50 protein-coding genes and 1 pseudogene are annotated in these 54,991 nt (G+C 52.4%); 25 read left to right on the forward strand and 26 right to left on the reverse strand.

Features of this window, described 5'->3' with window-relative positions; translation table 11 throughout:
• From HJG40_RS00015 to hemE, 3 genes are all read left to right on the forward strand, one after another.
• Window positions 1-677 (forward strand): GltB/FmdC/FwdC-like GXGXG domain-containing protein (locus tag HJG40_RS00015; protein ID WP_497006467.1); only part of this gene is annotated, 677 nt, incomplete at its 5' end.
• Between the two features lie 27 nt (window positions 678-704).
• Window positions 705-2,102 (forward strand): glutamate synthase small subunit GltD family protein, encoded by a 1,398-nt coding sequence (locus HJG40_RS00020; protein ID WP_215862305.1) that lies wholly within the window; start codon window positions 705-707, stop codon window positions 2,100-2,102.
• Between the two features lie 5 nt (window positions 2,103-2,107).
• Complete coding sequence (gene hemE / locus HJG40_RS00025; RefSeq protein WP_215862306.1) at window positions 2,108-3,184, forward strand: uroporphyrinogen decarboxylase; 1,077 nt, start codon at window positions 2,108-2,110, stop codon at window positions 3,182-3,184.
• A 131-nt stretch (window positions 3,185-3,315) separates the two neighbouring features.
• On the opposite strand, the gene HJG40_RS00030 is transcribed toward hemE, so the two are convergent.
• Together HJG40_RS00030 and HJG40_RS00035 are read right to left on the reverse strand one after the other, a co-directional pair.
• A complete protein-coding gene (locus tag HJG40_RS00030; protein ID WP_215862307.1) occupies window positions 3,316-4,224 on the reverse strand; it encodes a lysophospholipid acyltransferase family protein in 909 nt (302 codons plus the stop codon).
• Window positions 4,221-4,997, reverse strand: a complete 777-nt coding sequence (locus HJG40_RS00035) for a GNAT family N-acetyltransferase (RefSeq protein ID WP_215862308.1) — start codon at window positions 4,995-4,997, stop codon at window positions 4,221-4,223. Before HJG40_RS00035 ends, HJG40_RS00030 begins: the two co-directional genes overlap by 4 nt.
• 274 nt (window positions 4,998-5,271) lie before the next feature.
• Between HJG40_RS00035 and HJG40_RS00040 the strand changes: the two genes are divergently transcribed.
• From HJG40_RS00040 to ilvA, 4 genes are read left to right on the forward strand one after another with little or no spacing between them, the layout of a single operon-like run.
• The gene (locus tag HJG40_RS00040; protein WP_024893851.1) at window positions 5,272-5,481 is read left to right on the forward strand and encodes a (2Fe-2S)-binding protein; all 210 of its coding nucleotides are present in this window, start codon (window positions 5,272-5,274) and stop codon (window positions 5,479-5,481) included.
• A gap of 2 nt (window positions 5,482-5,483) precedes the next feature.
• Window positions 5,484-6,446 (forward strand): YheT family hydrolase, encoded by a 963-nt coding sequence (locus HJG40_RS00045; RefSeq protein ID WP_226856766.1) that lies wholly within the window; start codon window positions 5,484-5,486, stop codon window positions 6,444-6,446.
• Window positions 6,443-6,814 (forward strand): winged helix-turn-helix domain-containing protein, encoded by a 372-nt coding sequence (locus tag HJG40_RS00050; RefSeq protein WP_215862310.1) that lies wholly within the window; start codon window positions 6,443-6,445, stop codon window positions 6,812-6,814. The genes HJG40_RS00045 and HJG40_RS00050 overlap by 4 nt, the downstream gene beginning before the upstream one ends.
• The gene (gene ilvA / locus HJG40_RS00055) at window positions 6,811-8,337 is read left to right on the forward strand and encodes a threonine ammonia-lyase, biosynthetic (protein ID WP_215862311.1); all 1,527 of its coding nucleotides are present in this window, start codon (window positions 6,811-6,813) and stop codon (window positions 8,335-8,337) included. Before HJG40_RS00050 ends, ilvA begins: the two co-directional genes overlap by 4 nt.
• Here the strand turns inward: ilvA and HJG40_RS00060 are convergent.
• On the reverse strand, window positions 8,334-8,738 hold the full coding sequence (locus HJG40_RS00060) for a truncated hemoglobin (protein ID WP_215862312.1): 405 nt from the start codon (window positions 8,736-8,738) through the stop codon (window positions 8,334-8,336). The two genes, ilvA and HJG40_RS00060, sit on opposite strands and share 4 nt — an antisense overlap.
• 230 nt (window positions 8,739-8,968) lie before the next feature.
• Here HJG40_RS00060 and HJG40_RS00065 point away from each other — a divergent pair, with 230 nt between their 5' ends.
• Genes HJG40_RS00065 through HJG40_RS00080 form a run of 4 tightly spaced genes read left to right on the forward strand, consistent with a single transcriptional unit; the run spans window position 8,969 to window position 14,347 of the window.
• Window positions 8,969-9,997 (forward strand): phosphatase PAP2 family protein, encoded by a 1,029-nt coding sequence (locus HJG40_RS00065; protein WP_215862313.1) that lies wholly within the window; start codon window positions 8,969-8,971, stop codon window positions 9,995-9,997.
• A gap of 12 nt (window positions 9,998-10,009) precedes the next feature.
• On the forward strand, window positions 10,010-11,095 hold the full coding sequence (locus HJG40_RS00070) for a polysaccharide biosynthesis/export family protein (protein ID WP_368355854.1): 1,086 nt from the start codon (window positions 10,010-10,012) through the stop codon (window positions 11,093-11,095).
• A gap of 10 nt (window positions 11,096-11,105) precedes the next feature.
• Complete coding sequence (locus HJG40_RS00075; protein ID WP_215862314.1) at window positions 11,106-13,580, forward strand: polysaccharide biosynthesis tyrosine autokinase; 2,475 nt, start codon at window positions 11,106-11,108, stop codon at window positions 13,578-13,580.
• On the forward strand, window positions 13,571-14,347 hold the full coding sequence (locus HJG40_RS00080; RefSeq protein WP_215862315.1) for a tyrosine-protein phosphatase: 777 nt from the start codon (window positions 13,571-13,573) through the stop codon (window positions 14,345-14,347). The genes HJG40_RS00075 and HJG40_RS00080 overlap by 10 nt, the downstream gene beginning before the upstream one ends.
• Before the next feature lie 12 nt (window positions 14,348-14,359).
• Here the strand turns inward: HJG40_RS00080 and HJG40_RS00085 are convergent, their stop codons facing one another.
• The 14 genes from HJG40_RS00085 to HJG40_RS00150 form a co-directional block, all read right to left on the reverse strand.
• Window positions 14,360-16,450, reverse strand: coding sequence for an O-antigen ligase family protein (locus HJG40_RS00085; RefSeq protein WP_226856767.1), 2,091 nt, complete (start codon window positions 16,448-16,450; stop codon window positions 14,360-14,362).
• Window positions 16,413-16,688 (reverse strand): BrnA antitoxin family protein, encoded by a 276-nt coding sequence (locus HJG40_RS00090; RefSeq protein ID WP_215862316.1) that lies wholly within the window; start codon window positions 16,686-16,688, stop codon window positions 16,413-16,415. Before HJG40_RS00090 ends, HJG40_RS00085 begins: the two co-directional genes overlap by 38 nt.
• The gene (locus HJG40_RS00095) at window positions 16,672-16,974 is read right to left on the reverse strand and encodes a BrnT family toxin (RefSeq protein ID WP_215862317.1); all 303 of its coding nucleotides are present in this window, start codon (window positions 16,972-16,974) and stop codon (window positions 16,672-16,674) included. Before HJG40_RS00095 ends, HJG40_RS00090 begins: the two co-directional genes overlap by 17 nt.
• 145 nt (window positions 16,975-17,119) lie before the next feature.
• Complete coding sequence (locus HJG40_RS00100) at window positions 17,120-18,046, reverse strand: glycosyltransferase family 2 protein (protein ID WP_215862318.1); 927 nt, start codon at window positions 18,044-18,046, stop codon at window positions 17,120-17,122.
• 9 nt (window positions 18,047-18,055) lie between these two features.
• A complete protein-coding gene (locus HJG40_RS00105) occupies window positions 18,056-18,988 on the reverse strand; it encodes a glycosyltransferase family 2 protein (protein WP_215862319.1) in 933 nt (310 codons plus the stop codon).
• 61 nt (window positions 18,989-19,049) lie between these two features.
• Entirely contained in the window at window positions 19,050-20,084 is a 1,035-nt protein-coding gene (locus HJG40_RS00110; protein ID WP_215862320.1) for an O-antigen ligase family protein, read from the reverse strand.
• 248 nt (window positions 20,085-20,332) lie between these two features.
• On the reverse strand, window positions 20,333-21,325 hold the full coding sequence (locus HJG40_RS00115; RefSeq protein WP_215862321.1) for a glycosyltransferase family 2 protein: 993 nt from the start codon (window positions 21,323-21,325) through the stop codon (window positions 20,333-20,335).
• Complete coding sequence (locus HJG40_RS00120) at window positions 21,312-22,400, reverse strand: glycosyltransferase family 4 protein (RefSeq protein WP_215862322.1); 1,089 nt, start codon at window positions 22,398-22,400, stop codon at window positions 21,312-21,314. Before HJG40_RS00120 ends, HJG40_RS00115 begins: the two co-directional genes overlap by 14 nt.
• On the reverse strand, window positions 22,397-23,455 hold the full coding sequence (locus tag HJG40_RS00125; RefSeq protein ID WP_215862323.1) for a glycosyltransferase: 1,059 nt from the start codon (window positions 23,453-23,455) through the stop codon (window positions 22,397-22,399). The genes HJG40_RS00120 and HJG40_RS00125 overlap by 4 nt, the downstream gene beginning before the upstream one ends.
• A gap of 112 nt (window positions 23,456-23,567) precedes the next feature.
• On the reverse strand, window positions 23,568-25,034 hold the full coding sequence (locus HJG40_RS00130) for a flippase (RefSeq protein WP_215862324.1): 1,467 nt from the start codon (window positions 25,032-25,034) through the stop codon (window positions 23,568-23,570).
• Window positions 25,034-25,273, reverse strand: coding sequence for a nucleotidyltransferase domain-containing protein (locus HJG40_RS00135; protein ID WP_215862325.1), 240 nt, complete (start codon window positions 25,271-25,273; stop codon window positions 25,034-25,036). Before HJG40_RS00135 ends, HJG40_RS00130 begins: the two co-directional genes overlap by 1 nt.
• A gap of 5 nt (window positions 25,274-25,278) precedes the next feature.
• On the reverse strand, window positions 25,279-25,794 hold the full coding sequence (locus HJG40_RS00140; protein ID WP_264317480.1) for a Uma2 family endonuclease: 516 nt from the start codon (window positions 25,792-25,794) through the stop codon (window positions 25,279-25,281).
• A gap of 41 nt (window positions 25,795-25,835) precedes the next feature.
• Window positions 25,836-26,195 (reverse strand): MarR family EPS-associated transcriptional regulator, encoded by a 360-nt coding sequence (locus HJG40_RS00145; protein ID WP_215862327.1) that lies wholly within the window; start codon window positions 26,193-26,195, stop codon window positions 25,836-25,838.
• 55 nt (window positions 26,196-26,250) lie between these two features.
• Window positions 26,251-27,057, reverse strand: coding sequence for a Wzz/FepE/Etk N-terminal domain-containing protein (locus tag HJG40_RS00150; RefSeq protein WP_215862328.1), 807 nt, complete (start codon window positions 27,055-27,057; stop codon window positions 26,251-26,253).
• A gap of 91 nt (window positions 27,058-27,148) precedes the next feature.
• On the opposite strand from HJG40_RS00150, the gene wbaP reads away from it, so the two are divergent.
• Window positions 27,149-28,609, forward strand: coding sequence for an undecaprenyl-phosphate galactose phosphotransferase WbaP (wbaP, locus tag HJG40_RS00155; protein ID WP_226856768.1), 1,461 nt, complete (start codon window positions 27,149-27,151; stop codon window positions 28,607-28,609).
• Here wbaP and HJG40_RS00160 read toward each other — a convergent pair.
• Both HJG40_RS00160 and HJG40_RS00165 read right to left on the reverse strand, forming a co-directional pair.
• Window positions 28,603-29,118 carry a GNAT family N-acetyltransferase gene (locus HJG40_RS00160; RefSeq protein WP_215862329.1) on the reverse strand — a complete coding sequence of 172 codons (516 nt, stop codon included), beginning with the start codon at window positions 29,116-29,118 and terminating at the stop codon, window positions 28,603-28,605. The genes wbaP and HJG40_RS00160 overlap by 7 nt on opposite strands.
• Window positions 29,093-29,359 carry a type II toxin-antitoxin system TacA family antitoxin gene (locus tag HJG40_RS00165; RefSeq protein WP_215862330.1) on the reverse strand — a complete coding sequence of 89 codons (267 nt, stop codon included), beginning with the start codon at window positions 29,357-29,359 and terminating at the stop codon, window positions 29,093-29,095. Before HJG40_RS00165 ends, HJG40_RS00160 begins: the two co-directional genes overlap by 26 nt.
• A gap of 351 nt (window positions 29,360-29,710) precedes the next feature.
• Here HJG40_RS00165 and purH point away from each other — a divergent pair, with 351 nt between their 5' ends.
• Genes purH through tsaC form a run of 3 tightly spaced genes read left to right on the forward strand, consistent with a single transcriptional unit; the run spans window position 29,711 to window position 33,126 of the window.
• Window positions 29,711-31,276: a bifunctional phosphoribosylaminoimidazolecarboxamide formyltransferase/IMP cyclohydrolase gene (purH, locus tag HJG40_RS00170; RefSeq protein ID WP_215862331.1), complete on the forward strand. Its 1,566-nt coding sequence runs from the start codon at window positions 29,711-29,713 to the stop codon at window positions 31,274-31,276.
• A gap of 11 nt (window positions 31,277-31,287) precedes the next feature.
• Window positions 31,288-32,550, forward strand: coding sequence for a phosphoribosylamine--glycine ligase (gene purD, locus HJG40_RS00175; RefSeq protein ID WP_215862332.1), 1,263 nt, complete (start codon window positions 31,288-31,290; stop codon window positions 32,548-32,550).
• 15 nt (window positions 32,551-32,565) lie between these two features.
• Complete coding sequence (gene tsaC / locus HJG40_RS00180) at window positions 32,566-33,126, forward strand: L-threonylcarbamoyladenylate synthase type 1 TsaC (protein WP_215862333.1); 561 nt, start codon at window positions 32,566-32,568, stop codon at window positions 33,124-33,126.
• Between the two features lie 20 nt (window positions 33,127-33,146).
• Here the strand turns inward: tsaC and vapC are convergent, their stop codons facing one another.
• Window positions 33,147-33,548 carry a type II toxin-antitoxin system tRNA(fMet)-specific endonuclease VapC gene (gene vapC, locus HJG40_RS00185; protein WP_215862334.1) on the reverse strand — a complete coding sequence of 134 codons (402 nt, stop codon included), beginning with the start codon at window positions 33,546-33,548 and terminating at the stop codon, window positions 33,147-33,149.
• Window positions 33,545-33,775 carry a type II toxin-antitoxin system VapB family antitoxin gene (vapB, locus tag HJG40_RS00190; protein ID WP_193649552.1) on the reverse strand — a complete coding sequence of 77 codons (231 nt, stop codon included), beginning with the start codon at window positions 33,773-33,775 and terminating at the stop codon, window positions 33,545-33,547. The genes vapC and vapB overlap by 4 nt, the downstream gene beginning before the upstream one ends.
• 149 nt (window positions 33,776-33,924) lie before the next feature.
• Here vapB and hemF point away from each other — a divergent pair, with 149 nt between their 5' ends.
• From hemF to HJG40_RS00235, 10 genes and pseudogenes are all read left to right on the forward strand, one after another.
• Complete coding sequence (gene hemF / locus HJG40_RS00195) at window positions 33,925-34,815, forward strand: oxygen-dependent coproporphyrinogen oxidase (RefSeq protein ID WP_215862335.1); 891 nt, start codon at window positions 33,925-33,927, stop codon at window positions 34,813-34,815.
• The gene (locus HJG40_RS00200; RefSeq protein WP_215862336.1) at window positions 34,812-35,906 is read left to right on the forward strand and encodes a quinone-dependent dihydroorotate dehydrogenase; all 1,095 of its coding nucleotides are present in this window, start codon (window positions 34,812-34,814) and stop codon (window positions 35,904-35,906) included. Before hemF ends, HJG40_RS00200 begins: the two co-directional genes overlap by 4 nt.
• 547 nt (window positions 35,907-36,453) lie before the next feature.
• A complete protein-coding gene (locus tag HJG40_RS00205; protein ID WP_215862337.1) occupies window positions 36,454-37,215 on the forward strand; it encodes a tetratricopeptide repeat protein in 762 nt (253 codons plus the stop codon).
• Entirely contained in the window at window positions 37,212-39,263 is a 2,052-nt protein-coding gene (locus HJG40_RS00210) for a phosphocholine-specific phospholipase C (protein ID WP_215862338.1), read from the forward strand. Before HJG40_RS00205 ends, HJG40_RS00210 begins: the two co-directional genes overlap by 4 nt.
• Window positions 39,264-39,364: 101 nt before the next feature.
• Window positions 39,365-40,858, forward strand: a complete 1,494-nt coding sequence (locus tag HJG40_RS00215) for a TolC family protein (RefSeq protein ID WP_226856769.1) — start codon at window positions 39,365-39,367, stop codon at window positions 40,856-40,858.
• Window positions 40,855-41,952 carry an efflux RND transporter periplasmic adaptor subunit gene (locus HJG40_RS00220; protein ID WP_215862339.1) on the forward strand — a complete coding sequence of 366 codons (1,098 nt, stop codon included), beginning with the start codon at window positions 40,855-40,857 and terminating at the stop codon, window positions 41,950-41,952. The genes HJG40_RS00215 and HJG40_RS00220 overlap by 4 nt, the downstream gene beginning before the upstream one ends.
• Window positions 41,949-45,068 carry an efflux RND transporter permease subunit gene (locus tag HJG40_RS00225; RefSeq protein WP_215862340.1) on the forward strand — a complete coding sequence of 1,040 codons (3,120 nt, stop codon included), beginning with the start codon at window positions 41,949-41,951 and terminating at the stop codon, window positions 45,066-45,068. Before HJG40_RS00220 ends, HJG40_RS00225 begins: the two co-directional genes overlap by 4 nt.
• 46 nt (window positions 45,069-45,114) lie before the next feature.
• A pseudogene (locus tag HJG40_RS15535) lies at window positions 45,115-45,690 on the forward strand (DUF3857 domain-containing protein); the annotation flags it as partial.
• Between the two features lie 1,020 nt (window positions 45,691-46,710).
• Window positions 46,711-47,031, forward strand: coding sequence for a DUF3858 domain-containing protein (locus tag HJG40_RS15540; protein WP_438263552.1), 321 nt, complete (start codon window positions 46,711-46,713; stop codon window positions 47,029-47,031).
• A gap of 17 nt (window positions 47,032-47,048) precedes the next feature.
• Complete coding sequence (locus HJG40_RS00235) at window positions 47,049-48,932, forward strand: DUF3857 domain-containing protein (protein WP_215862342.1); 1,884 nt, start codon at window positions 47,049-47,051, stop codon at window positions 48,930-48,932.
• Here the strand turns inward: HJG40_RS00235 and HJG40_RS00240 are convergent.
• The 5 genes from HJG40_RS00240 to HJG40_RS00260 form a co-directional block, all read right to left on the reverse strand.
• Window positions 48,922-50,496, reverse strand: a complete 1,575-nt coding sequence (locus tag HJG40_RS00240; protein WP_226856770.1) for an alkaline phosphatase family protein — start codon at window positions 50,494-50,496, stop codon at window positions 48,922-48,924. The two genes, HJG40_RS00235 and HJG40_RS00240, sit on opposite strands and share 11 nt — an antisense overlap.
• Before the next feature lie 41 nt (window positions 50,497-50,537).
• Window positions 50,538-51,344 (reverse strand): ribonuclease T2 family protein, encoded by an 807-nt coding sequence (locus HJG40_RS00245; RefSeq protein WP_215862343.1) that lies wholly within the window; start codon window positions 51,342-51,344, stop codon window positions 50,538-50,540.
• Between the two features lie 33 nt (window positions 51,345-51,377).
• Window positions 51,378-52,112, reverse strand: coding sequence for an energy transducer TonB (locus HJG40_RS00250; protein ID WP_215862351.1), 735 nt, complete (start codon window positions 52,110-52,112; stop codon window positions 51,378-51,380).
• A 118-nt stretch (window positions 52,113-52,230) separates the two neighbouring features.
• Window positions 52,231-54,633, reverse strand: coding sequence for a TonB-dependent receptor (locus HJG40_RS00255; protein WP_215862344.1), 2,403 nt, complete (start codon window positions 54,631-54,633; stop codon window positions 52,231-52,233).
• A 42-nt stretch (window positions 54,634-54,675) separates the two neighbouring features.
• A partial coding sequence (locus tag HJG40_RS00260) for an ExbD/TolR family protein (protein WP_215862345.1) occupies window positions 54,676-54,991 on the reverse strand: 316 nt, incomplete at its 5' end.

A 54,991-nucleotide genomic window follows, 5' to 3' on the forward strand; every position in this document is an offset into this window, starting at 1 on the left:
CCCGCCGTTACGGTAATAGCGGCCTGCCTGATGACAGCATTCATGTGGAACTGACGGGCACGGCGGGGCAGTCTTTTGGTGCATTCTGCGTGCAGGGTGTAACCCTGCAACTGCATGGGGATGCCAATGATTATGTGGGCAAGGCCATGAACGGTGGCACCATTGTCATCGCCCCCCCGACAGGCACCAGTTATGCCAGCCAGGACTCGGCCATTGTCGGCAATACCTGCCTGTATGGTGCCACAGGTGGGCGCCTGTTTGCCGCAGGGCGCGCCGGAGAACGCTTTGCGGTGCGCAATTCCGGTGCAGTTGCCGTTATTGAAGGCGCAGGAGATCATGCCTGTGAATACATGACCGGGGGCCAGGTCATCATTCTCGGCGCCGTGGGTGTCAATTTTGGGGCGGGCATGACGGGTGGTCTGGCTTTTGTCCGCGATCAGGCCCGGCAGTTCGCCGATCAGGTCAATGGCGAACTGGTCAACTGCCACCGCATCGAAACCGAATCCATGCGCGGCTATGCCGCCCTGCTCCGGCGTCATGTCGAAACCCACGTTGCCCAAACCGGCAGCAGCTACGCCGCCAGCCTGTTGAAAGACTGGTCCCATTTCATTCGTGATGTCTGGCTCGTGGTGCCCAAGGCAGCGAAGCTGGATGTTCTGCTGGAAGAAGCCAGCTGATTATCAGCGCTATCCCGAGGAAAAATTATGAGCCATTTTGCCTTCATCGAAGACCCACGGCAGGACCCGAAAAAACTGGACGTAGAAGAACGCCGCGAAGCGTTCAAAGAAATCTACACCAGTTTTGATCTCGACAGTGCCAAGCTCCAGGCCGATCGCTGCCTGCATTGCGGTAACCCCTATTGTGAATGGAAGTGCCCAGTGCACAATTACATTCCCAACTGGCTGCAGCTGATTGTCGAAAACCGCATTGAAGAAGCGGCAGAACTTTCCCATCAGACCAATACCCTGCCGGAAATCTGCGGACGCATTTGCCCGCAAGACCGGCTTTGCGAAGGGGCCTGCACCCTCAATGACGGCTACGGAGCCGTCACCATCGGCAATCTCGAAAGATTCATCAGCGAGGAAGCCCTGGCACGCGGCTGGCGTCCCAGCACCGGTACCGTCAGCCCCAATGGTAAAAAGGTGGCCGTCGTCGGCGCCGGACCCGCAGGGCTGGGTTGTGCGGATGTTCTTAATCGTGCCGGCACCCAGGTCACGGTTTTTGACCGTTATCCGGCCGTGGGTGGGCTGCTGACTTTTGGTATTCCACCCTTCAAGCTGGAAAAGGAAGTCATTGCCCGCCGCGCTGATCTGCTGCAGGAAATGGGCATTAAGTTTCAACTGGGTACGGAAGTGGGTAAAGACATTTCCCTGGCACAACTGCTGAAAGACTTTGATGCCGTCTTCCTTGGCATGGGCACCTATACCGCCAAGACCGGCAATCTGCCCGGTGAGCATCTCCCCGGCGTCATCAAGGCATTGTCTTATCTGATTGCCAACACCCGTCATCTGATGCAGCTTCCGGACCCGACTTTGCCCTACATCAACCTTTCCGGCAAAAAAGTCGTTGTACTGGGGGGTGGCGATACGGCCATGGACTGTGTGCGGACTGCCATACGCCAGGGCGCCAGCAGCGTCATTTGTGCTTATCGTCGCGATGAACAAAACATGCCTGGCTCCCGACGGGAAGTCGCCAATGCCCGCGAAGAAGGCGTGAAATTCCTCTTCAATCGCCAGCCCGTCGAAATTATCGGCACTGAACAAGAAGGTACAAAGGCTGTCCGTATGGTGGAAACGCGACTGGGCGAACCCGACGCCAAAGGTCGCCGTCACCCCGAACTCATCCCCGGTTCCGAACAAATTCTGGATGCGGATGTGGTCATCATTGCCTTTGGTTTTGACCCCTCCCCCGCCTCCTGGTTTGGAGAACACCGCATTGAAATTGACGAGCGCGGCCGGATTCGCACCAATGCCCAATTTCAGACCAGTAATGCCCGTATTTTTGCAGGTGGCGACATGCGGCGCGGTTCAGATCTGGTGGTCACTGCCGTGGATGAAGGACGTAAAGCCGCCGAGGGTATTCTCGATCAGTTGGGAGTTTAAGAATTATGGCCTATGCCTTGCAGAATGATCGCTTTCTGCGCGCCTGCCTGCAGCAGAACGTAGATCAGGTCCCGGTCTGGCTGATGCGACAGGCGGGACGTTATCTCCCGGAATACCGCGCCACCCGCGCCCGGGCGGGTGACTTCCTGACCCTCTGCACGACACCGGAGTTGGCTTGCGAAGTCACACTACAACCCATCGACCGCTTCCCCCTGGACGCTGCCATTCTTTTTTCAGACATTCTCACCATCCCTTACGTGATGGGTCTGGGATTAAGTTTTCAGGAAGGAGAAGGCCCGGTTTTCGAAAAGCCCTTGCGCTCTGCGGCAGACATTGCCCGTCTCAGTCAACCTGATCCTGAAAATGAACTGCGTTTTGTCATGGATGCCGTACGCCTGATTCGTCGCGAGCTGGATGGGCGCGTACCCCTCATCGGTTTTGCCGGCAGCCCCTGGACCCTCGCCTGCTACATGATCGAAGGCCGTGGCAGCCGTGATTTCATGCATATCAAAAGCCTGCTTTACAGCGATCCCGCCACCTTGCACCAATTGCTGGCGCACCTTGCCGATTCAGTGACCGCCTATTTGAATGCCCAGATTGCTGCTGGTGCCCAGGCTGTCATGCTTTTTGATACCTGGGGCGGCAGCCTCAGCACTCCCGCCTATGCAGAGTTTTCTCTGGCCTATATGACCCGGATTATTGCCGGCCTGCGCCGCGAAGCAGACGGCCGGGCGGTTCCTGTTATCTTATTCACCAAAGGAGGTGGCAACTGGCTGGAAGCCATGGCCGACAGTGGTGCAGATGTCATTGGGCTCGACTGGGGTACGGAACTGCATGTCGCCCGGCAGCGGCTGGGTCAACAGGTTGCCCTGCAAGGAAACATGGACCCTATTGCTCTGTATGGCAGCACCGAAGGAGTTCGGCAGGAAGCTCTACGGGTTCTGGAAAGTCATGGTGCTGGTGCAGGTCATATTTTCAATCTGGGACATGGAATCACGCCCCAAACACCCATAGAGAATGTTGCCACCCTCGTGGATACGGTGCATAGCTGGAACCCTGCAAAGCAGCCCCTTCAAGATTGAACCTAAAAACGGCCGTTGCCGGGGGTGCTTTTTGCTCCGTTGTTCCTCGCCTGTTGTTCTAAGGCTCAGAACAAAAGTCGCTGCAAAGCACCCCCGGCAACGGCAGTTTTTAGGTTGAAAAGCGTTAAATCTCAGCCACCGTGGCTCCGTCGCCAGGCTGCCCAGGCATCGCGCAGCGGATGACGCCCACGACGCGGCTGCAAATAAGTCACCGAAGCCCCCTGTTCCATGCGCTGCAAGGCCTCACTGATTGCCATACGGGTTTGCCGGGCGAGCTGCCGACGTCCCAGTTCAGAAGGTAAGGTAGGGAGAAATTCCACCCGCAGGGTTAAGGGTGCGGCAGCGGCCAGCCGCCAGAGATGTCCGAACAAACTGTCGTCCCCAACAAAAGGACACAATCCATCAGGTTGCCCCGGTTGCAGCACGTCCTCATACCGCAGGGCCACCGGAACTGTTTCCGCTTTGGCGGCTGCAGCTGTTTCAAAAGGCGCGGCATAAAATTCGCCCACCGATTTACCGTCGCTGGTGGTTCCTTCCGGAAACAGCACAACGGTAGTCCCCGCAAGAATAATATCACTGGCCTGACGCATGGTACGCTGACTGGCCCGGGCATCGCTGCGATCAATAAACAAGGTCCCCAGCCAGACCCCCATGATCCCGAAAAAAGGCCAGTCACGCATTTCCTTTTTCGCTACAAAACGGCCGGGAATCAAGGTTGCCAGAGCCAGAATATCCAGATAAGACACATGGTTGGCGGCAATCAGTACGGGTTCTACCGGAATTTTACCGTCCACTCGCAAACGAATTCCCAAAACCCGCAAGGCGCGACGGCTCCACCAGGCAAAAGCCCGATAACTGGACGCATCAGGCTGGGCTTTGCGGGCACAAGTCCACAGCGCCAACGGATAAGCCAACAAGAGGTAAAGCAACAGCATAGGAATCCGCCAAAAACGACGCATGGCATTGGGCCGCATACGCCGCAAACGCCGCCCCGGATAATGAATAAGAACCGGAGCCAGCGTTTGTTTACGCCTTCTCATTTTTTGCGGCCCACCGGTTCCAGAAAACGTTGCTGATAACGCGTGGTCATGAGGCTGGCTTCACACCACACAAAAAAATCTGCGCAGTGAAACTGGGGATCCCAGAAAGGCTCTCCCCCCACCCGGACACCGGCCCGCAAATAACCCTTGAGTAGAGTAGGCAGAGAAGCAGCTTCCACCTCTGCCAGCCGGTCAAAACCCGGAACCTCGCGCAGCGGGAAAACCCGTTGTTCCTGCGGGGTCAAATATTGCTGAAGTTGCTGATACAGGGCGCCAAGGGCCGGACCATCCGTACTGTGCACACTCGCACAACCCATCAGGTAATCGATCTGCCACATGGACATGGCCTCGGCCAGGCCCGACCAGAGCAGGGCAATCACCCCGCCCTGACGATAATCCGGATGCACGCAAGAACGACCCAGCTCCATAATCCGGCTATTCAGGGCGAGCAGACGGGATAAATCAAACTCTGTCTCAGCATAATAACGACCCACAGAAGGGACTTTCTCGGGCAGGAACAGGCGGTAAGTACCCACTACTTCCTGACGGTTTTCATCCTCTACAATCAGGTGCTCACAAAAAGGATCATATTCATCCTGGTCCAGACCCGGCTCACCACTGAGTTGGGCGCCATATTCGGCACTGAACACTTCATAACGTAAACGTTGCGCTGCTTCCACTTCGTCCTGATGGCGTGCCAGATAAAGTCGCAAGGAACGATCTTTTTTCTTAGTCACGTGATCGGTACTGCCGTGAGATTGAGTGCTTAACATGCAGGACTCTCCGTGCAAAAACGATAGCAAACCTTCCTTATTATGACTCACAAATATGACAATAGTGCGGCACTTTTATGAACTTTTTGTGACAAACAAGATCCAGTTCACCCAATAGGGCCATTTTATAGCATGATTCAGACTTTACCAGTCCCAAGCGCAAAATAATCGGTCTCCTGCAAAAATCCACCGCCCAAGTCTTGCACCCCGCGTCCGCAATGGCTACTGTATAACATTGTTCCAGCGTACCTTGCTGAGAGGTGAAGTTTTTACCATGTCTGCCGCACCCGAGGAAGCCGATGACAGCCCTTACTGCTGTTGTTCGGCCGCTACTTTTATGGAAATTCTGGAGCGCCAACGCGCTGAACCTTTACCTTTCATGGAACTGCTGATGGTCCACGCCGGTTGTGGCGGCGGTTGCGGAAGTTGTATTGACGATCTTGAGGCTTACCTCCGTCAGCACGACGCTTACATCGAAGATTGAAGTTGTCCTGTGACTTTCAACCACCCTGGTGGTCCCGGGGTGGGCATCAGCAGACTATCTGGGCGCCCTTTTTCGCCCGCTCCGGCAAAGTTCCCCTGCGTCGTGAAATCTGGACCACACCCGATCATGATCAAGTAGCCGTCGATTGGATAGACGCCCCTCCCAACGCGCCCGTCGTCATTTTGTTTCATGGCCTGGGTAGCAGCTCACGGGGTCATTATGCGCTGGCGCTGGCAAGTGCCCTGCGTCACAGGGGGTGGGGCGGCTGCTTCATTAATTTTCGTGGCTGCGGTGGCATCGACAATCGCCTGCCGCGCAGTTATCACGCTGGCGACAGTGCCGAAATTGCCTGGATGCTAGAAAAGGTTGCAAAGATCCTGCCCGATCGCCATCGTTATGCAGTGGGTGTTTCTTTGGGCGGCAATGCCCTTCTGAAATATCTTGGTGAACAGGGGGGCAACGCCAACGCGGTTCTCAGCAAAGCCGCTGGCGTCTGTGCCCCTATTGATCTGGTAGCGACTGCGGAATTTCTGCAGAAAGGCAACATCCGTTTTTACAATCGTTACTTTCTGACAAACATGAAACAAAGCGTACGCCGCTTGCAGCGACGCTATCCAGAACTGGCAGATTGGTCACAGGTTTTTTCTGCCAAAAACCTGTATGATTTTGACGAACATTTTACGGCACCGGTACACGGTTTCGCAGGCGCACAAAGCTTTTGGGAAGAAGGATCATCTGCCCCCCTGCTTCGTCATATTACCGTGCCTACCCTGCTGCTCAACAGCGCGGATGATCCGATTGTACCCATAGCCAGCGTTCGTTCGGCCCTATTGAGTCCGGCGATAACGCCCTGCGTCACCCCACATGGGGGGCATGTGGGGTTCATGTCCGGACCTTTTCCCGGACGCCTGGACTGGTTACCACACACATTGCTGGATTATTTTGACGGGAGGAACAGCGCATGAGCGATCATCTGCAACCACGCCTGCGGGTTTTACTGGCAGAAGCCATCGCCATTGGCCCCGGCAAAGCTGAGTTACTGCGCCATATCCGCGAAACCGGCTCCATTTCCGCTGCGGCCCGCTGTATGCACATGAGCTACCGACGCGCCTGGTTATTGGTAGATACCATGAATCACAGCTTTATTACGCCCGTAGTCAGCACCGCTACCGGCGGCAGTCACGGCGGCGGTGCGCATCTGACGGAAATGGGTGCGGAAGTGCTGCGCCGCTATGAAGCCATGGAAGAAAAAGCCAATGCCGTACTGGCTCCGGACATTGCCGAATTCCGCAAAATCATGCAACTCCAGCCCCGGGAGCAGCCAAAATCGTGAAAAACCTGCTTCGGGAAGTACTCTGCAGCCGGGTTTATGATGTTGCCCGGGAGACCCCGCTGGAAGCCGCACCCAAGTTGAGTGCACGCCTGCAGCGCGAGGTTCTGTTCAAGCGCGAAGACCTGCAACCGGTATTCAGCTTCAAGTTACGCGGTGCCTACAACAAAATTGCCCAGCTTTCCGCCGCTGAAAAAGCTGCCGGCGTCATTACCGCCAGCGCGGGCAACCATGCTCAGGGGGTCGCCTACTCCGCCCAGAAACTGGGCATTCGTGCCATCATTGTCATGCCCGCCACCACGCCCGAAATCAAGGTCAATGCGGTGCGGGCACGGGGCGCAGAAGTGATTTTGCACGGCGATAACTTTTCGGACGCCCAGACCCACTGTTTCCAACTGATGCAGCAATCGGGCATGGTATTTATCCCGCCCTTTGATGATCCTCTGGTCATCGCCGGACAGGGAACCGTAGGGGCAGAAATATTGCGGCAGCGGGGTGCTGGTCTGGAGGCGATTTTTGTGCCCGTTGGTGGGGGTGGGCTGATCGCCGGGGTAGCCGCCTACCTCAAGTCCATTGTCCCGGAAATTCGCGTCATTGGCGTCGAGCCCTTTGAAGCCGATGCCATGTATCAGTCCCTCCAGGCCGGGAAACGGGTCGTGCTGCCCCAGGTGGGCATTTTCGCCGACGGTGTGGCCGTCAAACAGGTCGGTGAACATACCTTCGCCCTCTGCCAGCAATATGTGGACGAGGTCGTCCGGGTCAGTAATGATGAAATTTGCGCCGCCATCAAGGATGTGTTTGATGAAACCCGTTCCATCATGGAACCTGCCGGGGCACTTGCCCTTGCCGGGCTGAAACGCAAGGCGGCTGAAGACCCCGGTCGGGGTGGGGCCTGGGTCGCTCTGCTTTCCGGCGCCAACATGAATTTTGACCGGTTGGGCTTCATTGCCGAGCGCGCCGAACTGGGCGAAGCCCGGGAAGCCCTATTTGCCGTCACCATTCCGGAAACGCCCGGTGCCTTCCGGGACTTTTGTACGGCTATTGGCCAACGCGTCGTCACCGAATTCAACTATCGGCTGCACCGCCGGGATTGTGCCCATATTTTTGTGGGTGTCGCCATTCGCAATCGGGAAGACGCCGCAGCCCTCCTCCGGCAATTACAGGAAAGCGGGCATAAAGCCCTAGACCTCAGCGATGACGAAATGGCCAAGCTGCACATTCGCCACATGGTTGGTGGCCATGCCAGCGAAGCGCAAAGCGAACGCATCTACCGATTTGAGTTCCCGGAAAGGCCGGGGGCCCTCATGGAATTTCTGGAAAAACTGGGCGGGCAGTGGAATATCAGCCTGTTTCATTACCGGAATAACGGCGTTGACCTGGGGCGCGTCCTGGCTGGTTTTGAAGTCCCTGATACGGATTTGCAGCGCTTTGAAGCAATGCTCAGCAAGGTAGGCTATCCGCATTTTTCCGAAAGCAGCAATCCCGCCTACCGCTTTTTCCTGGACCAGGGTGACGCCCCGGTTTAATTCTCGCGAGGCGCGAACATTAAGCGTAGGGACTCGCCGATGCCAGCGGCCATCCCGTGCCAGCGTTTGGCTAAATCCGCGTCCATGTGGTCCAGCATGGTCTCGTGAAACAAAGCCAGCCAGTCATCCACTAAAGGGTTGGTAACACCCACCGGGGCGTGCTTGTCCCCCAGCGCATAGCGGTACTCCTTGTAGGGCAGCCCACCCGAAACCGTCCACCAGTAATGCACCAGACGATCCTTGTGCAAATCCCAGTCCTGCACAATGGAAAAGGGCTCGGCCAGAGTCGGATGCACCTGAATGCGATTATAAAAGTCATCCACCACCACGCGAATCACCGGCAGGGATATTTTATCGCAGAGCGGCTCAAGCCGCCGCTTGGGGGGGGTGCTGGTTTCCATTGGGTTCATCCGAAATGCTTTGATCAAAGGATCTTAGCAGAATTTTCATGGAAAGCAGAACGCGTTGCAGCCCAAGCCCATCCAGATCAGGCAAGCTGCAGAAGGTTAGATTGATCAGCATTGCCTAACACGGAAATTCACGACATAATAAAAATATCAATAAATTCAATAAGTAATGGTTATTTTTTATTACCAGAACATAACCATGTGTTACCAAGGAATAAACACTTATGCGCCGTAAAATATGTTTATGCCTCTGCACTGTTTTGACCTCGCTGGCAGGAACGGGCTTAGCCTCTGCGGAAAATCTTGCCTGGATGGCAACTTATCCTTATGGGCAGGCCCCCAGCCCAAAACTCATTGCAGCGGGTCTCGCTCCGGCGTCCTATGATCAGCCAGCAGCGACCCTGCCCAGTCGCACTTCCAGCCAATCTGCTATTACCGAAAGCCATAGCATAGTGCCGCAGTCATCATCCGTGCCTCCCTGGTGGAATCAGCCTCTGGAACAGGAACTGCAATCTTCGCCGCACGCGCTTCTGCCTTCTCCAGAAAGTCTTTCTCTCCCTTCTGCCAAAAAACCCTGGCCCTGGTATGACACACCACTCGGCGTACTGGGCATTGGCGTTGTGGCAACCGGCGTTACATTTGCGTTTGATCATGGCATCAATCAATACGCAGAAACCCATATCAGCTACAAGGTCCGTAAGCATATCGCCCTGAATTTTGCGGATGTCATTACCGACAGCGCCGCCATATTCGCCGGAACCACCTGGTTTCAAAGCCCTTGGGCCAGCGCCAAGCTGGCACACACTTCCAGTGTTGCCTTAACCGCAGCAGCAGCCACCACCGTAGAGGTTTTTGCGCTGAAATATGCATTTGGCAGAACCAGACCCAGTGGCCCCAATAGCAATTCCATGAGCTTTCATCCCTTCAGCTCACGGTACACGCTCTTCGACACCAGTTTTATTTTCCGTGGCGGCACCGGCAACACCGCCTCCTTCCCCTCCGGCCACACCGCCATCGCCTTCGCGCTCATTACCCCCTACGCACAAAACTACCATCTCCCCTGGCTGTACAGTCTGCCTGTTCTTGTAGGGATCAGCCGCATTATTGCGGTCAATGGCCACTGGGCCTCAGATGTTGTTGCCGGTGGTTTTGTCGGCTGGCTGACGGCAGACCTGACCAATCGGTTATTTCCCAACAGTAATTACGGCTTCATGCTGTTTGGCGATGGCGTAGGATTTTATGGCAAATTTTAACGGGAAACGCTTGTGAAAATACTGAATAAACAATGGGTAAAAGTACCCCTGATGATCGCCATGACCAGCGCCATCCTCTCCGGTTGCGCCATCATGACCGATGGACCCAACGCCAGTCCTTACCAGCGAGTCCCGCAAAAGCTCCCCTCTGCCGTACTGTCCCAGCACGAAGACCATCTTTCCCGTGCCGCCATGGCGCGTTTGCTGCACCAAAACATCACCTACCATCTGGGTGCAGGTGATGTGGTATCCGTCTCGGTGTATCTCCATCCCGAACTGTCCATTCCCGCGCCCGTGGGAAGTTCCGTTGGGCTGGCAGGGGCCATTGTTACCAATGATGGCAATATCCAGCTTCCCCTGCTGGGCGTCGTGCACGTGGCCGGCATGACCACCAAGCAACTGCAGGCCCATCTCAGCCATCTTTATGCCCATTACATCATTGACCCCAAGGTCAGCGTACAGCTGCAGGTTGCGCACAGTATCCGCTATTACCTGTTGGGAGAATTCATCAAACCCGGCCTGGTCTATTCCGACCGACCGCTCAACTTGCTGGAGGCCATGGCGTTGGGCGGCTCAATCAACCTGACTGATGCCGACTTGCGCAGTGCCTATGTGGTACAAAATGGTCAGAAACTGCCCATCAACTTCCATAAACTGATTCTGGCCGGCGATCTGCAGCAAAATATCCCTCTGAAAACCGGGGATACTGTTGTCATCCCCAGTACCAGCACCATGCGGGTTTATGTATTCGGCGCGGTCAACAAACCCGGTCCGGTACCTTTTCCCAATGGTCGTCTGAGTCTGTTACAAGCTATTTCTGACGCAGGCATGAATACCAATAGCCTGACCACCGCACAGCTCAGCGAAGTACGCGTCATTCGTTCAGAGGGCGCCAGCGGACAATTTTATGTCATCAATGCAAGACGCATTCTGGAAGGCAAAGCCGCGCCTTTCTATCTCAAATCCGGAGATATTGTTTTCGTACCGCAAACAACAGTCAGCAGTTGGAATCAGACCATTCAATTACTGTTGCCCTCGTTACAGGCTGTTGGCGATATCCTGAATCCCTTTGTGTCCATCAAATACTTGCAGCAATAGGAAAATATTTGTGACGGATCATACCTCAGCACAGCAACCAGCGCGCAGCAGCGCAAACCTTGAAGCCATGCGGGAAAGCAGCGACGAAATCGAGCTTGGCGCCCTTTTCCAGTCGCTCAGAGCGGGCTGGCGCCTACCCGTCTATCTTGGTGGTGCCGCCGCCTTTCTGGCGATTGTCTTTGTCCTGTTTGCCCAACCAGTTTTTGATGCCAGCGGCTCCCTGTATCTGGGAAGTGCAGAAAAAAGCCAATCACTCTCCTCCAGCGCGCTCAGTGGATTTTCGTTGCTTTCCGGGCTCATGCAAGGCTCCAGTATGGCCACTCAGGTCAACATTGTGCGCAGCCGGGATTTTGTTGAAGAGGCGATTCTCGACAGCGGGCTCAATGCTCAGGTATGGCCGGACGGTGCAGCAACAGACCAGCGTTTCTGGAACTGGCTGCTGGGCGGTCGCTCCCTGTCCATCTACGCAGCACCGTCTACCGGACTCCATGCCACACTCGCTGATGTCACCAGCCCTGCACTGAACAAGCAAAAACTCGACGTGCTTTTTTCTGCAAACGGCCATTACCAGATACTGAAAAACAAGCAAGTGGTACTGCAGGGTCAGCTTGGGCAAGATGCCATTGGCCCCGGAATCCGTCTGAAACTTCAGGCGATCCGCCCCCACTACACCCCTCCCGCCCATACTTTATACCATTTACGCATACAGACTCCGCGCGAAGTTTATAATGCCATGATCAAAAGCGGTGCGCTGGGCGTCAATCAGTTAGGCGGCGGCTCCGGAAGCAGTGCGGAAACCACCTATATTGTTAACGTGCATTACCAGAACACCGATCCTTTTGCTGCCCAACAGTTTGTCCAGACACTCATGCAAACCTATCTGGACAAAACCCACGCCTGGGCTACCGGACAGGCCGGTGCCAGCTTTGATTATCTCAGCACCCAAATGCACAAAATCCGCACCGCGCTTTCGGCAGCCGATGCCAGCCTTGCGCATTATCAGGCACATACGGGTGTCATTGCGGTTTCTGCCGGCGCACAGGCCATGATCAAACAGGAGGCCGACTACGAAACGCAACGTTCCAAAATCGAGCTGCAACTGCATACCCTGCAGCAACTGCGCCAACAACTTTCTGCACCGCAGGCAGCCATCAACCCGTACATTCTCAACAGCATTGATAACCCGGTCCTGAATCAGTTGAGCGGACGCCTGGCCGCCGCGCAGACCAAGCTCACTTCACTGGAAAAAATCTACACCCCGGCAGCACCGCAAGTCATTCAGGTACTTGCAGAAATCCACTCCATCCAGTCGGCCATTCATAACCTCATCGACAATCAGGCTCAAACCGCCCAGCAGCAATTACAGTCTCTGGACGCACTGCTCAGCCAATATCAAAGCAAAATGAGCAAATTTCCCAAGGCCGAACTGAAAGTCATCTCCCTCACCCGCTCCAGCGAGGTTTTGGGCAAATTGTATATGTTCCTCCTGCAAAAACAGGAAGAATCCGCCATTCAGAAGGCCAGCACCATTACCCGCAACCGGATACTGGATACCGCCCTGGTACACAACCTCCCCGTCTCGCCCAAAGGCAAAAAAACCGTCATCCTGTTTGGATTACTGGGTGCTTTTTTGGGGATGGCGCTGGTACTGGGAAGATTCCTTTTACTGACCAGCTTCCGCTCCGATGAAGAAATACAGCATCTTTATCCGTTTCTGCCGGTGTACGGTTTTCTGCCCGCTGAAGAAAAATCGTTCAATGCATCGAAGCAATTTGAGCTGCCCGATGCGCGTTCGGGATTTGGTGAGGCAGTGCGTCTGCTGCGGAGTAATGTTTATCTGGCAGCCGGGCAAAGCTCCGGGCAAATCCTGATGATTGCCTCGGCCACACCCAAGGACGGGAAAAGTACCGTCGCCTATCAACTGGGTGCGGCCATCGCCCAGGATGGCAAAAAAGTGCTGATCATGGATGCAGACTTGCGCAAGCCGCACAGCCACGAAATGTTTCGCATCGCCCAGACACCGGGCATTGTCGATGTTTTGTCCGGTCAGCATTCCTGGCAGGAAGCGGTACGCCCCATTCAGGCACTCCATATGGACCTGATCACTGCAGGCAATACGCCGCCAAACCCCAGCGAATATCTGGGCAGGCACCGGTTTGCTGAAATTTTGCAGGAAATGCGCCAGTCCTATGATTACATTCTGCTGGATACTCCACCTTTTCCCATGGTGGGCGATGCTCTGCTTTTGGGTAGTCAGGCAGACCGTATCCTCACGGTTGCCCGCGTACATGCCACACCCCGCAAAGCTTTCAAAGAGCACCTGCAAGGGCTGATCAACCTCGAAAAGCCCTTAGGCGTCATCATCAATGGGGTCCGCGTCAATGCCAGCTATGGTTATGGATACGGATACCACTACGGCGAAACCCGCCCTGAAAAACGCTGGCAGAAAAAACTGCGCGGCTGGCTCCGGAAGTTATGGGGTTGAATCTGTCGCGTCTCTGGTCGGGGCGCTTTGCGCGGCAAAGCCCGGAATCTGCGCCGGAGACTGCTCCACGCTGGGACTTTCATTGCCACCTTCTGCCCGGTGTGGACGATGGACTTCGTACGCTGGAAGAAACCCGTCAAGCTATCTCCGGCCTGCAGCAATTGGGCTATGGCGGCGCAGTGCTGACTCCACATATTTACCCCGGCGCCTACGACAACCACCCCCAAGGATTGCGCAAAGCCTTTGCAGAACTCCAGCAACAGGTATCAGGAGATTTTGTCCTGCATCTGGCCGCCGAATATTTTGCCGATGAAAGTATGCTGACGGCCATTACGGAGCATAATCTGCTTTATTTACCACTGGGTGAACAGAAAGTGGTTCTGGTGGAATTCCCGGTCCTCATGCCCAGCCCTGTTGGCACGGACATCCTCATCGAATTACAGCGCGCCGGTTATCAGCCAGTCCTGGCCCATGTTGAACGATACCGTTACGTCCAGCAGCAACCCGCTGCCTGGCTTGAAAAAATCCAGCATACGGGCGCCTGGTTACAATGCGACATCGGCAGCCTGGTCGGTCAATATGGACCCCATCCACAAACCCTGGCACGTCACCTGCTGGCACAAAACCTACCCACACTCTGGGGCACCGACCTGCACCGGGTGGAACAACTGGAACGCTATATGCGCCCCGGCCTGAGCACGCTGACCAAACGCGGGGTACCCATCAATTCGGCCCTTGCCTCATTGAGCGCAGCAAACAGCCTTTGATGACAAAAATCTTCAAGACTTCGGGTACCGACCCGTTTGCCGGTGTATGGACATTAACCAGGTAACGGCTGGCGTATACGCGGGGTTTTCGCGCAACAACTGCAGCAGAGTACGCTCTGCGGCAGCATGCTCTCCAGCCCGCCATTGGGTTAGGGCAATGTCCAGTTGCAAGTTACTGCGCGGGTAGGGAAACAGGGGGCGCTTTAGCCCGGCGCGCAAAAAATCCACTCCAGCCTGCACATGCCCTGCCTGCACATCCGCCAACTGAGCAATCTGATTGCGCAAATTCACACTCTCGGGGTTAATGGCCAAACCCTGACGCCAAGCCATTAAAGTCTGCCGCTTTGCCTGCGTTTTATCCAAACCCAGCAGCGCACCCTGACTGAGATAAATGTCGCCGATGGAACTCAACACCCCGGACTGACGCGGAATGCCCACCAGCCCCTGTTCATATTGCTGCAACGCGCTTTTGATGAGCACTTTTCGACGGTCAACACCCAGGGCCTTGTCCTGATCGGCCAGGGTTAAATATGCATTGGCCAGATACACATGGGGCTGGGTGGCCAGTAGCCGCGCAACGGTTATCCAGTTTGCGGCCTTCATCAAAAAAATGGCGCGCTGATTATTGTTGGGAATCATTCGATTCAGCCAGCCATTATCACTAAACAAGACGTAAGTCGCCCCGTCCGCTAGCAGGTTCCAGGACGCCACCAAAACACCAACAATCAAGACTATCTGGGCAATCACCCCATGATTGATGCCCAAGCGTGGCAACAGGGGCTGGGTGTCGCCGTGATAACCATAAATGCGCCAGGCCCGCGCCAAAAACAGACCCGCCAGCACACTCAGAGGCAAGTTGTAAAAAATGAAGTTGCCCAAAGCATGTCCAGTAATAGCAAACACCCCCAACACCAAACCTAACGCCTCCAGACGACGATCATCGGGCAACTGCAGGGATTTTCCGGCCTTGTAAAGCAGCTTATAGAGGGCATACATCAGGGTACCCGCAAAAGCCAGCAGAAAACCTAGATTAATCAAACCACCTTCGGCCAGATACTCAATATAATCGTTATGGGCATAGGTACCCGCAGAAGCCAGCTCACCGGGCAAACGGTAGGCCGGATAGTAGAGAAAATAACTGCCCAGCCCCGTACCCAGCCAAGGATGGCTGAGGAAAATGTGCCAGGTAGCAATCCACATCAGAGCACGAGAAACAGTGGCTGCATTATTGGCAATGAAATGTGGTGATAAATGCGGGAACATACTGAAATTATGAATAAAACTATAAAACATGAAAGCAATGAATGCCAAGCCGAACAAAAGCATTAACCGGCTCAAAAAGTTACGCGTTTTTCTCAGCCCAATGATTAAAAAGGGTAAAGTGCATATCCAGGCCAAAAAACCGCCACGGCTATACGTCGAAAAAAAGGCTAAAAGTAAAAGGGTTAATGTCAGCAAATAAAAAAGACTCGGTAAATCTACACGCCGCGTCAGAAAACCATCTAACCTTTTTGAATCCCGCACGAAATAAACCGCGACAACAGGAAAAAACAATAAATTCAGCCAAGCGGCAAAACTGTTGGTATCCATAAGCGGACCCAGCGAACGCAAAGCAAATGAGTCAACTCCATGCTGCATGCCAGAATAAGTTTGCCACAGTGCTATACCACTCAACACCCAAGCACTGCCCACCGCGCCCCACCAAAACCACTTCCAGGCGCGCTCCTGTACGGCATCGGGCATAGTCACCCAAATGGAAAAGGCCAGCGGCAAGGAACCCAGTGTCCAAAAATAAAACCAGCTACTGTAGGGCACACCACTCCAGAACAGGGTCACCCCAAACCACAAAAACCACAACGGCATAAATATCGGCAGAAAACTCTTTGGCCAAGGCAGACCGGCCCGCAAACGCGGCCACCAGACCCAAACACCCCAAGCCAGCATAACCAAGGTGCAGGCAGCTAATAGCGGAATGACTTGTCCGTTGTAATACCACGAAAGCAGGTAGGCCATAAAAGGCGGAATGGCATAAAACCAGGATGACAGTCTCGCAGATGGTAGCAAATCAATCCGCCCGGCGTCTTTCGCTGACGTCGTCTGCAAGCCACACCTTGATGAGTGATTGATAGGGCATATCACGTTTGTTGGCTTCGATTTTGATACGGTCCAGCAACGCCTCGGGTAAACGCAATGATATGGTTTTGGTAGAGGGCTTCAGTTTGGGAAAAGATGCACGCTGGGCATGGCTCCAGTCTAAATAATCGGCAGAGTCATGGCTTTCCCAGAACTCCCGTTCTTCCACCTCAGTTTTGAATTCAGGTTTCTTATTTAGATTGCTCATAAATGGTCCTCTCTTTGCGGTGCATATCACGAGCGGAAATCACTCGAATCAGTGTGCCGCCTTGTCTCACGGTAAAAGTGATATGCAGACATCTTGCATCATCAGTTTCACCCAAGGCGTGGTATCGGGCTTCTGTCTGGCTGTGCCTGGCATCTTCCTGCACCAAAAGTGGCTCATTAAAAAAGAGGCTTTCCGCTTCGGACTGACTAACCCCATGTTTTTCCGCATTCTTGCGGGAGTTGCCTTCGTCCCAGTCAAAACCCGTAATTTGTGCCCAATGGATCATCTTTGTATATTATCAACATATACCAAGGTCGACAACATGCGTTAAATGTGTGAACCGGCAACCACCCCCTGGTTCCCAGCGCAAGGGAAAAGGCAACACCTGATCATAATCATGCGCTGACTTGTCTAAATAAGACTCAAAACATTCACCTATATTCTTTCCAATAAGACCTATGCATGCTCAACTTACGCCGAAGTGACAACGGCAATGAAAGTGCGTGTTGACCCAGTTTATAGCCCGCATACTTGGCCATAGTCCGCAGAAACGCTGCGGGCAATAAAAAGGGAGCTTGTTTTTTTAGGTAAGCCAACTCGGATCGAACAAACCGACCCCCTTCTCCTTCGGGCTTACCAAACTCCCGCAATATCCACGCTTGATCCTGATGCATGACGCCAATATCAAAATAGCGTTTGAACTCCTGCGCTATGGTATAGCCGTGAGAATGATACACCTGTGCCTCTGCTACATAGGCAACAGACCACCCCGCCTGCAGCATCCTTGCCGCCACCACCATGTCCTCACCCAGAATGAGTTTTTCAGGAAAACCACCTACGGCCATGAGCGCTTCCGTACGATAAGCTGCAAAGGAATTGGACGTAAAAGCCGCCTTAATGCCCAACGTCGTCTTGTCATCGAGGGTACGGATGTTGGATTGAGGGGGATAATTAAAAATCCGTGCATGTGCTTCAATAGGATCGGCTTCTGGTCTAGGCAACTGGCGACCATAAGCAGTACCCACCTTGGGGTCTGCAAAAGCAGTCACTAATTGCTTGAGCGCATTGGCATCTGCGAGCACCGCATCCTGGGTGAGATAAACCAGCACATCAAAGCCATTCAAACGCGCAGCAGCCATCTGTCGTGTGCCACCATGGTCAAATTCGTGTTTGCTGATACGCAGCAAATCAAATCCGGCATCTTGGGCTGCAACGTCAGTGCCGTCGGTTGAGCCAGAGTCCACAACCAACACGAAATCGGGTTGAAGTAACTGGTTAGATAACATCTCCAGGCAACAATGCGACACTGGCCCTCCGTTGAGGGTGGGGATGACTGCTGCAATTTTTTTAGCTGACATTATATAGCACTACATAAATACATATAAGCCAATGCTGCGTAATATCTTATGTTTTCGCAAGCCTAGCCCAAGAGCGATGAATCTACGGACAAAAAAATTCTTTTCATCCAACGTTCCAAACATCTGAAGTGTGACAGCTTGCTGATTTGTTAATCTATCCTGATAGGCTCTCAAGAAAATTAACGCTTGATTCTCAGTGTCTATTATTCTTTGGTGCAACTTTCTACCTAAAAATATATATTTAAATGAATTATATAAATTCCATCGTTTAGCACCCGTATCATTCTTACCATGCTGCCTATATAGGATCGTGGATTCAGGTATAAATTCAATTTTACCAAAAGCCGAAGCAACCATCGCAATCCACCAATCGTGCATCTTTGATTCACTCGGTATCGGCATAGATATTTCAGCCAGGCTTCTATTAATCAGCATAGTACATCCTGTCACAACATTTTGTATCATGACGTCTTTTAGTTTAACAGCACGTGCAGGATCAATCGCCTGATAAGACCAAAATGACTTAGATAGCTGGATAAGGTTTTTATCAACGACACAAAGATCGGTATGAACTAATAGTGGCACATTATCATGATTATCACTTTCTATGGCCTTAGATAAAGTAAGTTCAATTTTATGAGGCAGCCATATATCATCTTGATCAGCAAACATAATATAACGTGCTGAACTTTTATTAAGCAATGCATTAAAATTACCAACAACCCCCAATCTTATATTTTTGTTGTCCAGAACAACAATCTTTTCTGGGTATTTATCTGCAAACGATTTTATTATTGTTACGGTAGCGTCACTGGAACAATCATCCCTAATTAACAATCGCCATGCGATATATGTTTGATTAAATATGGAATCTAATAATGCATCTATATATGACTCACCGTTAAATGTAGCCAAAATAATGTCAACTATTGGCATATTCATTTTAACCCCCAAGAAAAATGTAAAACCTCTTTAAATTTTTTGCACTTTCATCTGAAAAACATTACCTATCATCCATGGCCAGAGGAGCTGGTTTGAGCATGTAAAAAAGAATAGCCATTAAGATATAACCACTTAGATCAGTTGCAAAAACTCCTACTGCCAACCAAGTTGACCAATAGGCAACTATAGCTTTTCGGAAAATCCCAGACTCTCGTTTAGAAGTACGATACATATCTCTCCATATTATTAAGGTCGTAGAAAACCAAAGCAATAAACCAATCAATCCCTGATGAAGAAGGATATACAAATAGGTATTATCTATAAACATTTTTGTCTTTCCCGGTATAGAATCAACAATCGGACCAATGCCTATTAATATTTTCCACCAACTGCTGCCATCATAAATTTTCAAATAATAAATCAGCTCATCGACACGGATTGTGGTAGATTTTGAACTTGATAAAACCCCTAAAAAGAGTTTTAAAATTGCTGAAACTTCACCCGCAAAAAATAAAATAAGCAAGGTAGCGCCCAAAAAATAAAACGGCAGAAATAATGATTTTTCTTTTAATCTGGCAACATCATTATTGAGCCAAAGGAAAACAAAAATAAACAACATCGCCATTATTGACACACGAGTAAATGATAGCACATTTGCCGACATTGAAATGATCATAAAAAAAATGAGTAATAAAATTTCTATATGATCCTTTGATTTCTTAATCAATAACCACAGAATGCCAGACAAAAATGCCATAAACCAACCAAAATTTGATGATTGAGTGAATAATGAGTATGGCCGATTGAACCCATAAAAATCATAAGGAACATTTTTTACATATTCATTAAAAATCGTTATAGTTATTTGATTATAACCATCAATAATCTGAATCAAACCGAAGAATACAACGGGCACGGAAAAAACAAAAAAAGTTTTATATAGATATTTTTGCGAAAGCGCACCCGGTATCACCATTTGTAACAACAAAATCAATAACAGGGCAATATTAAAAACTATTGATCCAAAGGCACTCAGTCCAATTATGCTTATCAAGTTTGGGGAAAGAAGGCAATGAATAATTGTTGTTATACTCATGTATAAAATCAGTACAAATAATAGGGCGTGCTTCACAGTAAATTTGAATTTATTCCTTATCATTATCTCTGTTAACATTGTTAACAACCAAACTACCATTAAAACAGAAACCGACAAAACTTTTTTATGGAATATCAACAATTCCAGATACAAAGGTAACGCGTTAAAATAGTATAGGATCCATATAATAAATGCAAAAAAAGAAAGCACTATAGAAATTTTTATACTTTTAAAAGATAAATTACCCCTCATGATAAATGCGCCTTTAAAAAACATGCACGGCTGAATTCATGATGCCTCAAGATACTATATATATGATTAAAAATTAAATAAATTTTAATTTTTTCGATGAAAATCATGGCTTTTTTAACCTGCTTTTTAAGCCCCGATTTAGTGCCACGCAAAGTAGCAATAAAACCGGAAGGGTTTCTTCGCAACACTCGCTTGCCCAAACGGCCAAAAGTGCCAATTAAAATAGGCCATGCCGCGATGGATGCATAACGGCGGAAAAATATGGCGGCTGACTCATTGAAATAAAAGTCTAACAAAGGACTGCCCTTGCAAGTAGAAGCGTGTTCTCTATGAAAAACGATAGACTGATGCGCAACAGCAAGGCTCCAACCAAACTTCCGCAACCGAAATGATAGATCAGAGTCTTCCCAGTACATGAAAAAATTTTTTTCATCCAGTAATCCTACTTGATCCAGTGTGCTACGCCGTAAAAGAAGGCTAGCACCTGTCAAAAAGTGAAGCTTGTCATCTGAAACACGTTCAAGGTAATGGTGACTGCGTACCGTCAAGAAAGAAATTGTACCACCACCCCAAGCTTGAATTTGATCAGTGTGATCAAGATAGTACAGTACAGAGCCAACTGCACCAACCTTAGGGTTAGCCTCAGCGACTGATACCATAGCCTTCAATGCGTTTGGCTCTGCTTTGGTATCATTGTTCAAGAGCCAAACATAATCAGCGCCGTCTTCCATCGCACGGCGGATACCGACATTGCAGCCACCGGAGAAGCCAAGGTTACGACCCGTTTCTATGAGTGGAACTTCGGGATGTGCAGCGCGGATGCGCTCGACAGAATCATCTGTGGAACCATTCTCCACGACCAACACGCGGTAATCGTCATAATCGAGCGACAACAAGGAATCCAGACAGGCGATAGTATCCCGCCAACCGTGCCAGTTGAGGAGAATAATGCAGACCGTGGGACATTCCTTCACGTCATTTCCCTTCATGGGATAAGGCCGCCTCAAGAGAATCAGTAGCCTTTTCCCAGGAGAATTGCTGAATATGTTGATAACCGGCTTGCGCAATGATCTGCCGCAGGTTCGGACTCTCAAGAAGACGGCAAATATTTCCGGCCAAGGCATCGATATCTTTGGGCGCACTCAAAAGCGCTGTCTGTCCATGCTCCGCGTATGCGCGGACACCCCCGTGCTCGGTGGATGCCAATGCCGCTCCGCAGGACATCGCCTCTGCCCCAGGAAGTCCCCAGCCCTCGTAGTGGGAGGCGGTCACAAAAATAGCGGATGAATTATATAGATCGCAAAGAAGGTCATCAGATGGCCGTTCATAATAGCTTATCCAACTGGGAAAATAATCCGGCTTGCGCCCGCCGAAAGACCAAGCAGTGATATTGTCACCGAGTTTTTTACGTACATCGTCCAATGCAGCAACGGCGTCACGCGTACCTTTAAATTTTTCCGGGCGAGATGGGAAGCCGATGGCGCGTCTCTCTGTGCTTCCAAAATCTGTCTTCAGTTTATACGTTTCAAAATCAATCCCGTTAGGTACATAGGCTTCTACTTCTGCGCCACACCCCTTAACCATATCATGGCAGGCAGCCGATATTACGATGTTATGCATCTCACTATTATAGGTTGCTGCAATACGTTCTCGGGTTTCCGAATCAACAGTCATATAATGTTCGTAGTCCTGAATAAGATAATATTTAACCCCCTTCATGGGGCCGTAGGACTGAACCCATTCCGCTGTTTGCCATGCTGTAGCAATAACAACGTCTGCATCAGGAATATTTGTTTCCTTGAGAGACAAAACCCATTGCATCTTGACACGTTTATCCATGTTGAACCAATTTTTTGGGATATAGCTTTTGTCAACCACACGCTGAACGTAGCGTACCATTTTTTTTGGCAAGTCACTCCAGGGAGTATCAATCTGTAAAATAGCAGGGTGCACTATAGTCACACTATGACCACGACAAACTAGGTGATTGGCATATTCATAGACAACCTTTATGCCACCAACTGGATGGATTGCCGCAACGGGCAGAACAAATGTAATATTCATCGTAAAACACCTATAGAGCAGATATTAATTAGATCCTTGACTGCTCCAGTAATCCCGAAGAGTCCTTTCGTCCTTTTTTTGTAGGCGCCAGAGAAAAGCGCCTTTAAGAACAAGGATAATCTTTCTAATCGCGTAAGAGTAAGGTCATACATAGCAGCACGCAAACTATATTTTTCCGACAACCATTTATAAAAATCGATAGTTCTCTCAACATTATTGTATGTTGCTGTGGTACTAGACTGACAACCAGACATCAGTGAATCAACCCGCTCTAATAAAGAAAGCGATAACTTGCAGTATAATTTGTAATCATTTTCTGATGACTGTGAAAATGCGAGTTTCAATAGCCGATCTAGATACGTAACATATGGTTGGGGGCCAGCCGTATTATTATTATGCTGCCTATAACGTGTTAGCGCTTTTGGCAAAAAGACAACCATCTGACTGGAAATAGCCAGAAACGGTATCCACTGGTCATGAGACATCAAGTGTTCGAATGTGTTGTGGTCAATAGGTCTTTTATTGATGCATTCAGGCGATGGGAGAATTTCTTTACGAAACATTAACGTCATACCATAATAGCTAAAAAATGGATTAAAATCTGCTGCGGAATACTCTTTTATGCTTTTCATCTTCGGAAAAACTATATTTGTGCATCGACCTTCTGTATCCATAACCTGATAAGGATGACTAACCATCGCAACTTTTGGATCGCTGAAATACTGATGTTGAATCTTCAGCTTATCATTATCCCATATATCATCCTGATCACTGAACGCTATCAAATCCCCCGTACATAGATATGCTGCTTTTATGAAGTTATCCCTATAACCAAGTTTTTTTTCGTTAAGGTAAAGGCGTACAGGGAAAGGGGATATTTTCGCGAATTCACTAATAATAACGCATGTTTCATCTGATGATCCATCATCGGTAATAACTAACTCGATGGGTAACAATGTTTGTGATGCAATGCTTTTTAACTGGTCTTTTATAAATCTTTCCCCATTATATGTAGCCATTGCAACAGATATAGGCAAAAAAGTATCAGATTTCATATTGAATCCTTACTTTTTTTTATTATATAAAATATATCTTTATAAATTATAAATTTTTTATTTATAATCATACAACAATCATTTATTATATACCGCACATCATTGGTGTATTTCATAATTTTTTCCAAGCTTGCACTAGAGAGAAGTGACGCAGGCTATGCATAAAGCGGAGCAACAGATGCCGTAATTCTGGCGCGATTCCTAATGCCCAGATCATACTTAACATTGTCAAAAGAGCGGCCCAAAGGCTTTGGGTCGAGAACGTGGTTTGCGGTGCGACCACAGCGGCACAGCCCATCATTACAAAAGCGGGAAACGCATAACGCAAGCGCAAAGGAAGCTTCGCAAAATAAAAGAGCAGCAACGCATCTGCCGCCACCCGTATGCTCCAGGCCAGTGCTGCCCCCACCAGACCTAGCCAGTGAATACCGCCCCAGAGTAGTACCAAAAAAAATGGTAGTTCCAGAAGATGTAGTTTCGCGGTAATATCCGGGCGACCTTGTCCCTGAAGCAATCCATAGGGAATAAAGGCCAACCCGTTTATCCAAATCCCCGCGAGCAAAATCATGCCTACCACAGCTCCATGCTGGGAAAACTCCGGGCTGATCCAGTACGTCAGGAAAAGTGGAAGAAGTGTGATACCAATTACTGTGATGGGCGTCATGATGGCGATCAACAGATGCAAGCTGCGCTCCGCTAAATTCTTACCCACCTTGCTTTCGGCACTCGAAAAACGGGGAAATAAACTAGTGGACAGGGCGCCGGGAAGAATTGAAACCCGGTTAACCAGATTATAAGGCACAGTGTAGTAGGTAACGGCTTGCATACTCAGTAAAACGCCGATCAACATACGATCGAAAGTGACAAGCACCGGTCCGACGATGTTAGAAATGGAAATCCAGCCTCCATAGCTGAATAGGGTACGTGCTTGTTTCTTATTAAACAATGCAGCAGGCACAATGGGCAAAAAGCGCCATACTCCAATAAACTGCAGTAACAGACCGGAAGCACGAGCGAGTACCACGGCGGGAATCAGCCAAGCCAATTCGGGACTAATGAACACCGCCACCAGAAGAGGGCCAACCTGGGTCACAGCTGTGTTGAACACCCCTATGAGGTTCATGTATGCGAAGCGCTCTCGTGCTTCCAGCGACCCCGCCAGCACACCACTTACAGTTGAGATCGGTAGAGCCGCAGCAATCCAAGGAAAGCTGGCAAGCACGCTGCGGCGCATAGTGTCGGAAATATGAAATAAATGGGTGAACACCGGCTGCGCCACTGCATAGAGCAAGACTGCACCAATAAGACCAAAAGACAGATTGAGCCAGAACGCAGTCCAGAAGGTTGTACTACGCACCGCAGGTGTTTCGCTATGCTGGCGGGCCAGATGATATGCACTGGCGCGCGAGAGACCCATTTCAAAAAAACCGAAGTAGCCCGTAAACAACCAGATGATGGCCAGCACCCCATACCGCGCCTCACCGATGGCATGCAGGTAGAGGGGTACCGTGACCAGCGAAACCCCTAGCGGCGTAAGCTGGCCAAAAAGGTTATAAAAGGTATTTCGCTTAATACTCATTACCTGAGCCGGCAAGTTCTTGCATAACCGATGCGGGATTCGAGCAGACCAAGCATGCGTATTTTGCGCCGCAATGCAGCGTCGGCCGACAGCGCGCGCGTCTGAACGAGCAGATCGATGTCGCCGCCCCGCTTGCTGTCATCCACCCGCGAACCGAAGAGCCAGACGCGGGCTTCTGGGCCGAAGCTTTCTGCCGCGCTCTGGCGGATGATGGCGATTTGTTCGAGGCTGGGGCGCATGGGGTTCAATCCACCCACAGCCCAGAGAGATCCAGAATGATGGCGGCAAAGGGATCGATGGCGGCCTGGTCCGTACCACCCCAGGTACCCAGCAGCAGCCAGCGGCCATCCTGATTGGCATAGGCTTCCAGGGTGCGGGCGTCGGGGTCAATGAGCCAGCAATGGGCGACACCGGCGGCGGCGTAGCGGGGTAGTTTGAGGACACGGTCAGTACGCGCAGTAGCTGGTGAAAGTACTTCGCAGACCCAGTCAGGAGACATCTCGAACCACGCGGTTTTAGGCAGTGCGGGCATCCGCTCGCGACGCCAGCCGGCGAGGTCCGGGACGAGGATGTCTTCGCTCAGGTGCAGTTCGGGTTCGTCGAGTATCCACCAACCGCCTGGGCCGCCGCCTTCCCCTTGATCGAAAGGCGTCCCCACTTTGTTGCCGAGCACCGAACTGGCCCGTGCATGAGCCGGTGCGGGACGGGGATGGGTATACAGTTGACCGGCAATGATCTCGCCCACGACGTTGTCGGGCAAGTCGAAGAGGTCTTCGTAGCGCGCGAGGCGCTCGGCGGTGGTCATGCCGCCCCCCTTCCGGAGTCGAGGCCGGAACTGCTGAGGCCGTCCACTTCTCGGCGCAGGGCGGCGATCTCCGCTTGGAGGGCGTCGTATTCGGCCATTTTCCGGTGCAGGAAGCGGACGGTGACCCGGGCCTTTTCCTGGACGCCTTCCGGCGTCAGCAGGTAGGCGTAGACGCCCTTGTCCGGGTTGTTCCGAAAATTCCCCATCTTAACCAAGCCCTTTTCTACGAGGGCCTTGAGACAATAATTGGTTTTGCCCAGACTGATGCTCATGGCCGCAGACAGGTCGCGCTGGGTCATTTCGGGGTGCTCGGTGAGCAGTTTGAGCAATTGATAGCGGGTGGCGTCGTCGAGCATTTTCTTTGTTCAGTTGATGAACGATAGATGATCGTATGAAGACTACCCGATACTGTCAAGGATTTTTGCGCAGCGCATTTTGCAGTAGCGCCAAAAAACCACCCAAAATCAACCCGCCCAGAATCGCCAGCACCAGTATCAGCCCCTTTTTCGGGGCTACCGGGTTGGGATCGTAGCGGGGGGACAAGGTTTGCAGGCTCGGACGGGTGTTATTGGCCGCCAGTGCATTTTCAGCCTTGGCCATGGCCGACTGTAGCTGAATCAGCGCGTCATTATGCTGGGTTTGTTCCATGTATAGCACTAATGGATCGGGATGCGCTGCAGGTACATCTGGGGTGCTACTCAAAGTTTTGCGCAGTTCCTGATACTGCGTCTGCAACTGTTTTAATTGGGCCTGGCGGGTAGCCACAATCTGCTGGTAGCGTTGCTGATTGTGCTTCAAAAATTTCTGGGTGATTTGCGTCAGGTATTGCTGGGCATCCTGTGGCGACTTTCCATAGGCTTCCAGAGTCAGGATGGAAACTTCTGCCTTGTCCGGCGTGACGCTGTGCAGTCTGGGTAATTGTTTTTTGGCCTGCACAGTATTCACGGGGGTATACTGATTCATCAAACGACTGGCTAATTGAGTGCCACTATCCAATGGCTGCCCGGCCACCTGCCCAATCTGAATCACGGCGTTGCTTTCATACACTGTCGGCGTCAGCAACAAGTAAACAACAGCAAGCCCCAGACAGGCCACAGTGCTGACAAAAACCACCCACTTACGTTTGACGATAATTTCCCAAAGCTCGCGTAAACTGATCTCGTCATCCGGAACACTGTGATAGGCATAGGCTGGATTGGTTTTGTCTTCCGCAGACATGCTGTATCCTCTTTACAAAATAAAGAAGTCGGGCAGGGTATCAGGATCAGGGAGATGAGGGAATGTTCTTGCAACTTGTTGTGGTGACGCTTTGAACCCGCTTTTACCTTCCAGGCGCTGGTCCCTGAAGCCTTCATATCTGCTTGTATTGTCGGATATTCTGGCGCTACTCATGGCCTTTTATCTGGGGCGAATCCCCCATGCGCTTTACTATCATCTAAACCCCGTAAAGGTGCTGCTGAGCTGGTGGGGCAGCTACGCGCAGATCAATCTGCTGATTTTTTTGTTGTTGGCGTTTCTCGGCATCACCTTTTTTATAGTGCGTGGGCACTATTCCCGCCGTAAGGCATATTGGGATGAACTGGGCGACATACTCGCCATATTCACCCTGTTGCTGGCTCTGAACGCCGCCATTGCCTTTGGTGGAAAATGGCCGATTTCCCGCCTGTGGCTGTTTTCGACCTGGTTTTTGGCCTTGGCACTACTGCCGCTGATGCGTACTTTGTTGCGCGCGCTGTTGCTGCGTATGGGTGTGTGGAGCATGCCGGTGGTGCTGATTGGTTGCGGGCGCAATGCGGCAGAAACCATTCTGGCGCTCAACAGTGAACCCATTCTGGGCTATGTGGTGGAGCGGATTTTGGTGCCCGAGGGAGAGACCGTGCAGGCGGAAAATTATCCTGCAGACCAGATCATTCAACCGTTGGGGAACGACCCCTTGGTCACATTAGCCACCCTGGGCAACCCTCCGGTGGTGTTGGCTATGGACATGGAGCAATGGAATATCCACGAAGGAATGCTCCGCACTTTAACCGTGCATTATCCGAAGCTGACTGTGGTGCCGCCCTTACGGGGTTTGCCCCTGTTTGGCATGGAAGTGATGCATTTTTTCAGCCACGATGTGTTGATGCTGCGGGTCAGGGATAACCTGGCCCAGTTGTGGCCACGTATCACCAAACGTCTTTTTGACCTGCTGGCCGCTTCGTTGCTGGTGGTGTTGCTATCCCCTTTTCTGCTTTATATTGCCTGGCGGATTCGCCGCGCAGATGGTGGCCCAGCACTGTATGCTCAGGAACGTATTGGGCACCAGGGTAAACCCTTTGGTTGCCTGAAGTTCAGATCCATGGTCATTGATGCGGATGCACGTCTGGCGGAGTACTTCACGGCGAACCCGCAGTTAAAAGCGGAGTATGAGCAGACCTATAAGCTGAAAAATGATCCACGCATTACTTCTATCGGAAAATTTCTGCGCAAAACCAGTCTGGATGAGCTGCCGCAGCTGTTTAATGTACTGCGCGGCGAAATGAGTCTGGTGGGTCCAAGGCCAGTCACTGCCAAAGAAATCGAAACGTATTACGGAGAAATCGGCGCACTTTACAAACGGGTTTACCCCGGCATCACGGGACTCTGGCAAGTCAGTGGTCGCTCCAACACCAGTTACTCAGAAAGAATTTATCTCGACAGCTGGTACGTCAAAAACTGGACGCTTTGGTATGACATTGTGATTTTGCTCCGCACCATCAAGGTAGTTTTGAAGCGGGATGGGGCTTATTGAGGAGCAGTGGTACCCAACGACAAGTACAGGGTCATCGGATTATCCCTGCAAGCTAGAAAACCGTAGTGCACATAAAACGCTCTGGCCTTTTCGCCTTTGGCATCGACCACCAGCGCATAGGCCGCCACTGTTTTACGGGCCTCCAGACAATGTTCAACAGCACAACCCATGAGGAGGCGCCCCAATCCTTTCCCCTGGTGTGCTGAATCCACTGCCAGACGCCCCAGTCGGAAACAGGGCACCGGGTAGCGCGGCAGGTTTTTTCGGGTGAGCGCGTCCATTTGCATGGCGTCAATCTGGGCAGCACCCAAGCTGTAGTAACCCAGAATGGTTTTCGGTTTATCTGTATCAACCAGTACATGAACCACGGCAATACCCTTCTTCACATGCTGAACGGCAAAGCGATGCAGGTATTCATCCAGCGCGTCCACAGCAGAGGTAAAAGCCTGACGGTCATGGCGCTGCGGGTCCAACAGTTGGATTTCAAGCACGCCGAATTTTACGCGCAAGATCCATAGCATTTTGTAAAGCAGCATTGGGCTTAAACGCCCCGTTCAGCGCTTTTGTTAATGCCTGAAAATCGTCGTTCGACATCGTCATGCGAGACTCCCGTTCCAAGAGGTCGCGCGCCTTTTCTTTGGCTGCGTTGCGTACGAATGCAGCCATCGTAGTGCCCGCCAGGGCCGCAGCATGTGCTACTAGCGCCTTTTCTTCTACGTCCATTTTCAAATCAAAACGCGCTGCCGTCATATCTATCCCCAAAGATTACGGCAAAATACCGTATACGGTATTTTGCCGTATAAACTGCCAAGCTGCAAATGCGACGATCTACCACGACCCCCACCCCGCTACTTCCCGCAAAGCCCCCAGCATCTACTTCCCTGCCCGTTGTCAGTGATATGGCTCGTCAGAGTTCAGGGATAGCCGTTGCGCGGGTTTCAGCTTGCATCCCCCGCGCGGCTCTTCTACAATACGATCATTCCGTTGACGCACATTTGCGTTATGCGAGTAAGAACGCTCCCTCCATCAGGAGGTTTGGGTACGACAGGTCTCCTGATCGTACCTTTTTTAATTTTAGGCTGGCAAAGGTGGCATGGCTTTATGGGTGAAATAACACGAGCGCTCATTAGCGTTTCGGACAAACGTGGGGTAGTGGATTTTGCACGGCGGTTGCGCGACTTTGGGGTGGAAATTCTGTCTACGGGTGGAACCGCCAAAGTGTTGATGGCCGACGGCATTGCCGTTCAGGAAGTGGGCGATTACACCGGTTTTCCAGAAATGCTGGAGGGCCGCCTCAAAACCCTGCACCCAAAAATTCATGGTGGCCTGCTGGCCCGTCGCGGTAATGCTGACCACGATCGGCAAATAGCCGAGCACGACATCCTCCCTATTGATTTGCTTTGCGTCAATTTATATCCCTTTGCCGGGACCGTGGCGCACCCCGACTGCACGCTGGAAGATGCCATTGAGAATATTGATATTGGCGGGCCGACCATGCTCCGGGCGGGGGCCAAAAACTGGGAAGGTGTGACGGTTCTTGTTGATCCTGATGACTATGCGCACGTCTTGCAGGAAATGGAACAAAGCCACGGCGGCGTGGGGGCGGCTACCCGTTTTCATCTGGCGACCAAGGTTTTTGCCCATACTGCCCGATACGATGGGGCGATTGCCAACTATTTGTCCAGCCGCAATGCCGAAGGCCAGCACAGTCAGTTTCCCCAGACTCTTTCCCTGCAGTTCGAGAAGGTGCAGGAATTACGCTATGGCGAAAATCCCCATCAGGCAGCGGCTTTTTACCGCGATGGCAGTGGCGGGGGGCTGGCCGATGCCCATCAGTTGCAGGGCAAGGAGCTTTCTTACAATAACATTGGCGATGGCGATGCGGCCGTCGCTCTGGTCATGGAGTTTCGGGAACTGGCCTGCTGCGTGGTCAAACATGGGAATCCCTGTGGGGTGGCTTTGGGTCAGGATTTGCTCAGCGCCTTTCAGCGCGCCTGGGCGGGCGACCCGGTTTCGGCCTTTGGCAGCATCATTGCCTTTAATGCGCCGCTGGATGCCCAAACTGCCGAACTGATCAGCAGTCAGTTTGTCGAGATGGTACTGGCTCCGGCCATTTTACCCGATGCCCGCCTGATTCTGGCCAAAAAGAAAAACCTGCGGGCACTGGCTTTTGAAGATGGTCATGCCTGGCAGCGTCCGGGCTGGGAATACAAGCGGGTGCGTGGCGGCCTGCTGGTGCAGGAATTTGATCAGGCCATGGAAATGGAAGACGACTGGCAGGTGGTCAGTACGCGCGCGCCTAGCCTGCAGGAGCAACGTGACCTCGCCTTTGTCTGGCGGGTCGGTAAATATGTGCGGTCTAACGCCATTGTTTATGGTCGTGAAGGGCAGACCGTGGGCATTGGCGCAGGGCAGATGAGTCGGGTTGATGCGGCCCGCTGCGGGGCCGCCAAGGCACTGGATCTGGGCTTTGATTTGCATGGCGCGGCACTGGCTTCCGATGCCTTTTTTCCGTTCCGGGACGGGGTCGATGCGGCAGCCGCTGCCGGAGTGAAAGCGATTATTCAGCCTGGCGGTTCCATTCGCGATGAAGAAGTCATCGCCAGTGCCAATGCGCATGGGATTGCCATGGTGTTTACCGGCGTCCGTCATTTCCGCCACGGTTAAGAGGGATATTTATGGGTGCGAAGGTTTTGGTTTTGGGAGGCGGCGGACGTGAACATGCCATCGCCTGGAAACTGGCCCAATCAGAGCGGGTCGAGACCGTCTATTGCGCGCCCGGTAACCCTGGTACAGCCGGTGAAGAAAAGCTGTTCAACCTGAAGTTGAATCCCAACAATCCGCAGGCGGTGGTGGCTGAGGCCCATGCTCTGGATATTCAACTGGTGGTGATTGGACCGGAAGCGCCGCTGGTGGCGGGAGTGGGAGATGCTCTACGCCGCGCCGGGATTCCGGTTTTTGGTCCGGATCAGGCGGGTGCCATGCTGGAGGGCAGCAAGGCCCACGCCAAGGCTTTCATGATGCGCCACGGGCTGCCTACTGCTCGTTATGAGCGTTTTACCGACACTGTCCATGCTCTGGAATACCTGCATGAGCACCCGCTGCCGGTGGTGGTCAAGGCCGATGGTCTGGCTGCTGGCAAAGGCGTGGTGGTAGCCAGCACCTTGCAGGAAGCAGAAACCGCAACACGGCAGTTTTTGCAGTGGGGTCCCATCATCATTGAAGAATTTCTGGAAGGTGAGGAAGCCAGCTTTATTGCCATTATTGTCGATGGTCAGGTGCTGCCTCTGGCGGGCTCTCAGGATCATAAGCGGCTGCTGGATGATGACCAGGGGCCCAATACCGGTGGGATGGGTGCCTACTCCCCTGCCCCGGTGCTGGACGTTGCCATGAGTGAGCGGGTGCTGCGGGAAATCATGCGCCCTGCAGCCCAGGGTCTGGTGGCTGACGGCACGCCGTATTGCGGCTTTTTGTATGCCGGCTTGATGATTGGCCGGGATGGGCCGAAGTTGCTGGAGTTCAATTGCCGTCTGGGCGATCCTGAAACCCAGCCGCTGATGATGCGCCTGCGCTCGGATCTTTATACAGTCCTGCTGCTGGCTGCCCTGGGTGAGAGATTACCCGCTGAACTGGATTGGGACGAGCGCAGCGCCTTGTGCGTGGTGATGGCGGCAGAGGGGTATCCTGAGCATCCGCGCACGGGGGATGCCATTGCCGGACTGGGTGTCGCCGAAAAGGATGCTGTCAAGGTGTTTCATGCGGGTACCCAAAGTGTGGATGGTCATGTGGCTACGGCCGGTGGGCGGGTGCTGGGCGTGACGGCGCTGGGCGATAGTCTGGCCATTGCCCAGCATCGTGCTTATTCGGTAGTCGCAAAAATCCACTGGTCCGGGGTGCAGTTCCGTCAGGATATTGGTCATTTGGGTTTACGCCGTGACTAGGCAGCTCTGAGACATATGCCAGGATATACTCCGCGTCGTCAGGAATTACGCCAGTTGGTTGCGCACCTGCGCCGGGGTGGAGTCATTGCCTATCCCACGGAAGGGGTCTGGGGATTGGGTTGTGACCCTCGACAACGGCAGGCTCTGCGCCGCATTCTGCATTTAAAAAAACGTCCGCAACACAAGGGCGTTCTGCTCATTGCCGGACGCCGCTCCGAAACCGCCGTCTTTTGGTCGGATCAGGGTATTAGTCCGGCACTGCTGGAACAATACTGGCCGGGGACCACTTTGGTACTGCCTGCCTGTCGGCAAGTTCCGACCTGGGTTCGTGGACGGCATCCCAGTGTGGCTGTTCGGGTCAGCAGTCATCCGGGTGTCCGCGCTCTGACCCGAGCTTTTGGCAGCGCCATTGTCTCAACCAGTGCCAATCGCGCTGGTCAGCAACCTGCCCGCAACTTGCGGACCATCCGGCGCTATTTTGGAAACCGTCTTCCGGTACTGCATGCCCGACTGGGCCAGCAGCGCCGCCCGAGCCGGATTGTTGATGCCCGTACCGGTCAGATTTTAAGGCGTTAAAAGCAAAATTTTCGCGGGAATCAGTTCACCCAGTCCACGACCCGTAATCCGGGAACACGATCAAACTCGCGCAGGTTGTTGGTGACGACAATTAAACCCGTACTTCTGGCATGACCCGCAATCATCTGATCATAAGGCCCTATGGGCTGACCTATACGGGCCAATTCGGCGCGAAGCTGTCCCGTATGCCTGGCAGCCTCTATGCCATATTCAAGGACCTCCAGGCGCGCTGCAAATCCTTCGATTTCTGCTAAATTCCGTTCTGGAGACTGGGATTTTTCTGCACCATAAATCAACTCCATCAGCGTGATGGTGCTTATCGCCATTTGGCCCTGATGTTGATGGAACTGCTCCTGAATTTCCGGCGGTTTGCGCTTGATAGTAAAAATGCAGATATTGGTATCCAGCAGATATTTAATCACAAGCCTTCCCGGTGCTGATCGTCGGGTTGCTCGCGGCTTTCCATAAAGTCGGCACTGACCCCTTCACCATTAAACCAGCTTTCCCAGGATTCACCTGCTGGTACCAGAATGCGCACACGACCCAAGGCGACTACATCTACGCGCTTCACATCATTAGGAAAAGCGATGGACTTGGGCAGCCGTACGGCCTGACTGCGATTGATTTGAAAGACGGTTGCTTGTTCCATGATGATAATCACTATTGTATATGGCGTTGGGATATCCTACCAAGCGCAGAGCCCGGTGGCAAGTATTCGCGAGCCAATAGCCTGCGGCCATTTTCTGGCGAAATGAGCCTTGCGGTGGCATAATTCCCCGCCAGCATAGGAGATAAACCATGCAGCAGCCCTCCACTCAAGCCGTCGAACAGTTTCTCCTCCAGCTTCAGGACCGCATTTGTACCGCTCTTGAAAAGGCTGATGGTAACGCCCGTTTTCGGGAGGATCTCTGGGAAAGACCCGGTGGCGGCGGGGGGCGTACCCGGGTCATCAGCGGCGGTGATCTGCTGGAAAAAGGCGGGGTCAATTTTTCTAAGGTGCATGGCGATAAACTGCCACCCTCGGCCACCGCGCATCGTCCTGAACTGGCGGGGCAACCTTTCACGGCAGTGGGCGTTTCGCTGGTTCTGCATCCCCGCAATCCTTATGTGCCCATTGTCCACATGAACTACCGGTTTTTTGCGGCAGGTTCCGTGTGGTGGTTTGGTGGCGGGGCTGATCTCACCCCGAGTTATGGTTTTGTGGAAGACGCCCGGCATTTTCATCAAACCCTCAAGGCCGCCTGCGATCGGCATGGCCCCGATTTTTATCCGCGTTTCAAGGCTTGGTGTGATGACTATTTCACCATCAAACATCGCCAGGAAATGCGGGGCGTCGGTGGTATTTTCTTTGATGATCTCAGCGGGGATGCTGATACTTTGCAAGCCTTCTGGGAAGATGTAGCCAACAGTTTTCTGGAGAGCTATCTGCCCATTGCCGAACGGCGCCGCAACACCCCTTTTGGCGAGCGCGAGCGGGATTTTCAGCTGATCCGCCGGGGTCGTTATGTGGAATTCAATCTGGTGTATGACCGGGGCACCTTGTTTGGCCTGCAATCCGGAGGGCGCACCGAAAGTATTCTCATGTCCTTGCCACCTCTCGCCGCCTGGCATTATGACTGGCAAGCACCGGCAGATAGTCCTGAGGCCCGCCTGCAAGAAGACTTTTTAACGCCCAAGGACTGGGCATGATTTACCCGCTGTTACGGCCATTATTGTTTGGGCTGGAGGCTGAACAGGCCCATCAACTCAGCATCACGGCACTGGAAACCCTTGGGCGGATGCCCCGCAGTCTGGAACGGGTAGCCGAATATTTTACGGTAGAGAACCCCGCTCTGCAGCAAACCTTGTGGGGACTGAATTTTCGCAATCCCGTGGGTCTGGCTGCAGGTTATGACAAGGATGCCCGTGCTACTGCGGCCTTGCCGGCCTTAGGTTTTGGATTTATTGAAATTGGTACGGTTACACCACGCGCCCAATCAGGCAATCCCCACCCTCGGGTGTTTCGTTATCCGGGTTCCCAGGCAGTCATCAACCGCATGGGCTTTCCCGGAGAGGGCGCGACTGCGGTAGCTGAACGTCTGCGCGCCCTCCCCCATCCTCATTGCGTTCCCATCGGGATCAATCTTGGCAAAAACAAGGATACGCCGCTGGAGCGTGCGGCGGAGGACTATGTCAGTGCCTTGGAAGTACTTTTTCCCTATGGAGATTACCTGACGGTGAATGTCAGTTCTCCCAATACGCCGGGGCTACGATTGTTGCAAAGTGCCGATGCCCTTGCGGAATTACTGGCTGCGGTGGCCGCTGCCAATCAACGTCTGGCCGTCGAACATCAGCGCCCGGCCCTGCCCCTGCTCCTGAAAATCGCTCCGGATCTGAATCCTGAGGATATTAGCGCCATCGCGCAGCTCGCCATAGGCGATCAGCCGCTGGTGGATGGTTTTATTGCGACCAACACCACCATTGATCGTCCTGCCGGGCATCCCGAATATGTGCAGGCGGGAGGGCTGAGTGGTTCGCCCCTCCGGTCACGCGCCAATGCGGTCATAGCAAAACTGTATCGGGAAACTGCGGGTAAGGTGCCCATTGTCGGGGTAGGCGGCATTTCCTGTGCCACAGACGCCTATGAAAAAATCCGGGCGGGAGCCAGTTTGCTGCAAATTTATACGGGTCTGGTTTTTAAGGGGCCGGAACTGGTTCGCGAGATTTTGCTGGAGTTACCCGATCTGTGTCAGAAAGATGGTTTTACCCATATTAGTGCTGCACGGGGAGTGGGCATATAGTACGCTGATCCATTATTTATATATTTAAATTAGCTCAACAGAGGAATAAAATAGCATGAATTTTTGGTCTCGATTTCTGAGCTTGTTGTGTCTACTGGTATCTTTGGCGGGCTGTGCCGCCGTGTCAGATACCGCTTCAGCAACTGGTGATGTGATTGATGCTGGCACTTCGCTCATCCCGTGACTTTGAATCCATCCCAGTACGAAGCTGGCCGTAAAAAAGCTGTTCCCGATTCGCCATCAGAGTCGTTATAAAGCGTTCACCATAACACGCCAATATGACACTTTTATGACAGAACCTTAAACAATGGGTGAAAAAACAGGGTTTACCTGGCTTCTGTGAGCATTACGCTTTTCGTTATAGACCGTTGCGGAAACAACACTGGTCAGGCAGCCTTACCAACAACTATTATCAGCAAGTTTTAGACCAGAAAATGTCATATTTTTGTCATAAAATATTCACAATACTGTCACATTAATCTGCTATATTATTTATATTATGAACCCAAAGAGTTTAGTTCATCCATTACCGATTTTGAGGATTAAGATGCCCATCAAAAATTTCAAGTTTTCGGCAATCGGTATCTTGTTGATGCTTATTCCTTTCACTCAAGCATCGGCCCAGAGCAACACGTCACCCGTTGTCATGAGCAACACCGCCAATCCCGGCGCCGTTGCTGATGCGTATCTGACCCATGCCCGGGCCATCCGCAAGGCGGATGCACCCATCGTCCATCTGCTGAATCAGGATGCCTATGCTCAGGCGGTGCCTCTGCTCAAAAAAGCGGCGGCGGACAAGGACGATTTCTGGGCTGCTGACACGCTGGGGCATTTGTATCAGGCAGGGTTGGGCGTTTCCGCAAACTCCCAAACTGCTTTCCACTGGTATCTGCAGGCCGCCGAAGCGGGGGATCGCTTCGCACAGCGCCAGGTAGCCAATGCCTATCTCAATGGCTGGGGCGTGACCCGCACCCCCCAACGGGCGGCCTTCTGGTTTCGACAGGGTCTGATGGTTCCGCAGGTGGCCAATGCCGATTTCTGGCTGGGCAAAACCTATGCGGCAGGAAAGCTCATGCCCAAAAATCTGACCAAGGCTGCCTGGTATGAAGGACGCAGCCTTACTCTGCTGAAACAACTGGATGCCGAACAAGTGGGGGCGGCCGCCTACGATCTCGGCATTGCTTACTGGCACGGATACGGGGTCAAAAAAGACGCCCATCAGGCCGAACAGTATTTCCGACGCGCCCTGGCTGAGCACTATCCACCTGCGGCCGCTGCCCTTCAACATCTTGAGGAGAAAAATACATGAGACGTCGCGATTTTTTAAAAAGCCTGGGGGCTGGTGCCACGCTCACCGCTTTTCTGGGCAGTTCGGTAGCCCGTGCTGCCATGCTGCCCGCCCTGGGTCGTTCCGGGACCCTGGAAGATGTGGAACACATTGTTGTTTTTATGCAAGAAAACCGGTCTTTTGATCATTACTTCGGGCATCTGAGCGGGGTGCGCGGTTATAATGACCGCTTTCCGCTGAAGTTGCCCGACGGTAAACCCGTCTGGTTTCAGGGACGCATGGACGACCCGACCCGACCCATTCTGCCTTTTCATTTCAATACCCATAAAACTTCTGCGCAATTCCTTCAGGACCTGGACCATAGCTGGGCGTCTCAGCACGGAGCCATTGCGGGGGGCCTGATGAATGCCTGGCCGCTTAACAAGACCGACATGACCATGGGTTATTTTCAACGCCAGGACATTCCCTTTCATTATGCGCTGGCCGATCATTTTACCATTTGTGACCATTATTTTACTTCTCTCGCCGGGCCTACCTGTCCCAATCGCTGCATGCTGTTTACCGGCTCTATTGATCCCGAAGGCCAACATGGTGGTCCCTATATTGATGATGACACGCATCTCTGGACCAAAGGCGTCAAACCCTTTACCTGGACGACGTACGCGGAGCGCCTGCAAAAAGCCGGTATTTCCTGGCGCGTCTATCAGGAAGGCCTACACGAAGAGGACCATAACCCGATGACGGGGAATTTCGGGGAAAATGCTCTGCTTTATTTCCAGGCGTTTACGGACATTCCCGACAGTTCACCGCTGGCCCAACGCGCACGGCGACCGGGCGGAGTGGCGGCATTGCGTGAGGATGTGCTGCGTAATCGTCTGCCGCAGGTTTCCTGGATTGTGGTGCCGGCCGGTTATTCCGAACATCCCTCCTATCCACCTGCCTATGGCGCCATTTACATTGCCCGGGTGCTGGATGCCCTGACCAGCAATCCGGAGGTCTGGGGTAAGACCGTACTGCTTCTGGATTATGATGAGAATGATGGCTTTTTCGACCACGTGCCTCCACCTCAGCCGCCTACTCCGGTGCGGCCCGGCAAAAGCACGGTGAGCACCGAAGGTGAAGTCCACAATCGGATCAACCCGGACTGGCCCACGCTTTATAGTGCCGACCAACTGCCCTATGGCTTGGGACCACGTGCGCCGATGATCACTATCTCGCCCTGGAGTAAGGGTGGCTATGTGTGTTCGGAAGTTTTCGACCATACTTCCGTTATCCGCTTCATCGAAAAACGCTTCGGCGTCAGTGAACCTAACATCACCCCCTGGCGACGCGCCATTTGTGGTGATCTGACTGCTGCTTTCGATTTCTCGCGCCCCGATGAGCGCAAGGTTTCACTGCCCAGTACCACCAATTATGTGGCGACAGTACATCACGAATCCACCTTGCCAGCGCCGCAAGTGCCCACAGAACAGGCCGTTGCCATAGATCCTCAGGAAACGGGGCTGCGCAAACGACGGCCCCTCGCTTACGCCACATCTGTGCGGCTGGAAGCGACGCATCAGGGAGTCCGTCTGCACCTGCATAACCCTTCTGAGTTGGGCGTCGTCTGCACTGCCTACTGGGATCACAGTCATCAACTTCCTCACCATTACACCCTGGGAGCAGGATCCAGACTGGAAGACGAGATGGTGCTGCCCAAGGATCAGAAGTTAGCGCTCACGGTATATGGACCGGACAGCTATATCCGCAAAATTACGGGTACGGGTCCTTCCACTTTGCACATTGATACGCAGGGAACCAAGACGGGAGATATCCAGGTGCTCTTGTATAACGCCGGTGCCGACACCTTGCCTATTGAAGTAACGGACCCGGTGTACGGACAGGGTGCTCGAAAAATTCAGTTGGCGGCAGGACAAACCCGGGAACTGCACTGGAACCTGCAACCCAGTCACCACTGGTATGATCTGATGATTTCTACCCCTCAGCACCAGTGGCAACTGGCCGGGCACATCGAAAACGGGGACGAGAGCTTCAGTGATCCGGCCAATACCCAGCCTGTTCTACTTTAAATCCATAGAACTTCCTGACCGCATGGCTAGCGTGATGCATCTATAGTCTTTAAGATGCTTCACGCATCAAACAACATCCGCAAGAACAAGGTATCCGCACCATGCGTCTTATTCGTAGCTTCCTGAACGAACCATTTTTTAGGAATCGCTTACGGAGTTGCTGCGCGGGCATTCTGTATGGTATGGCTCTTGGGATGCTTTTGAGTGCTCAGACAGCCTCGGCAGCGCCTCTGGACATGCTGATTCACGACCCTTTTGATACCCAGGGCTGGGTAAAGCAACCGCTGGGACAAAGCTGGCAAGATCGGCAACTACAATTGCCTAAGGCGGCTCTGCCGGGCACGCGCAGTTTCGTAAAACCCCAAAGTCTTGCCGCATTGACCAATTATGCCTTGGCACACAACCCACAAACCCGGGTGGCCTATGAGAATTTACAGGCCTCTGCTGCGGGGTTGGGTGTCGCCGAATCTGCCTGGTTGCCGAGCATTTCCCTGAGTGACTCTGCGGCCCGTTCCCAGAGCAATACCACAGCGGGTTTTAGTATTCCCATTATCAATAGTAATTCTGCGTCCCTTAGTCTGAGTTATGTACTGCTGGATTTTGGTCTACGTGCCGCGCAGAAAGATGGGGCGCTCGCCCAGTTGTACATTTCCGGCTTTGATAACAATAGTGCGCTGACGAAAGTCGCTCTCAGCGTCACCCAGAATTACTACCAACTCATTGGCGAACAGGCGCTGGTTCGGGCTTATGCGCAAACGGTCACGGAAGATAGCGCCAATCTGGATGCTGCGCGGTTGAAACAACATTCGGGTATGGCAACCATTGCCGATGTTCTGCAGGCGCAGTCGGCTCTTGCCCAGGCGCAGTCCCAATGGATTTCGGCCCAGGCTACCGTGCGATCTGACCAGGCTGCACTGGCGGAAAGTTGTGGACTACCGCCCGGCAATCCGCTTCCGCTAGTACCGTTAAACACCCATCAACTGCCTCCAGACATTACGCCTTCTGTGCAATCTCTGGTCCTTCATGCTACTCAACACAATCCTAATGTCAGGGCCGCTGCCGCCCAGATTCTGGCCAGCCGTGCCACACTTCGAGAGGATCAGGCTCAGGGACTACCGACCTTGAGCGCATCAGTTTCAGCCGGCAAACGCTTTCAGAACGGGCTGGAACCTTCCCAAAACTGGGCCGTCGGTTTCAGTCTTAAAGTGCCGCTGTTTACGGGTTTTCATGATAGTTATCAGATTCAGCAGGCGCGGCGACAGGAGCGCAGCGCCCGCGCCTCATTGAACCAGGAGACCCAAAGCATTGCCTTAACCGTGTACCAGGATTACCAGACCGTCATGGGTGCGCGTTCAGCGGCAAAAGCGGCTCAGATCGCCGTCAAAAGTGCCCAGGCTTCGCTGGCTGCTATTCGTGCCCAATACAAGGTAGGACTTTCGACCATGCTTAATTTGCTGACTGCCCAGGCGACGCTGACGACGGCTGAACAAACCCGGATTCAGGACATGACGACGGCCTATGTGCAACTGGCTAATCTCGCTAATGCTCTGGGAATGATCGGGCTCCCCAACACGTCCACAGGATTCCACTCATGATGCGCTCCCTGCCCGTAAAATCCCTGTTGCTTCCCGTTGCGGCAGCCCTGATCCTGGCGGGCTGCGCCCAGCATAAGCCTTCCCATAAAAATACGGCCCTGCCTGTCGAAACCACGACGGTGCAGACTGGCAATCTACCCATTGTGGTCAATACCCTGGGGCAAGCCGTGGCATCCCACAGTGTCACCATCACCCCGCAGGTGAGCGGCATTTTGCAGAAGGTTGCCGTCCACTCGGGACAAGTGGTTCAAAAAGGCCAGCTTCTCTTTCAGATTGACCCTGCCACACCAGCCGCCCAGGTGGCTGAAGATCAAGCCAATCTGCAGGGTGAAATTGCGCAGGAACAATATGATGATGCCCAGGTCAAGGCTTATGCGCCGCTGCTCAGCAAGGATTATGTCACCCGCCAGACGGTCCAGCAGGCTCAGGCTCAGGCCAACACCGCAGCCGCCACCGTGGCCGCTGATCAGGCGGCGCTGCAGGCTGCTCGTATTACTCTGGCGGAAACCCGGATTACCGCGCCCATCAGTGGTAGCGTAGGCATCTTGAGCCTCAAATCCGGCAACCTGGTCACGGCCAACAGCACAACACTGGTCACCATCAACCAGATTCAACCGATTTACGTGCAATTCAGTCTGCCTGAAGCCTATCTCGACGATTTACACACCGCCATCAGCAATCACTCCGGCAAAGTAGCCGTCTGGGATGAGAACCATCAGACCCGGATCGGCACCGGAACCGTCACGGTGATTGATAATACGGTCAACACGGCTTCAGCAACGGTTACGGCGCGTGCCACCCTGAGTAATCAACCCGCCCGGCTCTGGCCCGGTGAATATGTGCAGGTAGATTTCACCGCCCGAGAACTGCGCCATGCCCTGATCATTCCGGCAACGGCCTTACAGCAGGGCGTCTCCGGCCCATATGTCTATACCATAAAAAAAGACAAGGCCATTATGCAGGCCGTGCAATTTTTAGGGCAGAACGGTAAGCAGGTGGCCATCGCCGGAAGCCATTTATTGGGAGAAAGCGTGATTGTGGGGGCACCAACCCGACTTCATCCCGGTTCTGAAGTGCGCGTGATCAAGTCATGAATTTATCGGCACCCTTTATTCGCCGCCCCGTTGCCACGACGGTACTCGCAGTAGCAGTAGCCCTGCTGGGTTTATTTGCCTATCTGCAATTACCCACGGCTTTGCTGCCTAACGTCAGTTTCCCGATGGTGATGGTTACCGCCGAACTGCCGGGAGCCAGCCCCAAAACCATGTCCAGCGCAGTAGCTACCCCACTGGAAAGACAATTTGCCAGTATTCCGGGCCTCAACTCCATGAGTGCCGTCAGTCAAAACGGGGTGACCCAGATCACTCTGCAGTTCGATCTCAGCAAATCCGCGCTGGGCGCTACCCAGCAAGTGTCCAACGCCGTTTCCCAGGCCCAGCATTTTTTACCACCAGGCATGCCCGAGCCGCCTTCGGTCCGGCAAATGAATCCTTCGGCCCAGCCCGTATTTTATATTGGCATGTCTGCTCCCAACATGCCGCTTTATGATCTCGATAAATACGCACAAACCAAGGTCAGTACGGCATTATCCGGCATATCCGGGGTATCTGACGTACAAATTTACGGAGCGCAAACCTACGCCGTGCGCATTTATGTGAATCCTTTTGCCCTTTCTGCGCGGGGTCTGAGTCTGCAGGCCGTACAAAGCGCCCTGGGTAATGCCAACGTCAACCTGCCCGGTGGCACCCTGGATGGAGGTGATCAGGCTTTCGCCACCCAGGTGCATGGTCAGTTACATACCGCAAAAGCTTACAACCATCTGGTTCTGGCCTATGAAGGTGGACAGGCCGTGCCCCTTAGTGCGGTAGGCAAAGCCGTCAACAGCACCCAGGATAACCAGCAGGAAACCTGGATCAACAAAACTCCCGGCATTGTTCTCGCGGTAACCCGGCAGCCCGGCAGCAATACCGTCGCCATTTCCAACAAAATCCGCGCCATGTTGCCGCAACTGCAGGCCACCATGCCCGGCGGGGTGCATCTGACCAATGTTTTCGATTTGGCCGATTATATTCGCGCGGCAGTACACGAAGTGCTGATGACCCTCATCCTTGCCAGTATTCTGGTTGCGGGCGTCATGTGGCTGTTTCTGCGCCGCACCTCGGCTACCCTTATCGGCGCAGTGGCCATACCTCTTTCCCTGCTGGGCACCTTTCTGGTCATGATGCTGCTGGGCTTCAGCATTAACACCCTGACCTTGCTGGCACTGACTCTTTCCGTAGGTTTTGTGGTGGATGATGCGGTGGTGATGCTGGAAAACATCAACCGACACATCGATCGGGGAGAAACCGGCATGACTGCCGCCCTCAATGGCAGTCGCGAAATCAGTTTTACAGTCCTGTCCATGACCTTGTCCCTGTCCATCATTTTTCTGCCTTTGATTTTTCTGGGTGGCTTTGTCGGTCATTTATTCTCGGACTTTGGGGTCAGTATTGCCGTGGTCATCCTGATTTCCGGGATGGTCGCCCTGAGCGTCACCCCCATGCTCTGCAGCCGTTATCTCAAACCCAATCATGCCCACGCCCGGACTGATCTGCATGATACGGGTCACTTACCTGAAGACGGAATTTTTCAGCGATTTTTCAAAAGCAGCCGCGATTTTTATATTCGCACCCTGAAAGTCGCTCTGCAGCATAAATACTGGATGCTGGCCCTGGCCGGACTTTCGCTGGCAGGTAGTGTCTGGCTGATCATGATTGTTCCCAAGGCTTTTTTACCCAGCCAGAATTCGGGAATGATTAATGCCAATATTGAATACCCTACCGGAATGACTTTTGCTGAAGTCAGGCACGAGCAGTCAGAAATCGCCCGGATCGTGAAATCCAATACCCGCATTCAATCGGTGGTGTCTTCTGCAGGCCAGGGTGCAGGGGGTTTTGGTAGCCGCAATTCCGGCCATATGTTCATCCATATTCGCAATGGATATGCTCCACAGACGGAGAACATCATTGTGGATCTGCAGCGCGCCACCCGTAAGTTTCATAATGCCCAGATTGTTTTTCAGGGACCCCAAAGCGCCCACTCAGGAACCGCCAGCGGCAACGGCAGCTATATTTATGAACTTATGGGCAGCAACTGGACAGATCTGAATGCGGCCACGCTGAAAATGACCGAAGCCCTGCAAAAGCTTCCGCAACTCAATTCCGTCAGTAACAGTCTGGAAAACAACAATCCGCAGGTCACCATTCATATCAATCGTGCCCGTGCCACGGCTTTGGGTGTCACCCCCGCCGCCATCGAAAACACCCTGGGTCTGGCCTTTGGCGGACATGAGGTGGGAACCATTTACGGGGCTAGTAATCAATATGAAGTAATTATGGAACTTGAACCGCGCTATCAGAAAAATATTAATGCCTTGTCCACCCTGAGCGTGCCGGGGGCAGGATCAATTTTAGTGCCCCTTTCAGCCGTAGCCCGTTTTCATTATGACGCGGCGCCCCTGAATCTGATGCAGCATAATGGGCAACCCTCTACCACCATTTCCTTCAATCTGGCTCCCGGGGTGCAACTGGGTTCAGCCATCAGCGCCCTGCAGCATACGGCTCACCAGGTCCTACCCGCAGGCATTGTCGGGCATTTGGGCGGGAATGCCGCGCAATTTCAATCTGCCTTCAAATCCCTGCCCTTTTTATTGTTGGCAACCGTATTGCTGATTTACGTGGTACTCGCCATTTTGTATGAGCATTTCCTCCATCCCCTGACGATTTTGACGGCTTTGCCGCTGGCGGCTTTCGGTGCGCTGCTGTCTTTGGTCATTTTTCATGAACCGCTGGATTTATACAGTTTCATCGGCATTATCATGTTGCTGGGGCTGGTCAAGAAAAACGGGATTATCCTCGTTGACTTTGCTGTCAGTCGGCGCCGTGAGGGCGAAGATGCCTACAATGCCATTATTGATGCCTGCACCATTCGTTATCGGCCGATTATGATGACTACTTTTGCCGCTATTCTCGGGGTGCTGCCCATTGCCATCGGGTTTGGCGCAGGTGCCGGAAGCCGGGTACCCCTCGGTATTGCCGTGGTCGGTGGCCTGATATTTTCGCAGTTTCTCACCCTGTATATCACGCCCGCTTTTTATTTATGGTTTGACGGGCTCTCCTGGCCACGTCGCAAACGGACGCAAACCGTTGCGTTGAATCCCGATCCCTCATAAAGGTGACTCATCCATGCTTCTTCTGAAATCTGTCCAGCGCGCTCTGATGGTTGTTTGTGGGGCAGGCCTGGTAAGCGGCCCTTTACTGGGCAGCCTGGCCGAGGCCGGGACGACCGTTTCTGGCAGCAGCAACGCGCCTTTTATCCCGCTCAATGAAAAGCAAAGCGGAGCCCCCCTGCGGATTCTCAAAAACCATGTGAGCGTTACGGTGCAATCCAGTGGACTGTTTACCGAGCGCGACCATCAGGTTCTGGAACTCCTCAATCCGGCCCTGGAAACCATGATCAATCCTTACCAAATTCAGTATTCTGCCGATATGGCCAAGCTGCGGGTACTGCGCACCTGGGTCAGCACGCCCAGTGGCCAAAAATATGTCGTACCTGCTCGTGCCATTTTTGTGCGCCCGGAACCCATGGCTGCCGGAGCGCCCATGTATAGTCATGCCAAGGTGCTTTCCATCGTTCTGCCGAAATTGGGTAAAGATGATCAGCTCCATATCATCACCGAAAAAACCCAGACAACGCCCTATTTTGCCGGACAGTTTTCGCAACTCTGGGAAATGCCAGTCAGCCAGTCAGCGCGAAATTTTCGTATTGATATTACCGCACCACGTAGCATGCATTTACGGGCCGCCAAAACCGGCAACTGGATAGTTTCGCAGCACAGTCAGGGCAAGCTGATTCACATGAGCGCCCGTATGGCGGTACACCATGCACGTTATCCGGGGCCGAGCACTGTAGACGAAAGCCAGTTCAGCCCGCTTTTTGAGGTCAGCACTTTTCCCAGTTGGGCAGCCGTCGGCAAGGCCTACTGGTCACGTGCTGCTGACAAGGCGGCAGTCACCCCGATTGTCCAAAAAACCGCCGATACAGCAAGTCACGCACTGCAAGGCTGGAATGCGGAAAAAGCGCTTTATACCTGGGACTCCCACAATATACGTTATGTGGGTCTGGAATTGGGTGTCGGCGGCTATGTGCCCATCTCGGCCAGTAAAACTCTGGAAACCCGCTATGGAGACTGCAAGGCCCACGCTACGCTACTGCAAGCGCTTTTCAATGCCAAAGGCTTCAAGCTTTATCCAACATTAATCAACTGGAATAATGTTTTTACCTTGCCGCCGCTGCCAACCCCTTTCTGGTTTAATCACGCCATCGACTACGCCCCAAAGCGCCACATTTTTCTGGACAGTACCGGCACTTATGAAACACCGGGGCAGCTGGCGATTGGTGAACGCGACAAGCCCAGCATTGTCACCGGTCCGCATCCTCGGGTAGTGACCACCCCTGGTGCCGAGCCCGATGCCAATCAGTTGGACTATGCGGCTGATCTGACCCTGCACCAAAATGGTGACCTGAGCGGGGTTGCCAATATGCAGACCAAAGGCTGGTGGGCCTGGATGTATCGGCAAACTTTCGCTTCCATTCCGCCCTCTGCCTATCGCCGGGTGATGAATACCCTATTGCTGCGAGATGGGGGCGGAAGTGGCACCTTTATTCCGGGTAATCCGGATATTCTCGACCAGCCCTTTGCTGTGACCGCTCATTGGCATACGGTGGCTTACACCCACGTTGGCGATCATATCAGTTTCCCCATTCCCTCCGGTCCCTATCTGACCCCCGGCCTTTCCGCCACCGCCCGACCCATGGAAGCATTGACCCGGGTCATTGGCCCGCTGCAGCGTCAACATCCCGTCACCACGTATCTCGGTGGCATCCACTGGACAACGACGATTCATCTGCCCGAAGGTTATCAGGTCCAATATCTACCGCCCGCCAGGCAACTGCATAATCAGGCGGGGAGTTTCACTTATACGCTCACTGAGCAAAAACACAGCGTCACCGTACACTACATCCTGCAACTCCATCGGGTTGTGTACGACCCTCAGCAATATCCGGCCTTGCGCACACTCTTGAAACTGGATTATGCCGTGCAGCAAAGCCCGATTATCCTTGTTCGCCAATGAGTTCAGGAAACCTGCACATGACCCATCATCTTACGCGTAAAGCGGCTTTATTGACTGCCGGTTTTATTCTTCTGAATGCCAGCGCAAATTTGGCTTTTGCCCGGGAACCCGCCCAGGTGAATTATCAGGTGCTACTCCTGCGCCAGGAACTGAGTGTCCAGAAAAATGGTGCTTATACCGACAACATTGACCGGGTGATTCAACCGCTGACCATGGCTGGTGTTCAATCACAATCCCAGATGCAAATTGGCTATCCAGCCAACTTTGCCCAGGTGCACATACTCGAAGCCTATACGGAAACGGCCTCTGGCGTTAAACATTCCGTACCGGCCGACGCTATTTATACCCAATCCAGCCCGGATGCCTTGAGTGCCCCCTTTTTAAGTGATGGTCGCATTCAGAGTGTAGTCTTTCCGGCCGTAGCACCCGGAGATACGCTGCACATCCGCTACACTATCCATTACAATCATCCCTATTTGCCGGGCATCTACGCCATCAGCACGCTTTTGGCCCCCAATGTGCCCGTCAGCAAAGCACAAATCATTTTGCACGCACCCACATCACAAAAACTGTATGCCGCACAGCAAGGCGATGCCTGGCATGCCGTGTCCATCCGTCACGCTAAAAATATGACCAGCCGATCATTTGAAACCAGCCTCAATAAAGTTTCCTACCCACCACTGGGGAGTCCGGCCATGACGCAATATGCGCCCCTGGCGGTGATTTCGACGGCAGAACACTGGACTGATGTCGCCGAGGCTTACAATCAGCTTGCTACCCCCTCTATGCAAATGACCCCGGAATTGCAAAAAGCTGCTGAACATATTGCGCATGGAGCAACGGGGCTGGATGCGGTCAAAGTTATTTATCACTGGATGCAAAAAAACATTCATTCAGTATCTATCAACTACGCCAACGCAGGCTTTACGCCACCCAGTGCGAGCAGCACTCTGCAACGCGGAGTTGGCGACAGCAATGCCAATGCGGCATTGCTCTGCACCCTTTTGCACGCCGTCCATATTGAGGCAGCACCGGCCATCATTTCCACCTCCGCACGCTTTCACCCCTACCCTGCTGTAGATCCTTTTGCCTTTGGTCATTTTCTGGTGTACGTGCCCGCTTATCATTTATTTCTGGATCCCACTTCGCGCTATGCCGGCATCCATAGTTTGCCCCTGGAAGATGCGGGCCGCCCGGCGCTCATCACCGGAAAAAATCCACGCATGACGCAAACCCCGTTGCCCGATCTCAGCTTGCCGCTCATCGACCAACATACCCAACTCCGCCTGAGCGCCTCCGGCACCATGCGCGACCAGACCGTCGAAATACGCCGGGGTTATGCCGCCCAGGACATTCGCTCCGCCCTGATGGGCAGCAAGGGACGCATGTTGATGAAAGGATTGCGCAACGGTTTTTATGAACAGGGAGACCTTGGGCAACTACAAAGCATGGCATTTCAGAATCGGGAAAAGCTCGACCAACCTCTGGGCCTGAAAACCAGCGCCGTAAAAGACGGCCTGTTTATACCCGGTCAAAGTGTTGCCATGATCATGCCCACGGATACGTCCATGGCCAAGCCTTTGCAGGCCTTTACCGCAGAGAGTGTCCGCACAACACCAAGTTTAATCAACCCTAGCAATATGCAATCAGATATTTCCCTAAAATTACCGCAAGGTTATCAGCCCGCCTATTTACCGAAAAATATCGACGTACAAACATCCGTTGGAAGCTATAGTATTCACTACGCACTGTCCGGACAAACGCTCAAAATTGATCAGCGGCTGAAACTACCGGAGTTTGTGGTCAGTGCGAAGGACTACCCGGCCTTGCATCAACTGGCAATATTAAGCTCCAGCAGTACCCGCGAGGGGTTACTGCTGGTGAAAAAACTTAAACGCTGAAATCCTTGGGCTGCTGATCCCAATCAAAGGCACCTAACATATCATAAGCATCCCGATCACGATGATTCAGAGGCTCCAGACCGAAACGCGTTTCAATAAACTTGAGAATGCTGGCAGTGCTGGCCAGATGATGATCCACCAGACCACTCCGCGCCCAAGGACTAATCAACATGGCGGGAATACGTGTTCCAAATCCATAATCATCCACTACTTTCGGAGGTAACGAATCCCAGAAACCACCCCCCTCATCATAGGTGATAAATATGGCGGTTTTATCCCAGGCCGGCCCGTCAGCCGCAGCGCGCACCAGTTGTTCCACCCATTCCATACCATAAGCGGGCGCACAATCCGCAGGATGTTCATCATGGGATGCGGTAGCCTTTAAAAAAGAAACCGAAGGCAGCTTTCCGGCACGCGCATCCGCCAGAAAATCATCACTATCCCGAATATGGCCTGCTTTAACATAATCCGGCCAGCGTGGGTAATACTGGAAAGGATTATGATGGGCAACGTATAACTGGCTGGTATCAATTACCGCCGAGCCATCTCCCGGTCCAAAAGCGGTTTTCAGCGCCCAAGGCTTTACTTTATTCCAATTTTCGTTGTACCAGGCCCAGGAAACCTTTGCCGTATCCAAACGATCACCAATATTGTCATACGTCTGCGCTGCTGGCGGCGGCGAAATTTCCAGCTCTTTCGTTCTACCAGCGTCTGTGGGTCCTTGAACAGGAGCCAAATCATTGACCATGATTTTCCGATGGTCATAAGGCAGGTCAAAAAATCCATGTTCCAGGCCTGCTTCACGCGGATCAAAGGGCGCACAAATATCCGCTGTAGCGCCAGGATTGATGCAGGAACGCGCGGCGACAAGATACAACGCATTACCCGTGCTACCACCACTCATTGCCTGATAAAAATGATCAAACAAAGTATATTGATGCGCCAAGCGATGATAAAAGGGAAGATCAGCTTCCGTATAATGCCCCAGCACAGGTCCACTGGGACGTGCCAAATCAAAAGCAATCTGCTCTGCCGACATTTTCTTGAAGTCATCGCGATGCAAATGAGTTTTGCCACCCCCAGCCAAAGCTACAAAGCGGTCCATTTTTCCATTATTGACTTCTGCCATCATCCGGAAAAAACGATGTCTTGGATCCCAGTTGACGTTACCTTTGACGGGAATAAAGGGTGCCAAATGAAAGGGTTGATTAGCTAGCTGTACATTCTGAAAGCCAGGAATATCTAAAGGCAAAGGTAGGTTACTATAAGCAATTCCGGCCGGATTTTTCTGGAGACCATTGAAGCGATGATCCAGATTGCCCGATGAATCCAGAAGATTAATGACTTTTTGACCATTTTTGGCTTGAAAAGTCCCAAAATAATGATCAAAACTGCGATTTTCCTGAAAAATGATGACCACATGCTCAATTTTTTTGCGCAGTACGGTTTTTTCATCCACCCCACCCGCATGGGCCACACCCATTAATTTGGGTGCGGTAACTACTGCTGCACCGCCTAACCCCAATTGCTTCAAAAACTGCCGACGATTCTGACGCTCCATCATATATTCCTCATCAAAAAGAGAGAGTTCGTTATTCTGGTGGTTTAATTCAGTATATGAATTTTTTCAGCACAATTTCCTTTACGGCCCTTTTCAAGACTGTCAGGGGCGGGAAATGCATTGATTTTATCTTTGTGAATGGTAATCCAGGCTTGGGTCAAAATATTGCCTTGACGATCCAGTTCATGGGTATGACGGCCGGGCGTCTCGCAACGGAGTTCCAGCGCATCCGCATTTTTCACCTTAAAACTTTCGGCAAAAGCTTTGAGAATAGCATTGCGTGCGACCCATTGGCCACGATGCGTACGAATAAACGCCGTAAACGCCGTGGCGTTAAGTTTATCCAGCAAATCCAACTCTTTGGGGAAAAACTGTTCGGGCGTTTCGCCAAAGCAGGCGACATGTTTGTAATACTCATGGCGATCCAGGCAAATGTTGGCCATAGGCATATTTGCATACAAACGCACATGTAATGCAGCCGGTAAATTCAGAGCCGGATTGGCACAACTATCTTTCGGCAGAGTATGCCCCGGGTTATACCAATAACAGCCATAATGCCACCAGGTCGGGCCATTCATCCCGGAAGCAATGAGTGACTTGGGACGGCTCGCCCACAGCCCATGCATGGTCCACTGCTGGTTTATTTTTGCGTCCGGGGACAAATCCTTGCATGCAGGACCCGCGTTGGTCCAGGTCGCGCACACGCCCGGATGCCACATGACGGCAAAGGTGTAATGGTTGAAATTCTGCATGCCTTGGGGAACGTCTGCCGCCGCCAGTGAAGAGGATAGGCCAACCCCTACAAGACCAAGAGATAAAACTGAAGCTTTTATGACGCGCAAAATATTCACTGACAAAACGCCCCCCGAAAAGTGGTATTTATATTAACTGGAATGACTGGATAAATGTACTTCAACCGTAAAGTTGGTTGCATGCTTGGGCATGTTTTTTGTGAAAGGTGGGTAGTTACCTTCTTTTACTGATTGCAGTGCTGCCTTATCAATCGGCTGCACACCGCTGGACTGGGTGATTTTAGCCCAAAGCAATTGTCCGGAGGGGGTTAAACGGAAAGTAATGACTGCCGTACCACTTAAGTGCATCAGGCGAACTGCCTCAGGCACATGGGCATCTGCCTGAACCTGTGCTCGTACCATAGATGCATAACGGGCTAATGCTGCCTGCCGTGCCGCCATACTGGGTGCGGGCGGGGGCGGGGGCGGGGGCGGCGCAGGCGGCGGTGCCGGTGGCACAACAGGCGCAGTCGGCAACGGCGTCTTGGCCATCAGCGGCTTGGGCGTCGGTGTATGATGGACCACTGGACGCGGTTGAGGAATAGGTTTGGGCCTCGGAACCGGTACCGGCTTGGGTTGCACCACCGGTTTGGGCGGCCGCGGAACGGGTATGGGTTTGGGCTTGGGCGGTGCCGGATGCACCATATGAATAGCAATGATTTTTTTCACCACCGGCTTGGGCGGCGGCGGAGCGGAGCTGATCCACAGCAGACCTGCCAGCAGCGCAATTTCCATTACCGCCCCAACCAGCAGGGCCTTACCAAAATGTCCCTCAGATTTTTCAGGTCCTTGAGGCGACCAGGAAGGATTTGTCACCATGGTATTCATCATTTAATCCTCATCGAATGACATTGCTCGGAAATGTACCGAAGCACTATGCCGGGCAATAGCTTTCAAATAGCGCCGCAAAACCGTTACCGGAGTTACGGCGCAAACAAATAACTGATTAGAAATTAGCCGTCAGGCTTACATAAAAAGTTCTCGGTGCCCCAGGCAAACCAATCAAATCTCCCTTGGTGTTGGGGCCATAAGTACCGCCACTGCTGATATATTCATAGCTGTTGTAGCGGTTACCAAGCACATTAAGCAGATCCACATCTACGCCCACATTTCGGAAGTAAGCCATGTGCATGGGAATCTTGCTGTGTAGAGCCAGGTTCAACAAAGTATAAGAAGGTAATTTCGCCGTAGCCGAAGGTGACTTGGTGATACTGTCATACAGGGACTGAGGCCCGGTATATTGCACCCAGATACGCGGCTCCAGCAAAATACCGTCAACAAAGCTTTTGGCATAAGCCCCAATATTGAAAGTTGCGTCCGGCACATTGGCAACTGGCAGGCCATCATAGCTTTTACCTTTCACGGTATAATTACTGAAATACGCTTTCTGAAAGGACAAATTGGCAAAGGTGTGGAGCCAGTACAGTGGATTATCCACGGCATAAATATTAACACCTTCATAATCTGAGGTACCTTCGGCATTGATCACATCACCATTGGTCAAAGTAATGGGAAGATACTGATTGGAGAAGCGGGTGAAGTACCAGTTGGCACTAAACAGAAAATGATGCAGGTAACCATCATGCGCCACGTGGACCTTGAAACCCGCCTGATAGTTCTGTCCTTTTTCCAATGAAATGGAACTGGCTGGGATAGCCTGGAAAGGACCGCCGCCACCGCCGAATGCAGGGGTCTGATAAGCCTCACTATAACCGGCAAACAACGCCAGATGATGAATGGGGCGCCAGCTAATATTCACCGAAGGTTCCACCGCACTCAGGCTACGTGAATCCGCTGGTAGTATGGCCTGATTACCCTTGGGATATAATTTACTCGACTCTGGAAAAGTTTCCGTAGTAAAGGGGGTATAATTCAACTGAAACTGTTCCACCCGAACTCCAGGAGTGATATCAATAGAGGATACCGGATGAATTTTATCCTGGAAAAAAGCAGCCACATCCGTCACATCCAGAAAATTGCTCCGATACTTGTCATTGGGAACAAAACGCGTGGCATAGTAGGGTGCATATTGGCTGTAGAAGGCATTTTTAGAGTTGTCTCTGGATTTGATAAAATAACCACCAAACCCCAGCTTGTTATAGGGTAACTTACTATTAAACCAAAGTTTATCTCCGTAAGTTTCACTATGAGGATCATTATACTCGTTAGTATTTGGTGCACCCACCGCATAGGAAACATAACGATTGTGCAAACGGTGTCCATAACGATACCAGATATCATTATGCAGCCAGGTCGCGGCACCAATATCCACGTTCAGCTTGTTGTAGAACATCCAGGTGCTGTTACTGTCAATTTTGTAAGGTGCCGCATTGTAAAAGCCAGAGGTCTGCTGGCTATACAGTGGGCCCGGTATGGGCTTACCGGTTTTGTTATCAAAGCCATTGATGGTCGTACCCGATGCCGCCGATACAGGAATATCATAAGGCTTGTAAGCTGAACCTTTGGCTAAATAGGCTCCGAAACTGTCATCGCCCCGGCGGAAGCGCTTGCGAATCTTGAGGAACCAGGCATAACTATGGCTGGGCAAAACCACACCAGAAGGACTCAGTAAACTGGTTCCTGAAGGAACGCCAAGGAAACTGTTACCACTGCTCACACCACCCGCCAGAACTGCCGAGAAGCCATCAAAATTACCAGTACGCACGTCAAAATGAATATTTTTAAAATTGTTACTACCGTAACTCATACCAATACTGGCACCGGGTTTATTGGTCGGCTGAATCGGCACAAAATCAATACCACCACCAATATTGTTATACCAGCGATTTTCAGGGTTACCCGGGCCATAGGTGACGTGGATACCCTGGATGATGGAAGGCTGATTGACCTGAGGAGACTGCCAAAGTCCAGTGGCCGGATTATTCATGGGGATGCCATCAAAAGAAATGGCAATACTATGTGCCGCCTCAGAACCTTTGGGATTTCCCCAACCTTGTTTAATACCATCAATACTAATCTGTGCCTTGGCGGCCCCTGTCCCGTAACTGGCCAAGGTACTCACGCCAGGCGCGAAATTCAGCATCTGCGCTCCGCCGGCACCTGGTCCTGCCGCTTCAATTTCTTTTCTGCCTAACACCTTTGAAGAAACACCTGACTTGAAAATGTGCTTTTGTTTGGGCAACTCTGGCGTAGGCTGGGCGTAAGCGGCTTGTGTCACGACATTACTGGAGACCTCGCCCACGGCAATACTTTGCTGGTTTGTTTTGTGCCGCACGCGGGCGCTGCGCGTCTGGGCGGTCACTCCCGCATGGGCAAGAGGTATCAAGCCCAATAGGCCAGTAGCAGCCAAGGCAAGCGTTAAAGGACGCATACTTGTTTTACGGTACATTTTTTATAACTCCTTAAGGCGTTCAAATGATAAGCAGGTTGTTCAAGAACTTTTCGCCGCGATCCCAATATCACTCACCCCCGCCTTCTGGCAGCGGTCCATGACATGAATGAAATCCTGAAAGGGCACGCCCTTGTCAGCGGCAATGGTGATCTGGGTCTTGCCGGGGTCACCATCGCTGGCGAGCATTTTCTCCAGACCATCCAGGTCGTAGTGATGGCCCTTCACATTCACTGACCCATCTTTGTTGATGTTGATGGTGAAATGCGGGCGCGGCAGACTCTGGGCTTCACTGGAAGTGGGCAACTGCAAATTGAGGCCCTTGTCGGGAATCATCTGCAGAGTGATCATGATGAAA

This window comes from Acidithiobacillus concretivorus (assembly GCF_018853445.1).
Classification (GTDB): domain Bacteria; phylum Pseudomonadota; class Gammaproteobacteria; order Acidithiobacillales; family Acidithiobacillaceae; genus Acidithiobacillus; species Acidithiobacillus concretivorus.

Coding starts and splice junctions, on each gene's coding strand:
- HJG40_RS00020 (WP_215862305.1), top strand. CDS start 705: ATGAGCCATTTTGCCTTCATCGAAGACCCACGGCAGGACCCGAAAAAA.
- hemE (WP_215862306.1), top strand. CDS start 2,108: ATGGCCTATGCCTTGCAGAATGATCGCTTTCTGCGCGCCTGCCTGCAG.
- HJG40_RS00030 (WP_215862307.1), bottom strand. CDS start 4,224: ATGAGAAGGCGTAAACAAACGCTGGCTCCGGTTCTTATTCATTATCCG.
- HJG40_RS00035 (WP_215862308.1), bottom strand. CDS start 4,997: ATGTTAAGCACTCAATCTCACGGCAGTACCGATCACGTGACTAAGAAA.
- HJG40_RS00040 (WP_024893851.1), top strand. CDS start 5,272: ATGTCTGCCGCACCCGAGGAAGCCGATGACAGCCCTTACTGCTGTTGT.
- HJG40_RS00050 (WP_215862310.1), top strand. CDS start 6,443: ATGAGCGATCATCTGCAACCACGCCTGCGGGTTTTACTGGCAGAAGCC.
- HJG40_RS00060 (WP_215862312.1), bottom strand. CDS start 8,738: ATGGAAACCAGCACCCCCCCCAAGCGGCGGCTTGAGCCGCTCTGCGAT.
- HJG40_RS00065 (WP_215862313.1), top strand. CDS start 8,969: ATGCGCCGTAAAATATGTTTATGCCTCTGCACTGTTTTGACCTCGCTG.
- HJG40_RS00080 (WP_215862315.1), top strand. CDS start 13,571: ATGGGGTTGAATCTGTCGCGTCTCTGGTCGGGGCGCTTTGCGCGGCAA.
- HJG40_RS00090 (WP_215862316.1), bottom strand. CDS start 16,688: ATGAGCAATCTAAATAAGAAACCTGAATTCAAAACTGAGGTGGAAGAA.
- HJG40_RS00095 (WP_215862317.1), bottom strand. CDS start 16,974: ATGATCCATTGGGCACAAATTACGGGTTTTGACTGGGACGAAGGCAAC.
- HJG40_RS00100 (WP_215862318.1), bottom strand. CDS start 18,046: ATGTCAGCTAAAAAAATTGCAGCAGTCATCCCCACCCTCAACGGAGGG.
- HJG40_RS00105 (WP_215862319.1), bottom strand. CDS start 18,988: ATGAATATGCCAATAGTTGACATTATTTTGGCTACATTTAACGGTGAG.
- HJG40_RS00110 (WP_215862320.1), bottom strand. CDS start 20,084: ATGAGTATAACAACAATTATTCATTGCCTTCTTTCCCCAAACTTGATA.
- HJG40_RS00115 (WP_215862321.1), bottom strand. CDS start 21,325: ATGAAGGGAAATGACGTGAAGGAATGTCCCACGGTCTGCATTATTCTC.
- HJG40_RS00120 (WP_215862322.1), bottom strand. CDS start 22,400: ATGAATATTACATTTGTTCTGCCCGTTGCGGCAATCCATCCAGTTGGT.
- HJG40_RS00125 (WP_215862323.1), bottom strand. CDS start 23,455: ATGAAATCTGATACTTTTTTGCCTATATCTGTTGCAATGGCTACATAT.
- HJG40_RS00130 (WP_215862324.1), bottom strand. CDS start 25,034: ATGAGTATTAAGCGAAATACCTTTTATAACCTTTTTGGCCAGCTTACG.
- HJG40_RS00135 (WP_215862325.1), bottom strand. CDS start 25,273: ATGCGCCCCAGCCTCGAACAAATCGCCATCATCCGCCAGAGCGCGGCA.
- HJG40_RS00145 (WP_215862327.1), bottom strand. CDS start 26,195: ATGCTCGACGACGCCACCCGCTATCAATTGCTCAAACTGCTCACCGAG.
- HJG40_RS00150 (WP_215862328.1), bottom strand. CDS start 27,057: ATGTCTGCGGAAGACAAAACCAATCCAGCCTATGCCTATCACAGTGTT.
- HJG40_RS00165 (WP_215862330.1), bottom strand. CDS start 29,359: ATGACGGCAGCGCGTTTTGATTTGAAAATGGACGTAGAAGAAAAGGCG.
- purH (WP_215862331.1), top strand. CDS start 29,711: ATGGGTGAAATAACACGAGCGCTCATTAGCGTTTCGGACAAACGTGGG.
- purD (WP_215862332.1), top strand. CDS start 31,288: ATGGGTGCGAAGGTTTTGGTTTTGGGAGGCGGCGGACGTGAACATGCC.
- tsaC (WP_215862333.1), top strand. CDS start 32,566: ATGCCAGGATATACTCCGCGTCGTCAGGAATTACGCCAGTTGGTTGCG.
- vapB (WP_193649552.1), bottom strand. CDS start 33,775: ATGGAACAAGCAACCGTCTTTCAAATCAATCGCAGTCAGGCCGTACGG.
- hemF (WP_215862335.1), top strand. CDS start 33,925: ATGCAGCAGCCCTCCACTCAAGCCGTCGAACAGTTTCTCCTCCAGCTT.
- HJG40_RS00200 (WP_215862336.1), top strand. CDS start 34,812: ATGATTTACCCGCTGTTACGGCCATTATTGTTTGGGCTGGAGGCTGAA.
- HJG40_RS00205 (WP_215862337.1), top strand. CDS start 36,454: ATGCCCATCAAAAATTTCAAGTTTTCGGCAATCGGTATCTTGTTGATG.
- HJG40_RS00210 (WP_215862338.1), top strand. CDS start 37,212: ATGAGACGTCGCGATTTTTTAAAAAGCCTGGGGGCTGGTGCCACGCTC.
- HJG40_RS00215 (WP_226856769.1), top strand. CDS start 39,365: ATGCGTCTTATTCGTAGCTTCCTGAACGAACCATTTTTTAGGAATCGC.
- HJG40_RS00220 (WP_215862339.1), top strand. CDS start 40,855: ATGATGCGCTCCCTGCCCGTAAAATCCCTGTTGCTTCCCGTTGCGGCA.
- HJG40_RS00225 (WP_215862340.1), top strand. CDS start 41,949: ATGAATTTATCGGCACCCTTTATTCGCCGCCCCGTTGCCACGACGGTA.
- HJG40_RS15540 (WP_438263552.1), top strand. CDS start 46,711: ATGGAAGCATTGACCCGGGTCATTGGCCCGCTGCAGCGTCAACATCCC.
- HJG40_RS00235 (WP_215862342.1), top strand. CDS start 47,049: ATGACCCATCATCTTACGCGTAAAGCGGCTTTATTGACTGCCGGTTTT.
- HJG40_RS00240 (WP_226856770.1), bottom strand. CDS start 50,496: ATGATGGAGCGTCAGAATCGTCGGCAGTTTTTGAAGCAATTGGGGTTA.
- HJG40_RS00250 (WP_215862351.1), bottom strand. CDS start 52,112: ATGAATACCATGGTGACAAATCCTTCCTGGTCGCCTCAAGGACCTGAA.
- HJG40_RS00255 (WP_215862344.1), bottom strand. CDS start 54,633: ATGTACCGTAAAACAAGTATGCGTCCTTTAACGCTTGCCTTGGCTGCT.